Below are 53990 nucleotides of genomic sequence, written 5' to 3' on the forward strand. Positions count from 1 at the left end.
TTGAAGTCGTAGCTGGGGTTGTGCAGGGTGCAGGGGCCCATGCCGTGGCCACCGATGCGGTGGCTGCCGTCGCCATTGCCGATCAGGAAATAGCAGCCCGGTTTTTCCTGCAGGAAGAAGCTGAAGTCTTCGGCGCCCATGGTGGGCTCGAACTCTTGCACCATCTCAGGCCCGACCATGGCGCTGAGCGTCTGGTGCACGAATTCGGTCTCAGCGGGGTGGTTGATGGTGGGCGGGTAGTTGCGGCGGAACTTGAACTCGCAGCTGACCTCAAACGCGCTGGCGATGCCCTGCGCCATTTCTTCCATGCGCCGCTCGATCAGGTCCAGCAGCTCCAGGGTGAAGGTGCGCACCGTGCCCTCGATCACGCAGGCGTCGGGGATGACGTTGGTGGCCTCGCCCGCATGGATCATGGTCACCGAGATCACGCCGGCCTCGGCCGGGCGCTTGTTGCGGCTGATGATGGTCTGGAAGGCCTGCACCATCTGGCAGGCCGCCGGCACCGGGTCCACGCCCAGATGCGGCATGGCCGCATGCGCGCCCTTGCCGCGCAAGGTGATCTTGAATTCATTGCTGGAGGCGAACACCGGCCCGGTCTTGAGCGCAAAAGCGCCGGCCGGCATGCCCGGCCAGTTGTGCGCGCCGAACATGGCCTCCATGGGGAAGAGCTTGAAGAGCCCGTCCTTGATCATCTCGCGCGCGCCGCCGCCGCCTTCTTCGGCCGGCTGGAAGACCAGGTAGACGGTGCCGTCGAAATTGCGGTTGGTGGCCAGATGCTTGGCCGCGGCCAGCAGCATGGCGGTGTGGCCGTCATGGCCGCAGGCGTGCATCTTGCCGGGCTGGGTGCTGGCATGCGCAAAGGTGTTGTGCTCCGTCATCGGCAGGGCGTCGATGTCGGCGCGCAGGCCCACGGCCCGCTCGCTCGTGCCGTTCTTGACGATGCCCACCACCCCGGTCGTTCCCAGGCCGCGGTGCACCGGAATGCCCCATTCGCTCAGGGTCTGGGCGATCAGGTCCGAGGTGCGCTGCTCCTGGAAGCAGAGCTCGGGGTGGGCATGGATGTCGCGGCGCAGGCGCTGGATCAGCGGCGCATCGGCCAGGATGGAGTCGATGAACTTCATGGCGGCATGGCCAGGTCGGCCCGGTGGGTGGTTGGCTGAGGGGTGAAGGTGGCAGAAAAACTGCAGTGCGCCAGTCTAAACCGCGGGGGTCTCGGAGTGGCCGCTGCGTGCATTGCTCACAGCCGGGCGGCTCTTGGTGGCAAAGCCGGCGTTTCATCCTCGGGCGGCGGAGATCAGCCCCTAGACTCGGCCCTCCTTTGGCCACTTTCGCTGCAGCGGCTGCTTCTCTCGGCCCGACTGCCCCTTGCACATGACACATGAACCGGTTCGCCTGCCCTTCGTCTCCGCTTGGCTTTCTTCCGGGCCGGCCATCGTGCTTGGGCGCCGCGCCGCTGCCGCGCTGGCGGCCCTGGCTTTGCTGGGCCTGGGCGGCTGCGCCAGCATCAAGACCGCGCCGGCCGGCGAGGACAGCGCCGCCAAGCGCTTCGAAGCGCCGGCCGGCCTCTCGCGCATCTACATCTACCGCAATGAATTCCTGGGTACCCTGGTCGGCCTGGACCTCAGCGTGGACGGCCAGGTGGCCGGCACCACCAAGGGCAAGACCTTTGTGATCGCCGATGTGCCGCCGGGCGAACACGAAATCGTCTCCAAGGGCGAGAACACCCACCAGCTGCGCATCAGCACCCAGATCGGCCAGCCCAGTTTCGTCTGGCAAGAGGTCAAGATGGGCCTTCTCAGCGCCGGCTCGCGCCTGCACGCCGTGGATGCCGCCACCGGCCGGGCCGGCGTGAACGAAAGCAGCCTCGTTCACAGCCCGCTGATGCAGGTGGCAGCCCCGGCTGCATCGAAGCCGGCGCCTGCTGCAGCTGGCGCTCCTCCCGTCGCCGTCGCCAAAGCTGCGGTGCCGAGCGTGGCGCTTGCTGAGCCAAGCCCTGCGGCGGCAGTTCAGCCATCGCCCGCCATCGCTCGGCCGCCGGCCAAAGCGGAAGCTGTTGCCAAGGTCGCAGCCCTTGCTGTTCCGGCGCTGGCGCCAAAGCCCGCGGCTTCAGCCGGCGCATCAGCTTCAGCCCCGGCCAGCCGCTTCGAGTTTGAAGCCGAGCGCACCGCCATGGAACAAGCGGCCTGCCGCGGCCCCGCCGGCATCCGCCCCAGCGCCCGTCTGCTGTCTCGCCAAGGCCATGTCGAAATCTTCGAGCTGTCCTGCGCGCCGCTGCGCGTGCGCTGCGATACGGGCATGTGCCAGGTGCTGAATTGAAGCTCTGAGGCCGGGGCTTTGTGCGCTGCGTGCCCGGCCCCCCGGGCAGCTGTGCAATAGTCTCGCCATGCAAGACCTTCTCGCCCCCACATCCCTGCCGGATCGCGCCTCGCCTCACATCGTCAAGGGCGCCTGCCCGCACGACTGCCCCGACACCTGCGCCCTGCGCATCACGGTCGACCAGGGCCGGGTGATCAAGATCCAGGGCGCCGCCGATCACCCGAGTACGCACGGGGCGCTGTGCACCAAGGTCTCGCGCTATGCCGAGCGCACGTATCACGAAGAGCGGCTGCTGCAGCCGCTCAAGCGGGTCAGCCGCAAGGACGAGGCGCCGCGCTTTGAGCCGGTCAGCTGGGCCGAGGCCCTGGCCGATATCTCGGCGCGGCTGAAGACCATCGCCGCGCGCGACCCACAGGCCATCCTGCCCTACAGCTATGCGGGCACCATGGGCTTGCTGCAAGGCGAGGGCATGTCGGCGCGTTTTTTCAACAAGTTGGGCGCCTCGCAGTTGGATCGCACCATCTGCGCCTCGGCCGGCGCGGCAGCGCTGACGGCGACCTACGGCCACAAGGTCGGCATGCACCTGCCGTTCTTCGCCGAGAGCCGCCTGATCCTGATCTGGGGCAGCAACTCGATCGCCTCCAATCTGCATTTCTGGACCTACGCCAACAAGGCCAAGCGCGAGGGTGCCAAGCTGATCTGCATCGACCCGCGCAAGACCGAGACGGCCGACAAATGCCACCAGCACATCGCCCTGCTGCCCGGCACCGACGGCGCCCTGGCCTTGGGCCTGATGCATGAGCTGATCGCCCATGACTGGCTGGACCACGACTACATCGCCCGCCATGTCGATGGCTGGGAGGAGCTGAAGGCGCGCGCGCTGAACTGGTCGCCCGAGGCGGTGGCCGAGGTCTGCGGCATCACGGCGGATGAAGTGCGCGGCCTGGCGCGCGACTACGCGCAAACATCACCGGCAGCCATCCGCCTCAACTACGGCATGCAGCGCGTGCGTGGCGGTGGCAATGCGGTGCGCCTGGTGGCCCTGCTGCCTTGCCTGACCGGCGCCTGGCGTTCGCGCGCTGGTGGCCTGCTGCTGTCCAGCTCGGGCTGGTTTGCGCCCTTCAAGAACATGGCCGCGCTGGAGCGGCCCGAGCTGCTGGCCGGCCGCCAGCCCCGCCTGATCAATATGAGCACCATCGGCGACGATCTGCTGCGCGAGGCCTCGCCCGAGTTCGGCCCCAAGATCGAGGCGCTGATCGTCTACAACAGCAACCCGGTGGCGGTGGCGCCCGAGTCGCCCAAGGTGGTGAAGGGCTTCAAGCGCGAGGACCTGTTCACCGTGGTGCTCGAGCATTTCATGACCGACACGGCCGACCTGGCTGACTATGTGCTGCCGGCCACCACGCAGCTGGAACATCTGGATGTGCACACCAGCTACGGCCACACCGATGTGCTGATCAACGAGCCGGCGATTGCGCCCATCGGCGAGGCCAAGCCCAACACCCAGATCTTCCGCGAGCTGGCCGCGGCCATGGGCTTCGAAGATGAGTGCTTCCGCGAGAGCGACGAGCAGCTGGCTCGACAGGCCTTCAGCGCCGAGATCGATTTCGAAGCCTTGCGCGCCCAGGGCTGGCAAAGCCTGCCGCTGAAGGAGGCGCCGTTTGCTGAAGGGCGTTTCCCCACGCCCAACGGCCGGGCGCAGGCGGCCGGCGCGGACTTCGTGGCCAATTACGAAAGCCGCCGCTCCAGCCCCGAGCTGGCCGCGCGCTACCCGCTGGCCATGATCTCGCCGCCGGCACGCAACTTCCTCAACTCCAGCTTCGTCAACGTCAAGAGCTTGCGTGACATCGAGGGCGAGCCTCTGGTCGAGCTGCATGCTGAAGACGCTGCGGCCCGCGGCCTGCAGGACGGCGCCATGGTTCGGGTGTTCAATGACCGGGGTAGTTATCTGTGCCGTGCCCGTATCAGCCCGCGCGCCCGGCCCGGTGTGGTCAACGGCCTGGGCGTGTGGTGGCGCAAGCTGGGCGCCGGTGGCAGCAATGTCAACGAGGTGACGCACCAGCGGCTGACGGACATGGGCCGGGCGCCGAGTTTTTACGACTGCCTGGTCGAGGTCAAGGCCGCCTGAGGTGCTGAAGAAGAAGGCGATGAAGAAGAAGCGCTGGCGCTGGGCCTTGCTGGCGGCTGCGGCTGCGGGCTTGCTCGCCTCGCTGGGCGGCTGCGCGCAGATCGGCTATTTGGGCCAGTCGGTCGGCGGCCATCTGCGCCTGGTCTCTGCCGCCAAGCCGGTGGACGAGTGGCTGGCCGACCCGGCGCTCAAGCCCGCCCTGCGCGAGCGCCTGCAACAGAGCCAGCGCATGCGCGACTTCGCAGTGCAGCAGCTGCACCTGCCGGACAACAACAGCTACCGCCGCTACGCCGACCTGGGCCGCTCGGCCGCGGTCTGGAATGTGGTGGCTGCGCCCGAGCTGAGCCTGACACTCAAGACCTGGTGCTTTCCCATCATGGGTTGCGTGGGCTATCGCGGTTACTTCAACCAGGCCGAGGCCGAGGCCTATGCCGCCGAGCTGCGCGCCGAGGGCTATGAGGTCATGGTCTACGGCGTACCCGCCTACTCGACCCTGGGCTGGAGCCGGCTGCTGGGCGGCGACCCGCTGCTCAACACCTTCATGAACCAGCCCGAGGCGGAGCTGGCCGGGCTGATCTTCCATGAGCTGTCCCATCAGGTCGTGTACGCGGCCGATGACACGCAGTTCAACGAGTCTTTTGCCACCGCAGTGGAGCGGCGTGGCGCCCTGGCCTGGTTGCAGGCTCAGGGCAGCGCGGCCGAGCGCGAGCGCTATCTGGCACGGCAGTCGCAGCGTGTGCAGTTCCGCGCCCTGACTCAGCGATACCGCGAGCGGCTGGAAGCGCTGTATGTCCAGCCGATGGATGAGGAGGCCAAGCGTGCGGCCAAGGCGCAGCTGTTGGCCGAGATGCGGGCCGAGCATGCGCAGCTCAAGGCGGCGCAGTGGGGCGGTGACAGCGGCTATGACGCCTGGTTTGCGCGCGCCAACAACGCGAGCTTTGCCCTGCTCTCGGCCTATACCGAGCTGGCGCCGCAGTTCGAAGCCTTGCTGGACCGCGAGGGCGGCGACTGGCCGCGTTTTTACACGGCCGTGAAAGCCTTGGCCGAGTTGCCGCCGGAGCAGCGCAGAATGCGCCTGCAAGAGCTCAAGAATTCTGCAGAGTGAGAAAAAAAGAGAAGGAAAGAACGCACCATGGCCGACATCCGCATCCACCGTGACCATGCCCTCGGGCTCAAGCGTGCCCGCGAGATCGCCTGGGCCTGGGCCGAGCAGGTCGAAGAAAAGTTCGACATGGAATGCACGGTGCTGGAAGGCAAGACCAGCGACACCGTCGAGTTCACGCGCTCGGGCGTCAAGGGCGAGCTGATCGTCACCGCCGATCATTTCGAGCTGCACGCCAAGCTGGGCCTGCTGCTGGGCGCCTTCAAATCCACCATCGAGGGCGAGATCCAGAAGGAGCTCGACGGCCTGTTGGCGGGAGAGGCGGGCGGCAGGAAAAAAACGGCGGGCAAGAAAAAGCCGGCGTGAAGCCGGCTTGAGCAAGGCGCCGAGCCCGCATCACGCAGGCCCGGGGTCTGTCTCGATCACTTCAGCGATTCGATCAGGTCGATGTAGCTTTGCATCGCTTCGTCGCTGCTGGTGCCCTTGAGCTCGTTCCAGGCGTCCCATTTGGCGCGGCCGACCATGTCGGTGAAGCCCGGGCGGCTGCCGTCCACATCGCCGCTGCTGCCTTGCTTGTAGAGCGCGTAGAGCTTCAGCAGGGTCATATTGTCGGGACGCTCGGGCAGGTTCTTGGACTCGGCCACAGCGGCTTCGAATTGGTCTTTCAGGCTCATGGTGTCTCCTAGATGGCGGTGAGTGCCGACTGAACTGGTAACAATCGGGATGGACGCCAACGATGTTACCCAGCATTGTCTGGACAAGACACTCTAATTCCTCAAGGAGACTGCATTGGCCACTGTGACGGAACGCATGTCCAAGGTCGACACCGCCTGGTTGCGCATGGACACGGAGTCCAACCTGATGATGATCGTCGGGGTCTGGATCATCCGCCCCGGTATCAGCCTGGCGGCCTTGCGCGAACGCGTCGAGGCGCGGCTGCTGCAGTACGGGCGCTTCCGTCAAAAGGTGGTGGAAGACGCCATGGGTGCGCAATGGGTGGAAGACGATGACTTCGACATCACTCACCATGTGCAGGCCGAAGAGCTGCTGCCCCGGCGCGGCCAGAGCCGGCAGGATTGCCTCAAAGAACGTGTCGGCGAGCTGGCGGCCGAGCCGCTGAACCCGGCCCACCCGCTCTGGCAGTTCCAGCTGATCGAGGACATGGGCGATGGCTCGAGCGCCCTGGTCGCCCGCATCCACCATTGCATCGGCGATGGCATCGCCCTGATCGCCGTGATGCTGTCCATCACCGACGGCGGCAAGGCGCCGCCGAAGCGCCTGCAGCAGCCCCGTGATGACCAGGACTGGCTGACCGATGCCTTGCTCAAGCCCATCAGCGCTATGACCATCAAGGCCATCCGTGTGGCCGGCGCGGGCATGGCCAAGTCGGTGGACACGCTGATGCAGCCTCACCATCCGCTCGACAGCTCCATGGACATGGCGCGCATGGGTTATCAGGCGGTCAGCGATGTGGCGGCCTTTGCCCTGATGTCGGACGATTCGCCGACCCAGCTCAAGGGCAAGCCAGGCACTCAAAAGCGCGTCGCCTGGGACGATGGCCTGCCGCTCGATGCCGTCAAGGCCGTGGGCAAGGCGCTGAACTGCTCGATCAACGATGTGCTGCTCAGCTGTGTGGCCGGTGCGATTGGGCGTTATCTGCAGGCCAAGGGCGAGGATGTGGCGGGCAAGGAGATCCGCGCCATGGTGCCGGTCAATCTGCGGCCGATGGAAAAGGCTTACCAGCTGGGCAATCGCTTTGGCCTGGTGCCGCTGGTGTTGCCCATCGGCATCGAGAACCCGGTCGAGCGCCTCTACGCCGTGCGCTCGCGCATGCAGGATTTGAAAGGCAGCTTCCAGCCGGTACTGGCCTTTGGCCTGCTCTCGGTGGCCGGCTTGCTGATCAAGCCGGTGCAACAGGCCATGCTCAATGTCTTCGCTAAAAAGGCGACGGCGGTGATGACCAATGTGCCTGGCCCGGCGGAGTCCCTGCATTTCTGCGGCTCGACCGTGGAGCGGGTGATGTTCTGGGTGCCGCAGTCCGGCGACATCGGCGTGGGCGTCAGCATCCTGACCTACGCCGGCCGCGTGCAATTCGGCCTGATCACCGACAGCACCTTGTGCCCGGACCCCGAAGGCATCATTGAGCAATTCGCCCCCGAGTTCGACAAGCTCCTGGTGCTGGCCTTGATGCTGCCGTGGGGGGAAGAGGGCGCGGATTTGTAAGTCAGGGAGCTGGGATTGGTTCCTTGCGATCCCCGCTGTGTTGTTCTTGCTCGCTGCGGTGTCTCGTCCCGCCGCCGGGCTCATGGTTCGCGGGTCGGCTCTTTGAGCCGACTCCCCTCGGTGCTCACTGCGCGGCTCAGCGGCGCCAAACTCCCTCCGTTCACTTCGCTCACTGTGGTCAAACAGTGGCGCCGAGTCAGAGCTTGACGCGCGCTTGAAGCAAACTTCGGCGCGCGCCTGAGCCGCTCCGCTGCGCCCTCGGCCGCGCACAAATCGCCCGTCGGCGGGCCGAGCCACCTCCGGAGGTGGCGTGCTCCACGGTTGATGATGCACATCGACCGCGATGCAAGCGCCCTGCAGCCCGTGCCGCTGCCGGGCGATTTGTGCCGGGCCGAGCAGCACAGCGCCTCGGGGCGCGCACCTACCCGTGCGCTTCAAGTTCTGACTTGGCGCTTCTGTCTGAACGAAGCGAACGCAGGGAGCGAAGTGAGTTACGCGCCAGCCCCGAGGCGCGAGCAGCGCAGGGAAGTCGGCCCGTTAGGGCCGACCCCGGAACCATGAGCCCGGTGGCGGCGCGGGCTGCAGGGCCTCACGAGCCAAACCAAAGGCGGCTTCGTGCCGATCACCGCCGCCCGCCCACCAAGAAAAAAGCGCGCAAGCCCCCTTGGGAGCTGCGCGCCTTTTGCGGCTGAATCACGAGCGCCCCATGCAGGGCGCTTGGATCACTTCTTGTCGACTTGGTCGGCCAGGTTGGGCTTCAGGTTCGGCTTGATGTTGGGGCGGCCGGCGGCGGTCGGGTAGGCGTTCATCACGCGGGTGGGGTCCACGCTGGCCAAGTAGGCGTTGTACTGCTTCTCGGTGCAGCCGATGGTCTTGTTGCCTTGCTTCTCGCCGCGGTACTCGCCCTTGCGGTAGACGAATTGGTACTCAGCGGCGGCCTGGGCGGGCTCGATGCTGGACTGGTACTTGGCGGCGCATTCCACGCGCAGGGCGGTGGCTTCGGGGGTTTGGGCCCAGGAGGCCGCGGCCAGCGGGGCGAGGGCGAGGGCAATCAGGGTGCGCTTCATGGTGGATCAACCTTTTCGTGTCGGGGTGAGGTGAAGTCCGCGGGCTCGGTCAAGCGGCTGGCTCGAAGGTGTCCGCCTCAGGTGTCACAGCTTAGCCAGCCTGCTGGTGAAAATCCATCCGCGAGTGCGGGGGGAGGCGGCTTTCCATCCAATTGAAAACGTGCGTTTGTGCACGCTTTTCCGGGCTTTGGCCGCGCTGTTTTCAAGCCCTGTCACACAGCCGATCAGTCTTCCAGCTCTTCTCGCGCCATTTCGACGTCCAGGCATTCCATGGCGTCCATGGGCTCGCAGGCGGCGGCGTCGGCATAGAGGCTTTCGGCCTCTTTCATGCGCTTGTCGCCTTCCAGCATGACCAGGCCGTTGGCCCGCTCGATCATGGCGATCGCGCTGCTGGGGTTGAGCTTGATCGCCTGCTCGAACATCTTCAGGCCGGTGGCGGTGTCCGCGCCCTGGGTCTTGCCCAGCAGCTTGCCGACCTTGTCGATCACCTCGGCGTGGAAGGCGCCCAGGGCGATGTGGGCGTCGGCATGCTTGGGCGCCAGCTCGATGGTTTTCTCGAGCGCGTTCTTGACCTTGCTGCCCAGGCCTTGGGCCAGGGCTTTGGCAACGCTGATGCCCTGGCCGTAGCGGCCGATGGCATAGGCCTGCCAGTAGTAGGCGGCGGGGTTCTTGGGCTCTTCCTGCTGCTGGGCGTCGGCGCGCTCGGCCACTTCCAGGAACATCTCAAGCTTGGTCTTCTCTTTCTTTTCCAGGTAGTTGGCGTAGATGGCCTGGGCCTTGTTGGCCACCGTGATGCCGGCGCCGCCGGCGGCCAGGCCGGCCTCGTAGGCTTTCTGGAAGTCGCCGGCGTGGAAGTGGATCCAGGCCTCGACCACGGCCGCGTCCTTGGGCCAGGGCTCGGCGTCGCCAGCATGCAGGCGGGCCCAGTGCTTCTTCAGGCTGGCGGCGCTGTACTGGAAAGCGCTGTTGTCATGGGGGAAAGCGGTCCACTTGGCCATGGTGCGGCGTCCTTCAGGTTTGGTACTGGTTGGCAAGGGCGAAGAGGTGATCCTTGGAGGCTGGCTCCAGATAAGGCAGCAGCAGGCTCAGCACATGGAAGGCGCCGCGCATCAGGGCGGCACCGGCCTGCTCGGGCTCCAGGGCGTGGCGCGGGTCGCGCACGTACTCGAAACTGAGCCAGTAGCTGAGCAGCACGACCATGGAGTTGGCGGTCGGCCCGGCCTCGCGCAGCGCCATCTCCAGCGCGCCGCCCTTTTGCAAGCCGGCCAGCACCGCGCGCATGGCCTGGTTCTTCTGCGTCAGCACGTTCTGGAAATGCATCTCCAGGCGGCGGTTCTTGGACAGCAGATCGTTCAGATCGCGGTAGAGAAAGCGGTGCTTCCAGATCAGCTCGTAGAGCATGTGGAAGAACAGCCAGGCGTCCTCCACATTGCGCACATTCTCGGCCGCCACCAGCAAGTCGCCCAGCTCCCGCTCGTAGCGGTTGAAGAGCGCATTGATCAGTTCGTCCTTGGCCGGATAGTGGTAGTAGAGGTTGCCGGGGCTGATGCCCAGCTCGGCGGAGATCAGCGTGGTCGAGACATTGGGCTCACCAAAGCGGTTGAACAGGTCCAGCGTGACTTCGAGGATGCGCTCGGCGGTCCGGCGTGGCGGCTTTTTTGTGGCCATGTAAAGGTTGTCTCCTGCTTTGGCTGATTCTGGCATCAAGCAGCGGGGCCGCTCTAGAGTTTGGCTACAAATGGCACCGTTTGCCTGCTGAAAACCCTGGGCCAGCGGGGTCGGGTCTTGCTTCCTACAATGCCTGCATGCAGCCAACAGTGTCTTCAGCGTCGTCGCATGGCGGGCCCTCGGTGCCCGCCATTTCATTTCAGAAGGTCTCCAAGACCTACCGCGGGGGGCAGGTGCGCGCGCTGGACGGGGTGTCCTTTGACATCGCCCAGGGCGAGTTCTTCGGCCTGCTAGGCCCCAATGGCGCGGGCAAGACCAGCCTGATCAGCATCCTCGCCGGCCTGGCCCAGGCCAGCGGCGGCAGCGTCAAGGTCATGGGCCATGACGTGGTGACGGACTACGCTGCGGCCCGCCAGGCCCTGGGCATCGTGCCGCAGGAGCTGGTCTTCGACCCCTTCTTCAGCGTGCGCGAGGCGCTCAAGATCCAGAGCGGCTATTTCGGTGTGCGCAACAACGAGGCCTGGATTGACGAACTGCTGGAAAACCTCGGCCTGGCCGACAAGGCCCACGCCAACATGCGCCAGCTCTCGGGCGGCATGAAGCGGCGCGTGCTGGTGGCCCAGGCGCTGGTGCACCGGCCGCCGGTGATCGTGCTCGATGAGCCCACCGCTGGTGTTGACGTGGAGCTGCGCCAGACCCTGTGGCAATTCATTGCCCGCCTCAACCGCGAAGGCCACACGGTGCTGCTGACCACCCATTACCTGGAAGAGGCCGAGGCCTTGTGCGGCCGCCTGGCCATGCTCAAGCTGGGCCGCATCGTGGCGCTGGACCGCACCTCGGACCTGCTCAAGGGCCGCGCCTCCACCATGCTGCGTTTCAAGACCGATGCCGCCCTGCCGGCCTCGCTGCTAGAGCAGGCCCGCACCACCGGCCGCATCGTGCAGATCAAGGCCCATGACGCGGCCGAAGTCGAAACCGTGCTGGCCACGCTGCGCGCGGCGCAATGCCCGATCGAAGACCTGGAGATCGGCCGCGCCGACCTCGAAGACGTGTTCCTGGAAATCATGCAACAAGAAGGGAGCGCGGCATGAGTGGCGGCGGAGGTATTCAATTGAAGGGCGCCGGCACGCTGTTCTACAAAGAGGTGCTGCGCTTTTGGAAGGTCAGCTTCCAGACCGTGGCCGCGCCGGTGCTGACGGCGGTGCTCTACCTGCTGGTCTTCGGCCATGTGCTGGAAGATCACGTCAAGGTCTACGGCACGGTCGGCTACACGGCCTTCCTGATCCCGGGTCTGGTGATGATGAGCGTCTTGCAGAACTCGTTTGCCAACTCGTCCTCCAGCCTGATCCAGAGCAAGGTGACCGGCAACCTGGTCTTCCTGCTGGTGACCCCACTCTCGCACTGGGCCTGGTTCGTGGCCTATGTGGGCGCCTCCATGGTGCGCGGCATGGTCGTGGGTCTGGGCGTGTTGCTGGTGACCTTCTGGTTTGCGCCGCCGGGCGTGTCCAACCCGTTGTGGATCGCTGCCTTCGCCCTGCTGGGCGCCGGCATGATGGGCACCCTGGGCCTGATCGCCGGGCTCTGGGCCGAGAAGTTCGATCAACTCGCCGGCTTCCAGAACTTCATCATCATGCCCATGACCTTCCTCTCGGGCGTGTTCTATTCGGTGCATTCGCTGCCCAGCTTCTGGCAAGGCGTCAGCCATCTGAACCCGTTTTTCTACATGATCGATGGCTTCCGCCACGGCTTCTTCGGCGTCAGCGATGCCTCGCCCTGGCTGAGCCTGGCGGTGGTTGGCGGCAGCTTCTGTCTGGTGGCCGCGTTGGCGCTGGAACTGCTGCGGCGCGGCTACAAGATCCGCTCCTGAAACCGCGCTGCAACTGCCCTGCAACCCCGTATCGCGCGCTTGAAACTAGAATCGAGGGCTTATGGCCGACCCAACACCCGCTGAAGTCCAGCAATACATCGCCGCAGGCCTGCCCTGCGAGCACCTGCACGTCGAAGGCGACGGGCGGCATTTCTTCGCCACCATCGTGTCCTCGGAGTTCGAGGGACTGAGCCGCATCCGCCGTCACCAGCGCGTGTACGCGGCCCTGGGTGAGCGCATGCGCGAGCAGATCCACGCGCTGTCCATGAAGACCCACACCCCGGCCGAGCATGCCGCCACGTCGGCGGCATCGCAGCACCATCACGCCTGAACCGGCATCCGCAACAAATCTTCTGGATTGAGATGCGGGTGGCGGTGAGACGCCCCACCCAGGTGAATCTCACGGCCGTCCGCTGAATCCCCAGATTCAGACCCACCAAGGACCGACGCCCATGATGATCACCCTGGCACTCTCCAAAGGCCGCATCTTCGAAGAAACCCTGCCGCTGCTGCAGGCCGCCGGCATCACCGTGCTGGAGGACCCGGAGAAATCGCGCAAGCTGATCCTGGCCACCAACAGCCCCGAGGTGCAGGTCGTGCTGGTGCGCGCCAGCGATGTGCCCACCTATGTGCAGTACGGCGGTGCTGATCTTGGCGTGGCCGGCCGCGATGTGCTGATCGAGCACAACCATGCACTGGGCGGCAACGCCGCCGGCATGTACCAGCCGCTGGACCTGAACATCGCCCGCTGCCGCATGAGTGTGGCGGTGCGCGATGACTTCGATTACGCCCGCGCCGTCAAACAGGGCTCGCGCATCCGCGTGGCCACCAAGTACACGGAAATTGCCCGTCAGCACTTTGCCGACAAGGGCGTGCACGTGGACCTGATCAAGCTCTATGGCTCCATGGAGCTGGCGCCGCTGACCGGCCTGGCCGATGCCATCGTCGACCTGGTCTCCACCGGCAACACGCTCAAGGCCAACCGCCTTGTCGAGGTCGAACAGATCATGGACATCTCCTCCCGCCTGGTGGTCAACCAGGCCGCGCTCAAGCTCAAGCGCGAGCCGCTGCGCCGCATGATCGATGCCTTTGCTTCTGCCATTCCGAAGTGAGAACGAACGCCATGTCCCTGCAACTTCGTCAACTGAACACCGCCAGCGCCGATTTCGAAGCCGAGTTTCAGCGCGTGCTGCACTGGTCGGCCGAGGCCGATGCCGCCATCGAAGGCCGGGTCGCCGAGATCCTGGCCGATGTGCGCACGCGCGGCGATGCCGCTGTGCTCGAGTACACCGCCCGTTTCGATCGGCTGCAGGCCGCCACCGTGGCTGAGCTGGAGCTGAGCCGCGAGGAGCTGAAGGCGGCCTTCGAGGCCATCAGCCCGGCCCAGCGCAGCGCCCTGGAGGCCGCCGCCGCCCGTGTGCGCAGCTATCACGAGCGCCAAAAGGCCGCCTGCGGCGAGAGCTGGAGCTACCGTGACGAAGACGGCAGCCTGCTGGGCCAGAAGGTCACGCCGCTCGATCGCGTGGGCATCTATGTGCCCGGCGGCAAGGCGGCCTACCCGAGCAGCGTGCTGATGAACGCCATCCCCGCCCAGGTGGCCGGCGTGCCCGAGATCATCATGGTGGTGCCCACGCCCGGCGGCGAGAAGAACCCGCTGGTGCTGGCTGCGGCCTATGTGGCCGGTGTGCACCGCGCCTTCACCCTGGGCGGCGCCCAGGCCGTGGCGGCCTTGGCCTATGGCACGGCCACGGTGCCGCGCGTGGACAAGATCACCGGCCCCGGCAATGCCTATGTGGCCAGCGCCAAGAAGCATGTCTTCGGTCAAGTGGGCATCGACATGATTGCCGGCCCCAGCGAGATCCTGGTGCTGGCCGATGGCTCCACGCCGCCGGACTGGGTGGCCATGGACTTGTTCAGCCAGGCCGAGCACGACGAGCTGGCGCAAAGCATCCTGCTCTGCCCCGATGCCGTCTACATCGCCCAGGTGGCCGAGGCGATCGAGCGCCTGCTGCCCACCATGCCGCGCCAGGCCATCATCCGTGCCTCGCTGGAAGGCCGTGGTGCGCTGATCCAGACGCGCTCGATGGAAGAGGCCTGTGAGATCAGCAACCGCATCGCGCCCGAGCATCTGGAAGTGTCCAGCCGCGACCCGCATCGCTGGGAACCGCTGCTGCGCCACGCCGGTGCCATCTTCCTGGGCGCCTACACCAGCGAATCCCTGGGCGACTATTGCGCAGGGCCGAACCACGTCTTGCCCACCTCGGGCACGGCGCGTTTCTCCTCGCCGCTGGGCGTCTACGACTTCCAGAAGCGCAGCAGCCTGATCGAGGTCAGCGAAGCCGGTGCGCAGAAGCTGGGCCCGATCGCGGCGGAGCTGGCCTACGGCGAAGGCTTGCAAGGCCATGCACGGGCGGCGGAGCTGCGCCTGCGCGCCTGAGGCTCGCTGCTTCGGCTGAACTTTCGGGCTGCGCTGCGCGCAGAACCGGGGTTAGCCATGGCCGGTGGCGGGCCGGGCTGTGGCAGAGTTGGGGTTTCGCGTCTGCTCTGACCCTGAGCCACCTGCCTTGACCTGCCTGCCTCGCCGTCAGCTGCTGATCAGCGCCTTGCCTGCTGCGGGCTGGGCGCCGGGCGTGGCGCGGGCTGCTTCTGCTGCGCTTGGCGTCGCGCAGCCGCTGCGCGTGCGCTACCCGCGGCCCATGCGCGAGATCGACCCCAGCAGCTGGTACCCGCTGCAATTGCTCAAGCTGGCGCTGGAGGCCTGCGGCGTCAGCTGCGAGCTGGAGCCCACGCGCCAGGTCATGGTGCAAAGCCGCGCCTTGCTGGACCTGCAGAACGGCCAGGACGGGCTGGACATCGCCTGGAGCATGACCAGCATTGAGCGCGAGCGGCACCTGCTGCCCATCCGCTTTCCGATCTACAAAGGTCTGTACGGCTGGCGCCTGATGCTGCTCAAGCGCGGGCTGGAGCCGCATCTGCTGCGGGAGGTGCGCAGCCTGGCCGATCTGCGCCGCTACAGCCTGGTTCAGGGCCATGACTGGCCAGACACGACCATCCTGCGGGCCAATGGCTTGCAGGTGGTGACCGGCTCCTCCTTCGACGCCATGTTCAACATGCTGCGCCTGGAGCGCGGCCAGGCCTTTCCGCGGGCGCTTCTGGAGATCGACTGGGAGCTGGAGAGCCATGCCGACAGCCTGGCCATCGACCCCCATCTCTGCCTGCATTACCCGACGGCCATGTATTTTTTCGTCGGCCGCGGCAACGAGCGCCTGGCCGGCCTGGTCGAGCGAGGCCTCAATCGCTTGCTGGCCAAGGGCAGCTTCGAGCGCATCTTCATGCAGTACCACGGCGCCATCCTGGCCCGCCATGTGCTGAGCCGGCGCCGGGTGCTGGAACTGCACAACCCCTTGCTGCCGCCCGAGACGCCGCTGGCGCGCAAGGAGCTGTGGATGCAGCCTTGAAGAATCCTGGCTCAGAGACGGAAGCGTTTGGCCGCCTCGTGCAGCAAGGCCCCCTCGCTCTGCAGTTCGATGGATTCGCTGGCCGTTCGATCGACCATGTCGCTGTTTTCTCGGATTCGTTTGGCGATCCCGTCGAGCAGATTTTGCAGCTCGGCGATCGAACCGAGCTGCTGCTGCAGTTCATGGCTGCTTCCCTGAATCAGGCGGCTGACTTCGGTGACTTGCTCGACCATGGCGTCGATGGTGTTGCGCGTGTGCTGAACCGCATCTGCGCCGCGCTCAACTTGGGTGCTGCTGCCAGCGATCAGATGCTTGATCTCCAGTGCGGCATCTGCGCTGCGCTTGGCCAGCGTACGCACCTCGCTGGCCACCACGGCGAAGCCCCGTCCGGCCTCTCCGGCGCGCGCCGCCTCCACCGCCGCGTTGAGGGCCAGGATATTGGTTTGGAAGGCAATGCTGTCGATCACGCCGGTGATGTCTGCAATGCGGCGGCTGCTTTGTTCGATTTCGTCCATGGCGCCGACCACGGCCTGCATGTCCGCACTGCCTTGGCGTGCCAAGCTGGCCGCTTGTTGTGAGCGCTCGTTGGCCTCGGCCGCCGAACTGGCGCCGACCTTGGCCTGCGCATCCATGGCTTGCAAAGCGGTGCCCGCGTTCTCCAGGTCGTGTACTTCCAACAGGGCACGCGCCGAGAGCTCTGCATTGGCTTGCGAGATATTGCGGGAGCTGCTGTCGATATGACCTGCGCCCTGCTGCACTCGCGCGATCAACTCGCGCAGCTTGAAAACCATGCTGGCGATATCGCCACGCAGCTTGCGCAATTCATTGCGGCTGTGGGCGTCGTTGGCGTTGCTGCGCTCTTCCAGGGCTTCCTGCCGCAGATCTCCCTCGGCCACGGTGCGGGCCACGGTGGATGCTTGCGTCAGGGCGCCCATGATGGAGCGTTGCAGGCTCCATAAGCTGCCCCCGAGCAAGAGCACGGCCAGGCCTCCGACGATCAGCATGCCCAGGTAGCCTTGCCAGCGGGTGCGGTCGAAACGCTGCATGGCCTGCTCGGCGAACTGGTTGCTGGTCTTGACGGTTTCGTCCACGGCCTGGCGATGGGCGAGGTAGCGTTGGTGGGCTTGATCCAGACCGCGGCGGGCGGCTTCCGGGTCCTGCCGGATCAGGGGCTTGAGTACCTGCTCACGCGCCAGATCGAGCAACTGCTGCGCCAGTCGGTGCTGTTCCCCCAGGAGTTGGCGCTCCAAGCCGTGAGGCGGGTGCTGGGTCCAATGCTGAACGCGGGCCTCGTACTCTGCTTGCAGTCGCTGGACTTCGGCCTGCGCCATTTGTAGGCTGATTGTTTGTTCCACTGCCTGGGACAGCACCAGGCGAAGCTCGATCAGATACATGGGGGGCGGCAGGATGTCGGCCACCACATCCTTGGCCACAAAGCTCTGCTGCGCGTTTTCGTGCAGCTGTTCGAACCCGCGCACGGCCTGGCCGAGCAGCAGGCCGGTGGCTAGCAGATTGGCGGCAATCAGCAGGGCGAAGCGGGTTTTGAGCGAGAGGCTGGACAGGTCAAAACGGGACATGCGAGCTCCATGGCAGTTGAGGCACCCAGCGATGGCCGCGACGGCTCGGTCGCGTGGGTCGTCCAGCTCATGTTTTCGACCGTCCGGCTGGAAAGTCTGAGCGCTGTTTGCTTTCGATTTGACACGAACTTCGTGTTTCACGGACTTCGTGTTACTCTGCGAGCCGTGAAAAACGTCACCATCTCCATGGAAGACAGCGTCGCCGAATGGGCACGGCTCGAGGCTGCGCGGCGCAACACCAGCGTTTCGCGCCTGGTCGGCGAGATGCTGGCCGAGAAGATGCGCCACGACGACGCCTACGAGCGCGCCATGCAGGACTGGCTGCACCGCGAGCGCAGTTGGGCGTCGGACGGCGCCGCCTATCCGCAGCGGGGCGACGCGGCATGAGTGCCGTGCTGGCCATCCGCGAGCCGGTGTTTGTCGACACCTCGGTGCTCATCCTCAGCGAAGACGGCGCCCAGCCCGAGGCGCGCGAGCAGGTCATGACTGTGCTGCGCCTTCTCTGGCAGCAGCGCCGCGGCCGGCTCTCGACCCAGGTGCTCAACGATTTCTACCGCCTGGTCACCACCCGCATCCAGCCGCCCATGCCCAATGGCGACGCGCGGGCCGAGGTGCGGCGCTACCAGCGCTGGCAACCCTGGGCCATCGACCACGCCACGGTGGAAAGCGCCTGGTCGATCGAAAGCCGTTTCGGTCTGCCCTATGCCGATGCCCTGATCGTGGCCGCCGCCAAAGCCCAGGGCTGCACCCGCTTGCTCAGCCTGGAGCTCAAGCATGAGCTGCAGCTGGACAGCGTGCAGATCCTCAACCCCTTGCTGATGGCGCCCGAGGTGCTGCAATGACGACAACCATGAACCGCCCCAGCGACGCCCCCGCCGATCTTTTGCCGAAGGCCCTGGCCGCCATCCGGCCCGATGTGCGCGCGATGAGTGCCTACCCGGTGCAGAGCAGCGCCGGCCTGATCAAGATGGACGTGATGGAGAACCCGTTTCGCCTGCCGGCCGAGCTGCAGGAGGCCCTGGGCCGCCGCCTCGGTGCCGTGGCGATCAATCGTTATCCGGCCGAGCGCACTCGCGAGCTGGCCCTGGCCCTGGCCGCCCATGCCGGCATGCCCGAGGGCTGCGACATCGTGTTGGGCAATGGCTCGGATGAGCTGATCACCTTGCTGAGCATGGCCGTCAGCCAGCCCGGCGCTTGCGTGCTGACGCCGCTGCCGAGCTTTGTGATGTACGAGCATTCGGCCCGCTACCAGGGCCTGGGTTTCGTCGGTGTGCCGCTGCGCGCGGAAGATTTCGAGCTGGACGGCCCGGCCATGCTGGCGGCGATTGCGCAGCACCAGCCAGCGCTGATCTACCTGGCCTACCCGAACAACCCGACCGGCAATCTCTGGGACCGGGCCGTGATCGAGCAGATCATCGCCGCCGCACCCGGCCTGGTGGTGATGGACGAGGCCTACCAGCCCTTTGCCGCTGCCGACTCCATGGCCTGGCTGCGCCGCCATCCGAATGTGCTGGTCATGCGCACCATGAGCAAGTTCGGCCTGGCCGGCGTGCGCATCGGCTATCTGATGGGCCGCAGCGAGCTGATCGCGCAGATCGAAAAACTGCGCCCGCCTTTCAATATCGGTGTGCTCAATGCCGAGGCCGGCCTCTTTGCGCTCGAGCACGCCGAGGTGTATGCCGCGCAGGCGGCCGAGCTGCGTGCCCAGCGTGAGCGGGTCCTGGCGGCGCTGCAAAGCCTGCCTGGCGTGCAGGTCTTCCCCAGCCAGGGCAATATGCTGCTGGCACGGGTGGCGGACGCGGCGGCCACGTTCGCGGCCATGAAGGCGCGCGGCGTGCTGATCAAGAACGCGTCCAGCGCCCACCCCTTGCTGGCCAACTGCTTGCGCATCACCATCGGCACGGCCGAGGAAAACACAGCCATGCTGGCTGCCCTGAAAGAAAGTCTCTGAGCATCATCATGACGAGCACCGATCTGGTCCTGAGCCCCACACCCGCGGCGCGCATCGCCGAAGTCAGCCGCAACACCAAGGAAACGCAGATCCGCGTGCGCGTCAACCTCGACGGCACAGGCGAGGCGCGCCTGAACACCGGCATTGGCTTCTTCGACCACATGCTGGACCAGATCGCCCGCCATGGCCTGATCGATCTGGAGATCGAAGCCAAGGGTGACTTGCACATCGACGGCCACCACACGGTGGAAGACGTGGGCATCACCCTGGGCCTGGCGGTGGCCCAGGCGGTCGGCGACAAGAAGGGCCTGACGCGCTATGGCCACAGCTATGTGCCGCTGGACGAGGCGCTGTCGCGCGTGGTGGTGGATTTCTCGGGTCGCCCCGGCCTGGCCATGGATGTGAAATTTACCGCCGGCTCGATTGGTGCGTTCGACACCCAGCTGGCGTTTGAATTCTTCCAGGGCTTTGTCAACCATGCCCTGGTGTCCCTGCATGTGGACAATCTCAAGGGGCATAACGCCCACCATCAGTGTGAAACCATCTTCAAGGCCTTCGGCCGCGCGCTGCGCATGGCCCTGACCCTGGACCCGCGCTCGCTGGGCGTGATCCCCTCGACCAAGGGCAGTCTTTGACATGAAGCGGACTGTTGCGGTTGTCGACTACGGCATGGGCAATCTGCGTTCGGTTTCGCAGGCCGTGCTGCATGTGGCGCAGGACTCCGGGCTGGAGGTGGTGATCACCTCCGAGCCCGAGGCCGTGCGCGCCGCCGAGCGCGTGGTGCTGCCGGGGCAGGGCGCCATGCGCGACTGCATGCGCGAGCTCAAGGATTCCGGCCTCCAGCAAGCGGTGCTCGAAGCCGCCGTCAGCAAGCCGCTGATGGGCGTCTGCGTGGGCATGCAGATGCTGCTGGACCACAGCGAAGAGCAGGACACGCCGGGCCTGGGCTTGATCCCCGGCCGCGTGCGGCGTTTCCAGCTGGATGGCCAGTTGCAGCCGGATGGCAGCCGCTACAAGGTGCCGCAGATGGGCTGGAACCGCGTGCGTCAGGCGCAGCCCCATGCGCTGTGGGCCGGCATCCCCGATGAGAGCTGGTTCTACTTCGTGCACAGCTTCTATGCCGCGCCGTTAGATGCGCGCCACAGTGCCGGCGAGACCGATTACGGCCTGCGCTTTACCTGCGCGATCGCCCGGGATAATATTTTTGCCACCCAATTCCACCCTGAAAAAAGTGCTGCGCTGGGCCTCGCCCTGTATCGCAATTTCCTCCACTGGAAACCCTGAGCGTCTCACCTCCTTGACCCAGCCATCATCGATATGCATCCATGCATGCGCGGTCCGCTCGGGCACTTGAGTTTCAGCGGCACTGACCCCTGTTTCTGTCCCTCCCCCCAACCCCATCTACTCCCTCACCACTGACCTCGGCCATGTTGCTGATTCCTGCTATTGACCTGAAAGACGGTCGTTGTGTGCGCCTCAAGCAAGGCGATATGAACGAGTCCACCACCTTCGGCGAAGACCCGGCAGCCATGGCGCGGCGCTGGATCGACGCCGGTGCGCGGCGCCTGCATCTGGTCGACTTGAACGGCGCCTTCGCGGGCAAGCCGGTCAACGAGCCGGCCATCAAGGCCATCCTGCGCGAGGTCAACGGCGAGATCCCCGTGCAGCTGGGCGGTGGCATCCGCGATCTGGACACCATCGAGCGCTACCTCGATGCCGGCCTGAGCTACATCATCATCGGCACGGCTGCGGTCAAAAACCCCGGCTTCCTGCAGGATGCCGCCACCGCTTTTGGCGGCCACATCATCGTCGGCCTCGACGCCAAGGATGGCAAGGTCGCTACCGATGGCTGGAGCAAGCTGACCGGTCACGAAGTGATCGACCTGGCCCGCAAGTTCGAAGGCTATGGCCTGGAAGGCGTGATCTACACCGACATCGGCCGCGACGGCATGCTGACAGGCATCAATATCGAAGCGACGGTGAAGCTGGCGCAAGCCTTGACGATTCCCGTGATTGCCTCGGGCGGCCTGTCGAATATGGCCGATATCGAAGCGCTTTGCGCCGTTGAAGGCGAGGGCGTTGAAGGCGTGATCTGCGGCCGCTCCATCTACACCGGCGATCTTGATTTCACCGCGGGCCAGGCGCGCGCGGACGAGTTGTCCTTGGGCTGAAGTGCGCAGCTGCGTCTGTGCTCGACACAATGTAGCTGCTTAGATCTGTCTGGTGCAAAGGGGGATCGGGCGAGTGATTCCGCTCATGTCCTCCGGCCTGTGCTGTGCACAGGCCTCCCCCTTTACTTCGCTTCAGCACTCACCCGATCCCCCTTTGCAGCGCAAACGGTCGTCGTCGTTGAGGTTGAGCAGCTGCGCTGGATCGGGGCGGCTGGGTGCTCTGCGCAGTGAAGTCAAGGAGGAGGTGTCCGACGCAGTCGGGCGCCGGGGGACATGAACGGAGCAGAGTGCCCAGCCGACCCGATCAACCCCCGCTCCAAGTTCGGCTTCGTGCCGATTCTTGCCAACTCCAGGTCGATCAGACTGCCGTCTGCTCTTCTCTTTTTTCTCTCTCTCGCGAAAGCTCGTCATGCTGGCCAAACGCATCATTCCCTGCCTGGACGTGACCGCCGGGCGGGTCGTCAAAGGCATCAACTTCACCGAGCTGCGTGACGCGGGCGATCCGGTGGAGATCGCGGCGCGCTACAACGAGCAGGGCGCCGATGAGCTGACCTTTCTCGACATCACCGCGACCAGCGATGGGCGCGACCTGATCCTGCACATCATCGAGGCCGTGGCCTCCCAGGTCTTCATTCCGCTGACCGTGGGCGGCGGCGTGCGTGAGGTGGCCGATGTGCGGCGCCTGCTCAATGCAGGCGCCGACAAGGTCAGCTTCAATTCCGCCGCCGTGGCGCGGCCCGAGCTGATCCGTGAAGCGTCCGACAAGTACGGTGCCCAGTGCATCGTCGTCGCCATCGATGCCAAACGCCGCGCCGAGGGCGATGCGCGCGGCCCGGGCTGGGATGTCTACACCCATGGCGGGCGCAAGAACGTGGGCCTCGATGCGGTGCAGTGGGCGAAACAGATGGCCGAGTTCGGTGCTGGCGAGATCCTGCTGACCAGCATGGACCGCGACGGCACCAAGAGCGGCTTCGACCTGGCGCTGACGCGCGCGGTCAGCGACGCCGTGTCGGTGCCGGTGATCGCCTCGGGCGGCGTGGGCTCGCTGGAGGATCTGGCCGACGGCATCACGATCGGCGGTGCCGATGCGGTGCTGGCTGCCAGCATCTTTCACTACGGCCAGCACACGGTCGGCGAGGCCAAGGCCATGCTCGCCGCGCGCGGCATTGCGGTGCGGCAATGAGCGGCGGTCGCCCCCGCTCCAGCGCGGCCGCCAAGGCAGGTTCGGCTGCGCCGCAATCGAAAACCCATGGCGCGCCCCGCATGGCGCCGCGCGAGGTGCGCATCATCGGCGGTCTGTGGAAACGCTCCAAGCTGCCGGTGGCCGACCGGCCGGGCCTGCGGCCCACGCCCGACCGCGTGCGCGAAACCCTGTTCAACTGGCTGGGCCAGGACCTCGACGGCTGGCGTGTGCTCGATGCTTTTGCCGGCAGTGGCGCCCTCGGTTTCGAGGCCGCCTCCCGCGGTGCGGCTGAAGTGCTGCTGCTGGAGCGTGACGCCGAACTTGCACGCAGCCTGAATGCCAGCAAAGTTCGCCTCAAGGCCGACACGCTGCGAGTGGAGAGCAGCGACGCCCTGGCCTGGATGGCGCGTTGCGCGCCGGCGCGCTTCGAGCTGGTGCTGCTGGACCCGCCGTTTCAGCAGGACTTGTTCCTGCCGGCCCTGCGTGCGGCCTTGCCGCTGCTGGTGCCGGATGGCCTGGTCTATCTGGAGTCTGGTGAACCCATCGTGGCGCCGGAAGAGCTGGGCCTGGAGGTCTGGCGCTCGGGCAAGGCCGGGGCTGTGCATTTCCAGGTCTTTCGGCGCAAGGGATAATTCCAACTCGCCAACGCCGTGGTCCAGAGCCTCTCCGCCGGACCGATTCCATGAGCCGACCTTCGCTGACCGCCGTCTACCCCGGCACCTTCGACCCCTTGACCCTGGGCCATGAGGACCTGCTGTGCCGCAGCTGCCGCATGTTCGACCGCGTCGTGCTGGCCGTGGCGGCTGCGCATCACAAGCGCACCCTGTTCAGCCTTGATGAACGCCTGGCCATGGCGCGTGAGCTGGCGGCGCCGCTGCCGCAGGTCGAGGTGATCGCCTTCAGCGGCCTGCTCAGCGAGTTCGTGCTGGCTCAGGGCGGCCAGGCGGTGGTGCGCGGTGTGCGCTCCAACAGTGATTTTGAATACGAGTTCCAGATGGCCGGCATGAACCGCCACCTGATGCCTGGCGTCGAGACCGTGTTCTTGTCCACCTCGGACGCCTACCAGTTCGTCACCGGCACCTTTGTGCGCGAGATCGCGCAGCTCGGCGGCGACGTCAGCAAGTTTGTCTCGCCGCTGGTGCTGGCGCGTTTGCAAGAGCGCTTGGCGCGGAAGGAGGGCTGATTCCATGGCGTTGATGATCACGGACACGGGCGAGGGGAATCCGCAAGGCATGCCTTGCGCCCTCGCACGCGGGCTGCGCATGCAGGCGCTGCCCGTTTTCGTCGGTTTGGAGGAGGGGGCGTTATGGCGCTGATGATTACCGACGAATGCATCAATTGCGACGTCTGCGAGCCCGAGTGCCCCAACAACGCCATCTCCATGGGCGAGGAGTACTACCAGATCGCGCACGACAAGTGCACCGAGTGCGTGGGCCATTTCGACGAGCCGCAGTGCGTGCAGCTCTGCCCGGTTGCATGCATCCCGGTCAATCCGGCCCATGTCGAGGACAAGGAAACCTTGATGGCCAAGTACCTGCGCTTGACCGCGGTCTCGGCCACGCCGGCGGCCTGATTCAGACCGGGCCGACCCGCAGCCCCCAGCATTCGCCGTAGCGCGGGGGCGCCGGCCACGCGGCGGCGCTTGGGGTGCTGAGCGGCCCTTCTCGCTCCATCCAACGGCGCGCCAACATCCAGCCGCCATGGCTGATCAGCAGCCCGCTCGCCGGCACCGGCCAGGCGGCAGCGCGCGCCAGCAGTTGCTTCAGGGATTCGCCGCCACCCGGCGCATGGCCGGCAAAGTCCTGCATCCAGGGCTCGAAATCGGCGGCGCTCAGCTCGGCCCAGGGGCGGCCGTCCCAGGCACCGAAGTCCATCTCGGCCAAGGCCGGATCGATGTGATGCCGCCAGCCCCAGCGGCGCAGCCAGCGGCCCACCTCGGCGCAGCGCTGCAGTCCGGAGCTGTGCACCACATGGGGCAGGCGGTGGCGGCGCGCGAAGCGCTGAATGCGCCGGGCCAGGCGCTTGGCGCGGCGCCGGTCGACCGGCAAATCCGTGCCCGCGCCGATGCAGCGGCCGGCCGCGCCCTCGGGTTTGGGGTGGCGCCAGACCCAGGCCTGGGGTGAGTCAAGCGGCATGGGCCACGGCCAACAGACCCAGCAGCAGACCCAGCTCCACCAGCTGCTGCGTGGCGCCGAGGTTGTCGCCGGTGTAGCCGCCGAGGCGGCGTTTCAGCATGGACTGCATCCACCAAGTCAGGCCCAGGCCGGCCAGGCTGGCGGCGCCGAGCGCCGGCAGCAGGCCCGGCAGAAGAATCAGCATGCCGCCGGCCAGGGCCAAGGGCCAGAGCAAGCCCGCGAACACCGTGCCCAGGCTGGCCTCGGTGGCCAGAGGCTTGGCCTTGGCGTGTTCGGCATCGCCGGCGTAGGGCAGGGCGTGCATCAGCCAGACCGGTGCCAGGCGCGAGGCGCTGTGGGCCCAGATCAGGGCCAGCAGGCCCAGCATGGGGCTGTGCTCGACCAGGGCCAGCAAGCTGGCGGCCTTCAGCCCCAGCATCAGGATCAGGCCCAGGGCGCCGTAGCTGCCGATGCGCGAGTCCTTCATGATAGCGAGGGCCTTTTCGCGGCTGACCGCGCCGCCCAGGCCATCGCAGCTGTCGGCCCAGCCATCTTCGTGGAAGCCGCCGGTCAGCCAGATGCTGGCGGCCATGCTCAGGCCCACCGCCACCATGGGCGGCCACAGCCACAGGGCCGCGCCCAGCACGGCGGCCGACCAGGCGCCGACCAGCAGGCCCACGGCCGGAAAGTAGCGCCCGCAGGCCTGCAGCCAGGACGGCTCAAAGCCGACCCAGGCGGGCACGGGACAGCGGGTGAAAAACTGCAGGGCGATGAAGAACAGGCGAAGCTCGTGGAGCAGGACAGGCATGCGGACGGGAGAAGAGAAGAACAGGTGCGCGCTCGCAATCAATCGCGCAGGGGGAGATCGACACGGAAGCCCAGGCCGGGGGCATGGGCTTCGTCCACCACGATCTGGCCGCCCATCTGCTCGCACAGCTTGTGCACGATGTAGAGGCCCAGGCCCGAGCCGCCGCTGCCCCGGCGGGTGGTGAAGTAGGGCTCGAACATGCGCGCCCGCACCTCGGGCGGCACACCACGGCCGTTGTCGCTGAAGTGCAGCTGCAGGCGCTCGCCTTGGCTGTGCAGGCGCACGCGGATCAGGCGCGGCCGGTCTTCGGGCTGCTCTTGAAACGCATGGGTCAGGGCATTGACGATCAGGTTGGAGACGATTTGCGAGAACTGGCCGGGCACCAGGGTGGCGTGCAGATGCTCGGGCGTGTCCAGCTCGACGCGGGTCTGCGCGCTGCGCAGCACGGGGTTGTGGGCCATGACGATGCCGCGCAGATAGGGGCTGAGGTCGATGTGCATCTCGGCCTCGCTGGCCTGGTCCACAGCCAGGGTCTTGAAATTGCTGATCAGGTCGGCCGCGCGAGCCAGGTTGTTGTTGACCAGGCGGGCGCCGTCTTCCAGCTGGCTGGCCAGGGTCTGCAGCTCGCTGCGGCTGACCTTGTCGCCGCTGAGTTTGCGCGTCAGGCTGCGGGCGAATTCCTCCATGCCCGAAGCGGCGGTCACGGCGATGCCGATCGGCGTGTTGATCTCATGCGCCACGCCGGCGACCAAATTGCCCAGGGCTGCCAGCTGTTCCTGCTCCAGCAGGCGTTCGGTGGCGAGTTGCAGCTCGCGCCGCAGGCGCTGCAACTCTTGCTGCGGCGTTTCGCCCGGGCCGGTGGGAACCGAGCCGCTCATGTCGGAGGGAGTCAGGCTGCTCATGGCGGCCTCAGGAATCCGGGTAGCGGACGTAGATGTCCTTGACCGCGGGCAAGTTGGCCATCAGCTTGGCCACCAGATCGGGGTCGAACTGCAGGCCGGCCTGCTCCTGCACATAGCTCAGCGCCTCCTCGAAGTTCCAGCTCTCCTTGTAGCAGCGCCGGCTGACCAGGGCGTCCAACACATCGGCCAGGGCGACGATGCGGCCGGCGATGTGGATTTGCTCACCCAGCAGGCCGCGCGGGTAGCCCTGGCCGTCCCAGCGTTCATGGTGCTCATGGGCGATGATGGCGCCCAGCTGCAGGATGCGCTTGTCCGATTTGCTCAGCAGCTCAAAGCCGATGCGCGAGTGGGTTTTCATCACCTCCCACTCCTCGGCGTCCAGCTTGCCGGGCTTGTTGAGCACGCGGTCGGGGATGCCGATCTTGCCCACATCGTGCAGGGGCGCGGCCTGGCGCATGAATTCGACCTCACTGCTGCGCAGGCCCGAGAGCTCGGCCAGCAGGGCGGCCAGTTCGCCGACGCGGCGCACATGGGCGCCGGTTTCCTTGCTGCGGCGCTCGACCGCCTCGCCGATGATGTAGACGGTGGAGCGCTGCGTGTCCTGGATCTCCTCGCGCAGCAGCAGGGCTTCGTAGGTGATGGCGACATTGGCGCAGAAGATCTCCAGCAGCTCGCGCGACTGGGCATCCACCGGCTCGGAGAAGGTCATGTAGAGCAGGGTCTCGTTGCCGCTGCTGCTGCGGTAGTAGCCGACGAAGTGGTGGGCGTCGAAGGAGCTGACCTGGTCATCCAGCGCGCGGTCCAGGGCCACCTTCACTTCGGCCGGCAGGTTGCTGATTTCCTCGTCCACCAGCAGGCGCGAGTACTCGGTGGTGGCCGCCAGCACCTTGAGCCGCCCCTCGATGTGCGAGGCCGCGTAGGCCGCCACGCGGCTGGCACACAGGCCCTGGGCTTCATAACCGAGCAAATGCGCGGCTTGCTCCAGCACGGCCGAGGCAAAGCGGCGCAGATTGTGTGAGTCGTAGATGCGGGTGATGGCGTCGATCGATCGGCGCAGGGCCAGGCGCGACTGCTCGATGATCATGATGTCGCGGTAGCTGCGCAGCGCCGCGTAGAAGACCGTGATCAGCTTGCGCTTGGTCAGCTCGGTCTTCTCCTTGTAGTCGTTGATGTCGTAGCTCTTGATGACATGCTCTTCCGGCGCCTGCCCCGGCTGGCCGGTGCGCAGCACGATGCGCACATGGTGGTTGTCCAGCTCTTCGCGGATGTAGCGCGCCAGGTCCAGGCCGGCATGCTCGGACTCCATCACCACATCGAGCAGGATCAGGGCAATGTCGCGCCGGGTCTTGAGCAGCTCGCGCGCTTCGGCGCCGCTGTAGGCATCGAGGAACTGCAGGCGCCGGCCGCTGAACTCGAAATCGGCCATCACCAGCTGGGTGACCTGGTGCACGGCCACATCGTCGTCCACGATCATGACGACCCAGGGCTCTAGCGCCTTGGGGGCGTTGCCGTCGGTATCCAGCTCGGGGTTCTCGTCAGCAAAAACCAAATCCGTCATGGCGCATGTCCTGATGCAGCGTGGCTGGCCTGATTATGGCCACAGCGCAAGCCCTGTAAACAGAGCTTTGGGCAATGAATTCAGTGCTGTTCGCTGACGCCGGCCGAGGCAAAGCTGGCCATTTCGGCCAGGATGCGGCAGGCGGATTCCAGCAACGGCCAGGCCAGGGCCGCGCCCGAGCCCTCGCCCAGGCGCAGGCCCAGGTCCAGCAGGGGCTCGGCCTGCAAGGCCTCCAGCATCAGCCGGTGGCCGCTCTCGTTCGAGCGGTGGGCAAAAATGCAACGTTCCAGCACCGCCGGCTGCAGGCGGGCAGCCACCAGCACGGCACTGCTGGCGATGAATCCGTCGACGACGATGACGCGGCGCTCCAGCGCCGCCTGCAGCACCGCGCCCACCATCATGGCGATCTCGAAGCCCCCGAAGGCAGCCAGGGCCTGCAGCGGCGCCTGGGCCTGGGCATGCAGGTCCAGCACCTCCTGCAGCACCGCCACCTTGCGCGCCAGGGCGGCATCGTCAAGACCTGTCCCCCGGCCGGTGCAGTCGGCCACCGGCAGGCCTTGCAGCCGGGCCAGCAGCAGGGCGGCGCTCGAGGTGTTGCCAATGCCCATCTCACCCAGCAGCAGGGCATTGCCCGGCTTGCTGCGCAAGAGGTTCTTGCCGGCGGCGATGGCGGTGGCGCATTGGTCGATGCTCATGGCCGCTTCGGCCGAAGCGTCCCGTGTGCCGTGGGCGATCTTGGCGATGATCAAACCCTCGCGCGGCGCAAAGTCGTGGGCCACGCCGGCGTCGACCACGCTCAGCGCCAGGCCGTGCTGGCGCGCCAGCACGCTGATAGCGGCACCACCAGCCAGGAAGTTTTCGACCATCTGCCAGGTCACATCGCTGGGGTAGGCCGACACGCCGCGCCGCGCCAGGCCGTGGTCGCCGGCGAACACCATCATCTGCGGGCTTTGGAGCTGCGGCGTCTCGCTGCCCAGGATCAGGCCCAGGCGCAGCATCAGCGTTTCCAGCTGCCCCAAGGCACCCAGAGGCTTGGTCTTGCCATCGATGCGGGCCTGCAGGGCGGCGGCGAGGGCCGGGTCTTGCAGGGAGGCGATGTCGGGGATCAGATGCTCGGCCATGGTCATGGGTTCTCCGTGGAATCTTGAAACAGGGATTGCAAGGCGGCCTGCACCTGGCGGGCGCCGCGCTCGATGGCCGTGGGGCCGGGGGCCAGGATGTCGGCCGATTTGATCTCGATCAGGCGTGCGCCCAGCTCAGCAAAGCCGGGCCGGGCCAGCACCCGCTCGGGCACGAAGCGCTTGCCGCACCAGCTGCCCAGGATCAGCTCGGGCCGGCGCGCCAGCACCTCCTCGGGGCTGACGATGCGCTCGCGCGCCAGGCTGGCGCGGGCGCGGTCGGCAAACACATCCTCGCCGCCGGCCAGCGCGATGATCTCGCTGACCCAGCCTATGCCCATGATCAGCGGCTCGTCCCATTCCTCGAAGCAGACGCGCGGCCGGCGCGGCAGCTGGCGGCCGATGGCGGCGATCTCGTCCTGCGTGGCCTGCAGCTGGGCGCAGAGCTGCTCGGCCTGGGCCTCGTGGCCGACCAGGGCGCCGAGGGTGCGCACCATGGCATGGATGCCGGCCAGATCGCGGTGGTCGAAGCAGAGCGTGGCCAGGCCGGCGGCCTCGCATTCGGCCAGCAGCGGCTTTTGCAAGTCCGAAAAGCCGATCACCAGATCCGGCTGAACGGCCTGGATCTTCTCCAGCTTCATGGTCGTGAAGCCGCTGATCTTGGGCTTCTCGTGGCGAGCCTCGGGCGGGTAGACGGTGTAGCCCGAGATGCCGGCAATGCGCGCTTGCGCACCCAGGCGGTAGAGCGTGTCCACGGCTTCAGTGGACAGGCAGGCGATGCGTTCGGGGCGGCTCATGGCTTGGCGCTCGGGTCCTGGAGCAGGCCCATCAGGGCGCCGGGCTCGAAATGCTGTTCGATGTAGTCGGCCAGGCCGTCGAAGACCGCGTCCAGGCCGGGCAGGCTCTGGCCGAAGAGGGCGCGCAGCACCGTGTCCTGCTCGAACAGGCCGTGGGCGTAGAGGCCCAGCACCGAGCCCTCGCGCCAGCCGATGGCCTCGCCCGCCTCGTTGCGCAAGGCCACCTGGGCCGGCGACAGGCTGGGGTGCTGGACGGTGCGGCCGTGGTGGATCTCGTAGCCGCCGGCGGCCACGCCGCTGAGTGCAGCCCATGGCCCTTCCAGCTCGGCAAAGTGCAGATCGCAGGGGCGCAAAAGCTTGTCCCGTTCGAACTGGGTGACCAGGGGCAGCAGGCCCAGGCCCGGCGCATTGCCGTCCAGGCCATGCGGGTCGAGCAGGCTTTCGCCCAGCATCTGCAGGCCGCCGCAAATGCCCAGCACCGGCCGGCCGGCGGCGGCATGCTGGGCGATGGGCAGGTCCAGGCCCTGGGCCCGCAGCCAGGCCAGATCGGCCGCCACCGCCTTGGAGCCGGGCAGGATGATCCAGTCCGCGCCCTCGAGCTCGGCCGGACTTCGCGCCCAGTTCAGGCGCACGCCGGGCAGGCTGCGCAGGGGCTGGAACTCATCGAGATTGGACAGGCGCGGGTAGGCGATGACGGCGATGCGCAGGCGCGCCTGGCCGCTGCCGGTGGGTCGGTCGTCGTAGACCCCGTCTTCCTCGGGCAGGCCGTGGCCGCGCCACATGGGCAGCACCGCCATCGTGGGCACGCCGGTCAGCGCCTGCAGCTGTTCCGGCCCTGGGGCCAGCAGGCGGGCATCACCACGGAAACGGTTCAGCACAAAGCCGCGGATCAGCGCGCTTTCATGAGCGGGCAGCAGCTGGTGGGTGCCGTAGAGGTGGGCAAAGGCGCCGCCGCGGTCGATGTCGGTCACCAGCAGGCAGGCGGCGCGCGCCTCCAGCGCGGTGCGCATGTTCACGTAGTCGCTGCTGTGCAGATTGATCTCGGCCGGCGAGCCTGCGCCCTCGATCACCACCACATCGTTCTCGGCCATCAGTTCATGCAGGGGCGGCCGGGCGCGCAGCCAGAGCTGCTCGCTGCGCTCGCGCCAGGGCCACTCGGTCAGCACCGGGTCCACCTCGCCGAGCACGATGACCTGGGATTTCGTGTCCGCCTCGGGCTTGAGCAGCACCGGGTTCATGCGCACTTCGGGCGTGCGCCGCGCGGCCAGGGCCTGGAAGTACTGCGCACTGCCGATCTCGCCCAGCCGCCCGTTCAGGCCGGGCACCACCCGGGCGTTGTTGCTCATGTTCTGCGCTTTGTAGGGCGCGACCTTGAGGCCTTGCCGGGCGTAGTAGCGGCACAGCGCCGTGGCCAGCCAGCTCTTGCCCGCGCCGCTGGTGGTGCCCAGCACCATCACGGCCTTGGCGGCCGGTTGTTTCTTTTGCGTCATTGCGGGAGGTCCTTGATCGCTTGGTACAGGGCGGCCTGAGCGCTGGGCGGCTGGGTCGAGACGCGCAGCCAGCCCGGCAGGCCGAAGCTGCGGGCATCGCGCAACTTGATGCCGCGCTGGCGCAGCGCGCGCAGCAGGCTGTCGCTGTCCTTCGTGGGCCGGGTCAGCCAGAAATTGCTGCAGCTCGCCTCACTTTGCTGCCAGCCCAGCTCGGCCAGCAGTGCGCGCTGATCCTGCCGCCATTCGCGCAGCTGGGCCCTGACCTGGCTCAGATAGCGCTCGGTCTCTGGCCGACACCACGCCTGCAGCAGGGCGCAGCCCTCGCTGGCCAGCACCCAGCTGGGCGCCAGCTGCAGGGCCAGGGCTTGAAGCGGGCAGGCCGCGGGTGCCAGTAGATAGGCCGCGCGCACGCCCGTCATCCCCAGGGCCTTGTTGGGGCAGACCAGGCGCCAGGCGCGCTCGGCCAAGTCGGCGGGCAGGGCGCAGGCGCCGTCCAGGCGCAAGGGCTCGTACGCCTGGTCCACGGCCAGGAAGGAGGCGCTGTCCTGCAAGGCCAGGTCCAGCACCATCCACTCGTCGAGGCTGAAGCTTGCGCCTGTCGGGTTGCACGGGTCGCAGACCCAGACCAGGGCCGGTGCGGCGCAGGGCAAGCCGTCCTCTTGCCGGCCCAGGCCCTGTACCAAATCCTGGCTCGATGCATAACGGTGCACCTGCAGACCCAGGGCCAGGGCTGCGGCCTCGTAGTCGGCAAAGCCGGGGCTGGGCAGCCAAACATGGCGCAGGCCGGCGCGCAGGGCCGCCAGGCTCATGCGCCGGATCGCCTCGGCCCCGCCCGAGGCCGGCAGCACACGCGCGCAATCCTCCAGGCCGTGCGCCGCAGCCAGGCGCTGGCGCAGGGCTCGGTACTGCGGGTCGGGGTAGCGGCTGCGGTCGGCATCCAGCACCGCCTGCCAGAGCGCCGGCGGCGGGCCCAGGGGGCTGGCATTGCTGGAGAAATCATGGCGCGGTGTGGGACCGCTGTCGGCGCCACCATGCTCGGGGATGAAAGGGAGCGCGGCGCTCATGACAAGCCGCCACGCAGCCAGGCCGCGCCAAGTGCCAGCAGGCCTGCGTTGAGGAGGAGGCTCCAGCGCGCCAGGCCCAGGGCCGGCACCAAATCACCGAGCTGCGGCGCGCGCCCTGCTTCATTGAGGCGGTAGACCCCGGGCTTGCCCAGGCTCAGGCCCAGGCGCAGGGCCAGGGCGGCCATGGGCCAACCGCTGTTGGGTGAGGGCGTGCGGCGCGCCTGACTGAATAGGGCCAGCCACAGCTTGGGCCGGCCGAGCAGCAGGCCCAGGGCCGTCACGCGGGCGGGAATCCAGGACAGGGCGTCGTCGGCGCGCGCCGCCCATTTGCCCGACCATTCGCGCCGGTCGCGGTAGCCCCACATGGCATCGGCCGTGTTGGCAAAGCGGTAGAGCGCTGCGCCGGGCAGGCCGGCAATCATGGCCCAGAACAGGGGTGCCACCACCGAGTCATTGAGGTTCTCGGCCAGGGTTTCCAGCGCGGCCTCGCGCACCTCGGCCTCGCTCAAGTGCGTGGTGTCGCGGCTGACCAGTCGCGCCAGCCGAGCCCGCCCGACCGGCAGCGATTCGGCCAGAGCCATCTCGACGGCCGCCACCTCTTCGCGCAACATGCGCCACGCCAGCAAGGGCTTGAGCAAGAGCCCTAGCAGGGCCGCACACAGCAACAGGCGCGGCCCACCCAGCCAGGCCTGTGTCTGCAGGATCAGCTGCGTTTCCAGCAGCATGGCCAGGCCGATGCAGAGCCCGGCGCCCAAGCACCAGGCCAAGGCGCCGCCGACAAACGCCAGGCCAGCCTGCTGCCGCGCCAGCGCTTCCGTGAACAGGCCCAGATACTTGCCCATGGCCACCACCGGATGCGCCCACAGCGGCGGCTCGCCGCAGAGGCGATCGATCGCCAGGGCGAAGGCAAACGCCAGCGGCAGCAGCCAGGCCATGTTCATGGGCTGCTCAATCTTCTATGCCGCGCTGCGCTGGCACACCCGCCTTGAAGTGGTGCTTGATCAGCGTCATCTCGGTCACGGTGTCGGCCAGTGCTATCAGCTCGTCTGGCGCGTTACGTCCGGTCAGCACCACATGGACATGGGCCGGCCGTTCGCGCAGGGCTTGCAGCACCGGCTCGAGCGGCAGCCAGCCGTAGCGCAGCGGGTACATGATCTCGTCCAGCACCACCAGGAAATGCTCGCCGGCGGCGATGGTGGCTGCGGCGCGAGCCCAGCCATCGCGGGCCAGCTGGGCGCTGTGCTCCAGGTCCTTGCTTTTCCAGCTGAAGCCATCGCCCAGGCCTTCGATGGGCACACCGAGCTGCTCGAACAGGCGGTGCTCGCCAAAGCGGGCGCTGGGCACTTTCATGAACTGGTAGATCTTGACCGCCTTGCCGCGGCCATGGGCGCGCAGGGCCAGGCCGAAGGCGGCCGTGCTCTTGCCCTTGCCGTCGCCGGTGTGGACCAGGATCAGGCCGCGGCGCTCGGCCGTGGGGATGATGCGTTCGCGGTCGACGGGGGGCTTTTCGATTTCCATGGTCAGTTCAATTCCAGAGAGGGTTCGTCCATCAGCATCTCGGCCAGCGGGCGGGCCTCGCGCCAGCCCAGCTGCTCGAGCATGGGGCGTTCGTAAAAATGGGCCACCGGGCCCAGGCAGAGTAGGCCCAGGGGCATCGCGCCCTGCGGCAGCTGCAGCAGCGCGGCCAGGGCCTCGGGCTCGAACATCGAGACCCAGCCCAGGCCCAGGTTTTCGGCGCGCGCGGCCAACCAGAGGTTTTGCACCGCGCAGGCGGCCGAGCACAGCGCCATCTCGCGCGGCATGCTGCGGCGGCCAAACACCGTGCCGTCCTCGGGCGCGAGGCTCACCAGCAGCAGCTCGGCGCAGTCGCCAAGGCCCTCAACCTTGAGGCGCAGAAACTCCGCCGCGCGGGCGTCCAGCGCGGCGGCCGTGCGCTGGCGCTCGGCCTCCACCAGGGCCTGGATCTGCCTGCGCAGCGCGGGCTGGCGGATGCGCATGAAGCGCCAGGGCTGCATCAGGCCCACCGAAGGTGCTTGATGCGCGGCGTTCAGCATGCGCTGCAGCTGTTCATCGCTCACCTGTCCGCCGGGAGCGAAGTGGCGGATGTCGCGGCGCAGGGCGATGTTGGCGTAGACGGTGTCACGTTCCGCCGTGCTGAACTGGTGCTGGGCGCAGTGGATCACCGGCAAGCACCCGCCGAGAAGAAACGCGCCACGGCCACCGGGTTGGAGGCGAAGTAATGGTGCACATAGCTGGCCCGCAGCGAGCCCTGGAGGTAGAGCGCCTCAGCCGCGCGGCTGCCGGTCTTCGCATTAGGGTTGCTGGCGATGGCGCTGGGCGCCAGCGGCGTCTCCATGGTCGAGTGGTGAAAGCTGTGGCCGCGCAGCGGGCCTTCGGGCCAGTCCAGCGCTTGCAGGCCGAGCGCGGCCAGGCGTTTCTGCATGCGCGCCTGGCCGGGCATCAGGCCGGCCATGGGGTGGATCTGGCCCTCGGCATCGGCCAGGCTGTCGAGCAGGCAGAGCATGCCGCCACATTCGGCCAGCAGGGGCTTGGCCTGCGCCAGGTGCTGGCGCAGCGAGGCGAAGAAGCTCGGGTGGGCGGCCAGGGCCGGCGCATGCAGCTCGGGGTAGCCGCCGGGCAGCCAGAGCGCATCGCAGTCGGGCAAGACCTGACCCTGCAGCGGCGAGAAGCAGATCACCTCGGCGCCGAGCGCGCGCAGGCAATCGAGATTGGCCGGGTAGATGAAGGAGAAGCAGGCGTCCTGGGCCACGGCGATGCGCCGGCCGGCCAGGGCCTGCGGCGGCACCTCGTTCGCCGGCCACAGCGGCTCTTGCAGATCGAAGCGCACCCTCGGCCATTCGAACTCGGGCCTCAGCGCCTCGCCCCAGGCATCGGCCCAGGCGTCCAGCTGGCTGTCCAGCTCGGGCAGCTCCATGGCCTGAACCAGGCCCAGGTGGCGCTCGGGCAGGCTCAGCTCAGGCTTGCGCAGCAGGGCGGCGGCCAGGGGCAGCTCGGCCGGCAGGCCTTGGGCCACCATCTGGCCATGACCGGGGCTGCCCACGCGGTTGGCCACCACGCCGCAAAGCGTGATGTCGCTGCGGTAGCGCTGCAAGCCGGTGGCCAGGGCGGCAAAGGTTTGGGCCATGGCCGAGGCATCGATCACGGCCAGCACCGGCAGGCCGAAGGCTGCCGCCAGATCGGCGCTGCTGGGATCGCCGTCGAACAAGCCCATCACGCCCTCGACCAGGATCAGGTCCGCTTCAGCGGCAGCCTGGGCCAGCAGGGCACGGCAATGCGCCAGGCCGCCCATGAACAGGTCGAGCTGATACACCGGGTGGCCGCTGGCGCGCTCCAGCACCATGGGGTCGAGGTAGTCCGGCCCGGTCTTGAACACGCGCACACGCTGGCCCTGGCGCCTGTGCCAGCGGGCGATGGCCGCGGTGACGCTGGTCTTGCCCGAGCCCGAGGAGGGCGCGCTGATCAGCACGGCGGGGCAGAGGGTGGTGGTGTCGGGGTTCAGCGGCATGAGTCAGGCGAAAGGGAAAGCATCAATCGGCTTTTTGTTTGAGAGGCACGACATTGCTGAAGGCTGCCGGGCTGGGCGCCGGCGCTGTCGCGGGCGCCAGGGGCAAGGCCAGCCACTGGCCCTGCACCTCGAGCAGGTGCAGGCGCTCGTCAAACACCTGCTGCAGGGCGCGGTGGCTGTCGGCCTCGCCGGGGCGGCCGTGGCAGAGCACGCGGCCGGCTTGCATGATGACCAGTCCGTCGGCCTGCAAGGCCATGTTCAGTTCATGCAGCACGCTGACCACGGCCACGCCGGCCCGGGCCAGGCCGCGCACCAGCTGCAGCCAGTCGGCCTGGTGGGGCGGGTCCAGATGGGCCAGGGGTTCGTCCATCAGCAGGACCTGGGCCTGCACGGCCAGGGCGCGTGCCAGCAGCACGCGCTGGCGCTCGCCGCCCGAGAGCTGGCCCAGCGGGCGCTGGCGCCAGTCCCAGCACTGGGTCTGCAGCATGGCCTGCTGCACTGCGGCCTGGTCGGCGCTGCTCGGCGGCGCCAGCCAGGCGCGATGGGGCAGGCGGCCCAGCATCACCACGTCCTTGGCGCTCAGCTCGTCGCCGCTGCTTTCGTTCTGGCCCAGCCAGGCCAGCTCGCGGGCGCGCGCCTTGCGCGGCCACTCGGTCAGGGGGCGGCCGAGCAGCTCGATGCTGCCCAGGCTGGGGATCAGCCCGGCCAGGGCGCGCAACAGGGTCGATTTGCCGGCGCCATTCGGGCCGACGATGGCCGTCCATTGCCCGGCCGGCAGCTCCAGCGAGAGCCGGTGCAGCACCGGCTGGCCTTGCAAGCTGGCGCTGAGGTCTTTGCAGCTCAGCGCTGTTGCGTGGGTCGTGCTCATCATGCGCGGCCTCCGTATTTGCGCTTGTGCATCAGGCGCAGCAGATAGCCGCCGCCCAGGATGGCGGTGATCACGCCCACCGGCAGCTCTTGCGGCGCCATCAGCCAGCGCGCGAGGATGTCGGCCGCCAGCAGCAGCAGGCCGCCGGCGCAAGCCGAGAGCAGCAGCAGCTGGCGGTGTGAGCCGTGGCAGAGGTTGCGCACCAGATGCGGGGCTACCAGGCCGACGAAGGCAATCATGCCGGTCTGGGCCACGGCGGTGCCGGTGGCCAGGGCGAAGGCGCCAATCAGCAGCACCCGCACCAGGCCCAAGCGCACGCCCAGCGATTCGGCGGTGGCCTCGCCCAGGGTCAGCGCATCCAGGGCTTCGCTGGCGCCCAGCGCCACGGCCAGGCTGAGCAGCAGCACACAGCCCATCAGCACGATGCTGGGCCAGCCGAGAAAGCTGGTCGTGCCCAGCACAAAGGCCTGCATGGTGCGCAGGATGTCGGGGTCGGCCAGGGTGACCAGATCGGTGACGGCGCCCAACACCACACCGACCACCACGCCGGCCAGCAGCAGGCGCAGCGTCTGCTCGACGCCGCGCGCCATGGCCAGGGTCAGGCTGACGCCCATCAGCGTGCCCAGAAAGGCCACGCCGGTCAGGCCCAGGCGTTCCAGCCACTGCATGCCGGCCGGTGTGGTGCCCAGCAGCGAAAGGCTCAGCGCCACGCCCAGCCGTGCGCCGGCGGCGCTGCCCAGCAGATAGGGGTCGGCCAGGGGGTTGCGGAACAGGCCTTGGGTGATGGCGCCAGCCAGGCCCAGCAGGGCGCCAGCCAACCAGGCACCGGCCGAGCGGGGCAGGCGGATATCCCAGAGGATCTGCGCCTGCATGGCATCCTCACCGCGCCAGTCCAGGGTCAAGCCGGTGCTGCCCACGGCCACGCCCACAGCCAGGGCCAGGACGCTGGCCAGCAGCAGGCCGGCCAGCAGGGGCCAGGCCCGCCAGGACATCGGCGCGGCCGGGAGCGACGCGGCTGGCGGCGACACGGGCGTGGTGGACGGGGCGCTCATGGCTTGCTGCCGTACTGCTCGCGCAGGCATTGCGCCATGATCTGCGCTGCCTCGCCCATGCGTGGGCCGGGGCGGGCCAGCACATCGCTTTGCTTGGCGTCGAAGACGCAGACGCGCTGGTCTCGGATCGCGGGAATGCGCGACCAGCCGGGGCGGTCCGCCAGGCCATCGGCATTGCGCTTGCCGATCATGATCAGCTGCGGTGCCGCGCGCACCACATACTCGGGGCTGATCTTGGGAAAGGGGCCCATCTCGGGCGTGATGATGTTCTTCAGGCCCAGGCGGGCCATGGTCTCTCCCATGAAGGACACGGGGCCGGCGGCATAGGGCGAGCGATCGACTTCGTAGTAGACCAGGGCGCCGCGTGCCTGCGGCGGGATGCTCTGCGCGGCGGCGCCGACCAGGGCCTCGATGCGGCGCCAGACGGCCTGGGCATCGCGCACCTGCAACAAGGTGCCGATCTTGTCGAGCACGCGCTGCACATCGGCGTAAGACTTGGCCTCCAGCGTCACCACGGTCAGGCCCAGGCTGCGCAGCCGGTCGGTCACGCGAGACGACGGCGCCAGCAGCACCACATCGGGCCGCAGCGACACGATGGTCTCGACCTGGGTGTCATCCAGGCCGCCGAGCTTGGGCAGCTTGCCCACCGACTCGGGGTGGTTGGAATAGCGGTCCACGCCGACTAGGCGCTCGCAGGCCCCCAGGGCGCAGACGGTCTCGGTCAGCGAGGGCAGCAGGGTGACGATGCGCTGCGGCGGCCGGCTCCACTGCGTGCTGTGGCCGAGGTCGTCCTTGATTTCGACTTTGGCGGGCGCCTGGGCCTGGACCGGGCCGATCAGCAGGGCGGTCAGGAAGGCGCAGAAAAAGAGAATGCGAGGCTTCATGGCAGATCGGTCTCCACATGCACCGGCCGGGTCCAGGCCTGGCCGGCCACCATCAGGGTCAGGTCTTGACAGCGGCTGGCCACCGCCTGGTTGAGCCGGCCCAGTTCATCGACAAAGTCGCGCACCTCGCGCCCCAGCGGCGAGATGCCCCAGCCCACCTCGTTGGACACGAAGAGCACGGGCGAGGCCAGCTCGGGCAGGCAGGCCAGCAGCGCGCTGCGCTCGGCCTCCCAGCCCGCGCGGTCGGGCCGGCCGTCCATGGGCATCAGCCAGTTGGTCAGCCACAGGGTCAGGCAGTCCACCAGCAGCAGCCGGCCCGGCGCGCTTTGCGCGCGCAGGGCGCGGGTGAGCGACAGCGGCACCTCCACCGTGGCAAAGCCGGGCGGGCGGTCGGCCTGGTGGCGGGCAATGCGCTGGCGCATCTCCGCGTCCCAGGCCTGGGCCGTGGCCAGCATGCAGACCTCATGCGCCGGCGAGGCCTTCAGCCAGCGCAGGGCCAGGCGCTCGGCATGGCGGCTCTTGCCGCTGCGCTGGCCGCCGACGATGAGCTGGTGCCTCTGAAGCTGATCAGCCGCCATGGTCGCTTTTGCCTGCGTCAGATTTACAGCGAGGCGGGGCTGTAGCGCAGGCCGACGAAGACCGTGCGCGGTGCCTGGGCATAGCCGCCTGCTGTCTGGTAGCTGCGGTTGAAGGCATTGTCCAGATTCAGCTGCAGGCGCAGCTCGCGCGTCAGGCTGTACTGGGCGTCGAGGTTGAGCAGAGCATAGCCCGCCAGGGGCTTGCTGTTGGCCGCGTCGTCATAACGTTGGCCCGAGCTCTGCACGGCCGCACCCAGCTTCCAGTTCGCCACCGTGGTGTCGGCACGCAGGGTGCCGTACACGCGCGCACGGCGGGCCAGAAGCTTGCCATTGCTCATGTTCTTGGGGGCCTGCAGGTCCAGGGTGCTGGAGAGGCGGATGCCGGCGATCTCGGTGCTGCCTTGCAGGCTCAGACCTTGCAAGCGGGCCGAGGCGACGTTTTGATAGCAGCCACGCTTGTTGACGCAGCTGCCTGGCGCTCCGTAGATGATCAGGTCGCGGATGCGGTTGCGGTAGGCCGTGAGCGAAAACTCGCTGTGCTCGGTGTTGTACTTCAGGCCGAACTCGAGGTTGCGGCCGCGCTCAGGGTCCAGCGGCTTGACGCCGGGCTTGCTCAGATCGGGGCTGTATTCGCTGGCGCGCTGAAACAGGGTCGGTGCACGGAAGGCCGTGCCGACGGAGCTGACCAGGCGCAGGCCCGAAGCGAGCACATAGCCGGCCGCGACCGTGCCGGTGTTGACGCCGCCGAACTGGCTGTCATCGTCATGGCGGCCGTGCACTTGCAGGCTCAGCGCATCCTGGTTCCACAGCCAGCCCAGGGCCAGCCCATGCTGGCGGCGCTTGTCGATCTTGTTGTCGCTCAGCAGGTTCGGGTTCTCCAGGCGGTCCTCGCGGCGCTCCAGGATGAAGTTGAGTTGCTGGCCTTTGGCGATCTGGTAGCTGCCATTGAGGCTGATATTGCGCAGCTGGGTTTCGGTCAGGTATACCGAGGGTTGGGTCTCGTACTTCTCGGTCGATTCAGCCAGGCTCAGCTGGGTCTGCAGCGCCGGCAACCATTGCGCACTCCAGCTCAGCTGGGCCACGCGGGTGTCCTGGATGCTGTGGTCGTCATTGTCTGGCGAACTTTTCGATCCATCGTATTGGGCATCGGAGTGGCTGCTCAGAGCGAGGGCCTCAAGCCGGTGGGCCGTGTTCAGCTGCAGGCCGATTCGGCCCTTGAGGTTGTGGTTCTTCCAGCCATCACGGTCGGCGATGTAGCTGAAGCTGCTGGGCGAGTCGATGGTGCTGTTGAAGCCGTCACTGCGCTCGGCCGCGGCGCTGAGGGCGAAGTCCAGCAGGCCCGAGCTGCCGGTGAGGCCGGCGTCGAGCTTGCGAGTGCCCAGATTGCCCAGACCGGCGCCCAGCTCGGCCTGCAGGCGCGGGCCGCCCTTGCGGGTGAAGATCTGCACCACGCCGCCGACTGCGTCGGAGCCGTAGATGGCGCTGGCTGGGCCTTTGAGCACTTCCACGCGTTCGATTTGCGACAGCGGGATGCCTTGCCAGGCCGTGCCGCCGCTGGCTTGCGAATCGACACGCACGCCGTCCACCAGAACCACCGTGTGGCGGGTGTCAGCGCCACGCAGGAAGAGCGATGTCGTGGTGCCGGGGCCGCCGTTGCGGACCATCTCCACGCAGCCGCTGTTGCGCAGCAGATCGGCCAAGCCGCCAAAGGCTTGGCGCTCGATGTCGGCACGGGTCAGCACGGTCAGGTCGGTCAGGACTTCGCTCAAGCGAATGGGCGAGCGGGTGGCGGTGACCACCACCGAATCGAGCTTGTTGGGGCCAGGACCCTGTGCCTGGGCCTGGCCCTGAATGGCCATGGCAAGCAGGGCCAAGGTGAAGGGCAAGGCTTGGGCGCGAACAGCAAAGGACGAAGGTGCGGCGGGCAGGAACGCGCGCGCCTGAGTGCGGGCCAAGGGCCGGACGGAAGAGGTCATGAGCAAAAGAAACAGCAAGCAGAACTGCCAGGCACCAGCTCACCCGCTGAGCGCCTGTGGAACGATGTGCTGCAGCACCCGCCCGTAGAAGGGCAGGGGACGCGGCGCACCACGTTGTTGGCCGGTATCCGGGCTGGTGAACCTCAGCAGCTGTGTCCTTCCCAAAACCCGGGGGTTTCAGTGGACCGAGGACAGCGCTTGAAGCGCGCTGGCGGCTGTCGCGATGAGGCGTGCGGCCAGGGCTTCGTTCACTTACCGTTGCGGGGACAGCTCAGGTTGGGCTTGCTTGCGAGCGTGGCAGCGCGCCTTCCTGATTCCCGTTTAACTGTGCAAGACGCAATGCCTGCACGAGCACCAACGGGCTGGATTCTAGCTTGCGGCCGAGGCGGCCCGGCCGGGCTGGGCGCCGATGGATGCGGGCGCAGGCGGCGCTTTTGCTTTCGTGTCTGCCGGCGTCAGGGGCTTCAAGGGTTTGGGCGCCTTGGGTGCTTTGGGCGGTTTGGGATGAGCGGCTTGCGCGGGCTGGGTCTGCGCAGGCGCCGAGGCAGGCAGGCCGCGGCCATGGATGGCCACCGAGCCGGGCGCTCGACGCAGCGCTTCCGATTCTTCTTTCAGGCGACGAGCTTCCATCTCGCGGGCGCGACGCGCATCGTCTCTGGCCAGGGCTTGGGCGGCGCGCCGGTCGGCGTCGCTCGGCTGGTCAAAGGCGATGGTCTTGGGCGCTTGCGCGCTGCCTTCGGGGCAGGGCGAGTCGCGCAGATCGCGGCCCTGTGGTCCGCAGCGGTAGACCTGGGCGCTGCGCGTCTCCGTCTGGGCTTGTGCGGCAGGGGGTAGACCCAGCAGGGGCACGGCCAGCACCGCAGCCCAGGCCGCGCCATTCAAAACCAGGACGGGGCGGGGCAGGGTGCGGTGGTGCATGGGCTCAGCTTTCGGTGGGGGCGGCTGGGGTGGTGGGCTGACCGGGGCTGCCTTCGGGCTTGGCGGCCAGGGCTGCCGGCTTGGGCGGTTTGGGCCGCGGCGGCTTGGCGTGGATCTTGGCCAGGGCCTTGTCCATCTGGCCCGCCAGCATCAGCTCGACGGTGGCCAGGGATTTGTCGATGCAATCCTGCACCGCCTCGCGCTCCGACAGGGGCGGCTTGCGCAGCACATAGGCGGCCACTTCACCCTTGTGGCCGGGGTGGCCGATGCCCAGGCGCAGGCGCCAGAAATTGGCCGAGCCGAGCTGGGCCTGCATGTCCTTCAAGCCGTTGTGGCCTCCGTTGCCGCCGCCTTGCTTGAACTTCATCTCACCAGGCAGGAGGTCCAGCTCGTCATGGATGGCCAGGATCTCCTCCGGCGCAATCTTGAAGAAGCGCGCCAGCGCCGCCACCGATTTGCCTGAGAGGTTCATGTACGTCATGGGCTGCAGCAGCCAGATCGGCCCGTCGCAGCCGGGCGCGTTGTTGACGCGCGCGCACAGGCCGTAATAGTTGCGTTCGGCCTGCAGCGTGGCACCCAGCTTGCGCGCCAGCTGATCCACCCACCAGAAACCGGCGTTGTGGCGCGTGTCTTCATATTCCGCCCCGGGGTTGCCGAGGCCAACAAACAGTCGAATCATGGGCGGAGATTATCGGTGGCCACCGTGGCCGAGAGAAAGGGGCGAACGGGGCGGGGCTTGCAGATGGGCGGGCGCTGAGCGCCGCCGAGCGGGCAAGAAAAAGGCCCTGCAGTGCAGGGCCTTTTCGTGAGGCATGAAGCCGTGGGGAAGAAGGATTACTTCTTGCCCTTCTTCTTGCCCTTGCCGTCGTCGGCGGGAGCGGCAGCAGCCACCACCACTTCGACCACGGGCTCCACCGGGGTGGCAACCACGGGGTTCGGCTTGCCGTGGGTCACAACCTTGATGCCAGCGGGGATCTTCAGGTCGTTCACGTGCACCGAGTGACCCTTGGTCAGGCCGCTCAGGTCCACTTCGATGAAAGCGGGCAGTTGCTGGGCCAGGCAGGTGATTTGCAGCTCGGTGATCACGTGGTTGACCGTGCAGCTGTCGGTCTTCACGGCCGGCGAGTTTTCTTCGCCGATGAAGTGCAGCGGCACCTTCTTGGTGATCTTGGTGGTGCCGTCCACGCGCTGGAAGTCAGCGTGCAGGACTTGCGGCTTGTAGGGGTGCAGCTGGAAGTCGCGCAGCAGAACTTGTGTGACCACGCCGTTCAGTTCCATCTCGAGGATGGTGCTGTGGAAGGCTTCCTTCTTCAGGGCATGGAACAGGGCGTTGTGGTCCAGTTCGATGTTGGCGGGTTCGCCAGCGCCGAAAACGATGCCAGGAACGCGACCAGCAATGCGCAGGCGGCGGCTCGCTCCGGTCCCCTGCAGCTTGCGATCAAAAGCGGTGAATTTCATAGTGACTCCAAATGGCTGAACACCGCATGCGGTGTCCATGGTGTTGAGCGCCCGCGACCAGGCTGCTCAGTGAAATGCAGTCCGTACGGCGACTGCATGTGATTCGGGCGCCGCAGCTTGCACCGCGTCGCCCGAAGAACTTAGAAGTTGTTGTTCTGCTCGCTGAACAGCGAGGTGACCGACTCACCGTCCGAAATGCGGCGGATGGTTTCGGCGAACAGGAAGGCGACCGACAGCTGGCGGATCTTGCCGCAGGCCTTGGCTGCATCGTTCAGCGGGATGGTGTTGCTGATGACGACTTCGTCCAGGTGCGACTTGGAAATGCGCTCGATGGCGGGGCCCGACAGAATCGGGTGGGTGCAATACGCGAACACGCTCTTGGCGCCGCGGTCCTTCAACACTTCAGCGGCCTTTACCAGGGTGCCGGCGGTGTCGATCATGTCGTCCATGATCACGCAGTTGCGGCCGTCGATTTCGCCGATGACGTGCATCACTTCCGAGACATTGGCAGCCGGACGGCGCTTGTCGATGATGGCCAGATCGCAGCCCAGCTGCTTGGCCAGGGCGCGTGCACGCACCACACCGCCAACGTCGGGGCTGACCACCACCAGATTGGAATAGTTGCGGGCCTTCAGGTCCGACAGCAGCACCGGCGAGGCGTAGATGTTGTCGACCGGGATGTCGAAGAAACCTTGGATCTGGTCGGCGTGCAGGTCCATGGTCAGGACGCGCTCGACACCGACGGTTTCCAGCAGATTGGCCACGACCTTGGCCGAGATCGGCACGCGGGTCGAACGGGGGCGGCGATCCTGGCGTGCGTAACCGAAGTAGGGGATCACGGCGGTGATGCGGCGAGCGCTGGCGCGCTTCAGGGCATCGACCATGATCAGCAGTTCCATCAGGTTCTCGTTCGTCGGCGCGCAGGTGGGCTGAATGACGAACACATCGCGGGCGCGGACGTTTTGCTGGATCTCGACGGTGACTTCGCCGTCAGAGAAACGACCGACCACGGCCTTGCCAAGCTCGAGGCCCAGGTGGGTGGCGATTTCTTGGGAGAGAACCGGATTGGCGTTACCGGTGAAGAGGACGGTATTGAGCAGCACGGGCCATCCTTTGGGTCAAGGACCCGTGGCCAGCCAGCGTGTCCGGGTGGGTATTCAAGAGAAAGAAATTTGGCAGGGGAAGAAGGATTCGAACCTTCGCATGTCGGAATCAAAATCCGATGCCTTAACCAACTTGGCGACTCCCCTACACAGGACACTGCAGAGCTGCAGCACCCTATAACTTGTGTCTTTACTCAGCCCAACCCTGCAAGGGGTGGCGATTCAGACTGCGGCAAATTCTACCAGACCAGTGAGTGGGCAAACCCGAAATCAGCTGATTTTTTTCACGGTAGTCAATCCCGTTTTTCCCGCCCTCAGGCTTATTGAAAGTGTCGAGCGTTGCAGCATCAACTCTTGCAAAAACCGCACTGCCTGAACCCGTCATCCGGCTGTTGCCGAATCGCGATTCCAGCAGTTCGAGTGCCTGAACCACCTCAGGGCAGAAATCCTCGGCCGGCTTTTGCAGGTCATTGCGACCGAAGCCATTCAAGAATTTCTCGACTCCTTCAGCATCCAGGCTCACTGCGCTTGTCACGGCGCCAGCATCTTCTGACTCGGCCGAGCGGCTGTCGCTGCTCGTTTTGTCGTCGCTGCTGTTGTGTGCAGGAAAGCCCGCTACTATAGCCACAGAATTCGACCTTGCCAAGAGGGGGCTCGAAAATATTTTCTGCGTGGGGATGCTGGCGGCCGGTTTCACGACGGCAAACGTCATTTCGGGCAGCTCGATCGGATGCAGGATTTCGCCGATGCCTTCGACGAAAGCGTGGCTGCCGCCAAGGAAAAACGGCACATCCGCACCCAGGCTCAAACCCAGCGGCAGCAGGCGCGAGAGCGGCCAGTTCAGGCCCCAGAGGCGGTTCAGCGCGAGCAGGGTGGAGGCGGCATCGGAGGATCCGCCGCCCATGCCGGCGCCCGCGGGCAAGCGCTTCTCGATGTGAATGTCAGCGCCCAGCGTGCAGCCGCTTTGCTGCTGCAGTGCGCGCGCAGCCCGCAAGCACAAGTCGTCCTCGGGCAGGGCGTCGCCCTGGTCGTGGCGCTGCAGGCGGCCATCGCTGCGGCGCTCGAAATGCAGGGTGTCGGCCCAATCGATCAGGGCAAAGATGGACTGCAGCAGGTGATAGCCATCGGGCCGCTTGCCCACCACGTGCAAGAAGAGATTGAGCTTGGCGGGGGCGGGGACGTCGTAAATCGCTTGCATGGGAAAAGGCCGGGGCCGGCGCGGGAGGGAAATCGGGGTGGTGCGGATCTTGATGCGATCAGTTCGATGCATCCAGTCGTGCACGCAGGGTCACGCTGGGCTCGCCGTTGCGGCTGGCGATGATGAGGCCATCGGCGCGGCGCGCCAGATCCAGGCGCCAGCCCAGTTGCTCGAAGCCGCTTTGCGGCGCCGGCAGGGGCTCGTGCGCGGCCTGTGGCCAGGGCTGGCCGCGCAGCCAGTCGAACAGGGCGGCCAAGGGGATGATCTCACCCAGCATCTCGCGGGTCAGGGCGTCGAGATCTTCAAAGCGGCGCTCGCCTTCGGGGGTTTGCAGGCTCACTTCGCCGCCGCCCCAGCGCGCGCGGGCGACCAGGGCGCCCAGCGGCGTGCTCAGCTCCAGTTGGCCTGCGGTCGGGCCGCCGCTGAGGTCGAAGCTGACATTGCCGCCACTCGGTCGGCCGCTGACGCCTGTCACCTGCACGCTCAAGCGGCCGGTTAGGTGGATGGCGTCGGGGGCATTCGCAACAGCGGCCGGCGGCGCCTGTGGCGCCAGGCTGGCGCAGCCGCTCAAGACTGGCAGCAGGGCCAGCATCAGAACCCCAGCCATGCCGGCACGCCGGCCGGGCAGGGCGCGTGTCATCCAGGTCACGGTTTGACCTTGAGGCGCTTGAGCGTGTCCAGCAGCGCTTCGTTTTTGGGGTCGCGTTTCAGGCCTTCGGCCCAGACGCGGCGCGCTTCCTCGACCTTGTCGCTGGCCCAGAGCACCTCGCCCAGGTGGGCCGCGATCTCGGCATCGGGGCGCGCCTCGAATGCCAGCCGCAGCAGGCGCTGCGCTTCTTCCTTGTTGCCCAGGCGGAACTCCACCCAGCCCATGCTGTCCAGGATGAAGGGCTCGGAGGGCACGAAGCTCAGGGCCTTGGCGATCAGGCCGCGTGCTTCGTCGAGGCGAATGTTGCGATCGGCCAGCGAGTAGCCCAGGGCGTTGTAGGCGTGGTGGTGATCGGGCTTGATGGCGATTACGCGCTTGAGCAGGACTTCCATCTCGTCAAGCTGGCCCAGCTTTTCGGCCATCATCGATTGCTCGTAGACCAGATCGGCGTCCTCGGGCAGGCGCTCGGTGGCGCGGGCCAGCAGCTCGTAGGCCTGCTTCCATTCACGCTGGTCGCGCAGCAGCTGCGATTCGGCCATGACCTTGGCGCGCAGCGCATCGGGGGTGTTTTCGGGCAGGCCTTGCAGCAGCTTGCGTGCCTCAGCCATGCGCCCCTGTCGGGCGATCAGCGAGGCGCGGCGGTACTGGGCCTCAAAGCGGCGCTGTGGGCTGTCCACCTTGATCAACCATGCTTCGGCGCCCTTGAGGTCGCCGCGCAGCTCGGCCGCCTGGGCCAGCATCAACCAGGATTGCTGGCGGGCCTCCTGGTTGAACTCGGCCTGGCTGTTGTCGCTCGTCTCCTTGGCTGCGCCTCCGGGTTCCTTGGCCTCTTTCGCGGCGGCGAGGTCCAGGCGGCGCAGGTACTCGCGCAAGGCATGGTCGGCCGCTTCGGCCTGGCGCAGCTCCAGCTCCAGCGTGCCCAGGGCGAACCAGGCGCTCAGTTGCTCGGGGTCCTTCAGCGTGACTGCGCGGAACTCGCGCGCTGCGTCCGACGGCTTCTGTGCGCGGGCCAGGGCGCGGCCGTAGGCCAGGCGCAGCTTGGTGTCATCGGGCGAGGCCTGCAGCCGCGCTTGGATCAAGGCCTCGGCCGCCGGCTCGTTGGGCATCAGCTCCAGGGCCAGCTGCATGGCGTCATCGCCCTCCGGGAATTGCTGGTTCAGCGACTGCGTCAGCTCCAGGGCCCGCTTGCTGTCACCAGCCGAAAGGGCCAGGCGCGCCAACACTACCTGGGCGGCCACGCGGGTTTCCTTGGCCTGGCTGGCGTTGTGCAGCAGGGGCTCGAGCGCGCTCAAGACCTTTTTGGGCTCGGGCGCGCGCTGGAACAGGCGGGGCAGGCCGGCCAGCACCGCGCCACGCAGCTCGGGTGGGTTCAGGGCCAGCAGGGCGCGCAGCGGCTCCACCACCTCGGCCGGGCGGTTCAGCAGGGCCAGCAGTTGGATGGTCATCTGCTGCGCCGCCAGTGAGGTCGGCAGGCTCTCGCGCCAGGCGCGTGCGGCGCTCAGGGCCTGGTCACCAGCACGAGCCTGCAGGGCGATGTTGACCACGCGCTTGAACAGCTCTTCGTCCTTGGTGCGGCGGGCGGCGTCCAGCAGCACTTGGTAGGCCACGCCGGTCTGCCCGGTGCTGAGTTCCAGCTCGCCGACCAGCAACTGGTAGAACAGCGGCGCGTCGAGTTCGGAGTTGTGGATGGTGGCAGCAGTTGCAGCGTCGCTTTTGGGCGCGGCCGGGGTTTCGGGCGCACGGGACGGCGCACTGGCGGCGCCTGCCAGGCCGTGAAGCAGGCCGGCCGCCAGCAGCACCAGCAGGCTGGCGTTCAATTGGGGGCGGCGGCGGACGAATTCGGGCATGCAACAAGCTCCTGCGTGATCACAAAGCCCGGGCTAGGCACACGCGGGCTGCGGCCATTCTGCACCGATATGATCGCCGCCATGCCCGAGCTCCCCGAAGTCGAAGTCACCCGCCGCAGCTTTGCCGATGCCATTTGCGGCGCCACGGTGCAGTCGGTTCGCCTGGGCAAGCCGCTGCGCTGGCCCTTGGGCCTGGAGCCGCAGCGCCTGGTTGGTGCCCGCGTGGGCGCCACCACGCGGCGAGGTAAATATTTGTGGTTGCCGCTGAGTTCGCCGCTCGCCCCTGCGGGTGGCTTGCTGCTGCACCTGGGCATGTCGGGCAGCCTGGGCTTCAGCGCCGATGCCTCAGCGCCGGCCGGCGCGCACGACCACTTTGATTTGCAAACCGACCGCGGCCTGCTGCGCCTGAATGACCCGCGCCGCTTCGGCGCCGTTGTTTGGTCGCCGGGCCTGGAGGCCGACCCGGCCGCCAAGCTGTTGGCCGGCCTGGGGCTGGAGCCTTTCGACGCCCGCTTCGACGGCCCCCATCTGCATGCCGGTCTGAGCGGACGGCGCGTGGCGGTCAAGCAGGCCTTGCTGGCTGGCGACATTGTCGTCGGCGCCGGCAATATCTACGCCTGCGAGGCTCTGTTCCTGGCCGGCATCGACCCGCGCCTGGCGGCCTGCAAAGTGAGCCGCCCGCGCGCGGCGCGCCTGGCCACCGCCGTGCGTGCGGTGCTGGCGCAGGCGCTGGAGGCCGGCGGCAGCACCTTGCGGGATTTCAAGGATGCGCACGGCGTGGCCGGCAGCTTCCAGATGCAGGCCCAGGTCTACGGCCGTGAAGGCCAGCCCTGCCGCGTCTGCGGCACGCCGATTCGCCGCATCGTCCAGGGCGCCCGCTCCACGTTTTTCTGTCCCCAATGCCAAAAGAGATGACGAAGAAGACCGCAGCCGGCGATGCGACCGTGCTGCCGCTGGAGTTTGGCGAGCGCCTGGTGGCCTGGCAAAAGCGACACGGCCGGCACGAGCTGCCCTGGCAGAAGACGCGCGACCCTTACCGCGTCTGGCTGTCCGAGATCATGTTGCAGCAGACCCAGGTAACGACGGTGCTGGGCTATTACCAGCGCTTTCTCGAGCGCTTCCCGACTGTGGCCGATCTCGGTGCCGCCTCGCTGGATGAGGTGCTCTCGCTCTGGGCCGGCCTCGGTTACTACAGCCGCGCGCGCAACCTCCATGCTTGCGCGCGCGCCGTGGCCGCCCGGCCCGACGGGAGTTTCCCGCCGACCGCGGCCGAGCTGCAGGAGCTGCCCGGCATCGGGCGTTCCACCGCCGCGGCGATTGCGGCTTTTTGCTTCGGTGAGCGCATCGCCATTCTGGACGGCAATGTCAAGCGCGTGCTCGGCCGCCTGCTGGCCTTCCAAGGCGACCTGGCCAGCAGCGCGCAGGAAAAGCTGCTCTGGCAGCATGCCCAGGCCTTGCTGCCGGCGGAGGGCATCGAGGCCTACACGCAGGGGCTGATGGATCTGGGCGCCACGGTCTGCACGCCGCGCTCGCCGCAATGCCTGATCTGCCCGGCCGAGACCTTGTGCGCCGGGCGCAAGACCGGCGAGCCCACCCAGTTTCCAATCAAGACTCGCAAGCTCAAGCGCAGCCGGCGCGAGAACTGGTGGCTGTGGCTGGAACATGAGGGTCAGGTCTTGCTGCAGCAGCGGCCGGACACCGGCGTCTGGGCCGGGCTCTGGAGCCTGCCTTTGTTCGAGGACGAGGCGCAGCTGCAATCGCATGCGCAAAGCCTGGGCGCCACGCCCGATGTGCTGCCGCGCATCGAGCATGCGCTGACCCATCTGGACTGGGTGCTGCACCCGCGTCGCGCGGTGCTGGGTGCCGAGGCCGCGCAGCGTGCCGGCCAGCAAGGGCAATGGGTGGCGCGCGAGGCGCTGGCCAGCTACGGCCTGCCGGCGCCGCTGAAGAAGCTGCTGGGCTGAGCGCTGAGGCTCGCCGCCAGCGATCCGCGAGGTGGTATCTAAGCGGTATGCATAAGCAAACAAGTTTTTATTGTTTGGGTGAAGTAAGGGTTTCCACTAAATTTCAGGGGCGCCAACAAGAGCGTGCAGTTGAACAAGAGCCCCCGCGATGCCATCCCTCGCCTTGCAGTTTGTTGATTTGATGACCCTCCCGGGTCCAGCCCTCGCCCCCATCGGCCGAATGTGTTGATGGCCGACCGCGGCGGCGGGGCCGAGCTGCGCTGACCGTCGACGCGACGGCTGCAGCCGCGGCGCCCTCCGCCCGCCTCACAACCCCCCTCCGTTTGAAGCTCTGCAGCTGCCCGCCGGCAGCCCATGCAGGAGGCTTCACGACGCCCGTTTTCTCCGTGTGCCCCGCGCAGCGACCGATCGGCGCTGTCGCTGGCTTGGCTTCGCCTTGCCTCCTTTTGCTGCGCAGGTTTCACCTCGTTTCCATCCTTTCGCCGTCACCCATCATGTCTCTGAAGCCTTCTGTCCTGGCCGCCGCCCTGGCCGCGGTCTTTCTGCCGACCGCCCATTCGCAAACCACCGAGCCCGAGGGCGCCAAGCGCCTGGAACGCGTCACCGTCACCGGCTCCAACATCGTCAGCCTCAAGCGCGAGGGCGCCAACCCGGTGCAGGTGCTGAGCGCGGCCGACATCAAGGCCAGCGGCAAGACCAGCCTGCCCGAGGTGCTGCGCCTGATCGCCGCCAACAGCGGCAACAGCTTCAACGAGCAGTTCACCGGCAGCTTCTCCGCCGGCACGGCCGGCCTGTCCCTGCGTGGCCTGGGCCAGCAGAACACCCTGGTGCTGGTCAACGGCCGGCGCGTGGCGCCCTATGCCACGGCGCAGAACATGCAGGATGTGTTCACCGACCTGAACAGCCTGCCTCTGGCCGCCGTGCGCCGCATCGATGTGCTCAAGGACGGCGCCTCGTCCATCTACGGCTCGGACGCCATCGCCGGCGTGGTCAATATCGTGCTCTACGACGACTTCCAGGGCACCGAGGCCCGCGTGGGCCTGGGCCGTTCGACCGAGGGCACGGGCCAGAGCGAGCGCAGCTTCGAGCTGCGCCATGGCTTCGGCGATCTGGCGCGCGAAGGTTTCAACCTGACGCTGAGCTTCGACGCACTCAAGCGCGACCGCCTGGACCAGAGCCAAGTCGCCTGGCTGCGCGACAACGATTTCCGCGGCGAGCCCGGCGGCACCCTGGCCTGGGTGGCGACCAACTACCTCGGCAGCGATCCCACCAACAAGCTCGGCGGCGTGCAAGGCCCGCTGCAGCTGATCAACTACGGCGACCTGAGCCCCGGCAAGACCGGCACCGTGCTGGCCTACAACCCGGCGGCCTACAAGACCTTGATCCCCGGCGCCGAGCGCTACCACGGCTCGGCCCGTGCGACCTGGCGCCTGACGGAAGATGTCGAGGCCTATGCCGAGCTGCTGCTGGGCAGCTCGCGGGCCGATCTGATCTTCGGCGCGCCCCTGTCCGTCTCCAGCAGCCTGCGCGCCTGGAACGACAAGACCCAATCGCTGGACACCATCTCGGTCGCCCTGCCCAAGAACCACCCCAACTACCCGGCCAGCGGCTCGGCCGTGCTGAATGCCACCCTGTTCGACCTGGGCTCCCGCTTCAAGCAAGACGCCGTGCAGTTCCAGCGTGTGCTGACCGGCGCCCGCGGCACCACCGGCGCCTGGGATTGGGAGGCCTCCTTCACCCAGTCCAGCAGCCGCCTGCGCGAGACGGTGCAGAACTTTGGCAACCGCTATGAATTCGAGCGCGCGCTCAAGGCCGGCAGCTACAACTTTGCCGATCAGAGCCTGAACAGCGAGGCCCAGCGCCAGGCCCTGCGCATCTCCACCCTGCGCCCGGCCAGTGCCGAGCTGATCGCCCTGGACGCCAGCGCCTCGACCGAGCTGACCCGCCTGCCGGCCGGCCCCCTGGGCTTTGCGCTGGGTGTGCAGCTGCGCCGCGAGACCATGGATTCGCGCACCTCGGAGCAGGTGCTCAGCGGCACCGAGCTGCGACCGGCCATCAACATCATCCAGGGCGGCCGCACGGTAGGCGCGGCCTTTGCGGAATTCAATGTGCCCCTGCTCAAGAGCCTGAGCCTGAACCTGGCCGCCCGCGCTGACCGTTACAGCGATTTCGGCTCCGCCGTCTCGCCCAAGGCCAGCCTGCGCTACCAGCCGCTGGACAGCCTGGTGCTGCGGGCCAATGTCTCGCAAGGCTTCCGTGCGCCCTCGCTGCCCGAGATCACGCAGAGCACGGGCGTCAGCTACGGCTCGGTGATCGACCCGCGTGATCCGATCTCGCCCACCGTGGCCCGCGGCGTCACCAACCTGACCGCCGCCAACCCGAACCTGAAGCCCGAGCGGGCCAATAACTTCAACTTCGGTGTGGTGCTTTCGCCCGATGCACAAAGCCAGATCAGCGTCGACTACTTCAACATCCGCCAGAAGGACTTGATCGACACCGAGACGGCCGACTTCATCATCGCCAACGAGGCGCGCCTGCCCGGCCGCGTGCTGCGCGACGAGCAGGGTCGCATCGTCTCGCTGACCCGCCAGTTCAAGAACCAGGGCACGCGCCGCGTCTCGGGCTTCGACATCGAGGCCAGCCGCAGCTTCGCGCTCGGCGGCGCCGGCCGCCTCAAGCTCAAGACCCAGCTGAGCCGCCTGCTGCAGTTCACCCTGCCGCCGGCCGAAGGCGAGGCCGCCGTCAACGGCGCGGGCAGCAATGAGTTCGGCTCCCTGCCGGCCTGGCGCAGCAGCACCAGCGCTGTGTGGAGCCTGGGCGACTGGACCAGCACCCTGAGCTGGAACCGCGTCGGCAGCTACACCCAAACCTACCGCCCGCGGCCCGAGATCGCCGAGCGTGTGCGCGCCATCAACACCGTGGATCTGAATGTGGACTGGCAGCTCAGCCGCCAGCTGCAGGCCACGCTGACCCTGCAAAACCTCAGCGATGCCAAGCTGCCCTGGGATGCCTCAACCGGCAGCTACGACTACAGCCAGGGCGACCCGCGCGGCCGCTTCCTGAGCCTCAAGGCCAGCTACCGTTTCTGAGCTTCCGCTTCACAAAGACAAAAGCCCCGCATGCGGGGCTTTTTCATGGCGAGAGAAAAGGCGCTCAGCGCGCGTCCAGCTCGCGGTGGCGTTTGAGCACCGGCCCATGCTTGCCGAACAGGCGGGCCAAGGTCTCGACCAGATAGACCGAGCGGTGCTGGCCGCCGGTGCAGCCGATGGCCACGGTCAGATAACTGCGCTGATCGGCGGCAAAGTTGGGCAGCCAGCGGTTCAGGAACTCGCCGATCTGCTTGAACATCACCTGCACCTCGGGCTGGGCCTGCAGGAAATCAGCCACCGGCTTGTCGCGCCCGGTCA

The 53990-nt window shown here is 67.3% G+C and carries 56 protein-coding genes, 1 tRNA gene and 1 riboswitch (2 of these 58 running past the window's edge); of the genes, 25 read left to right on the forward strand and 32 right to left on the reverse strand.

Annotation, left to right across the window (positions count from 1 at the left end; translation table 11 throughout):
• Positions 1–1121 carry the 5' portion of a M20 aminoacylase family protein gene (locus tag OOB33_RS08405; RefSeq protein WP_271008349.1) on the reverse strand. It extends 76 nt beyond the left edge of the window, so only the first 1121 of its 1197 coding nucleotides appear in the window; the start codon lies at positions 1119–1121; its stop codon lies off the left edge, out of view.
• 250 nt (positions 1122–1371) lie between these two features.
• On the opposite strand from OOB33_RS08405, the gene OOB33_RS08410 reads away from it, so the two are divergent.
• The 4 genes from OOB33_RS08410 to OOB33_RS08425 all read left to right on the forward strand — a co-directional run bounded on the left by OOB33_RS08410 (position 1372) and on the right by OOB33_RS08425 (position 5912).
• Positions 1372–2316: a DUF2846 domain-containing protein gene (locus OOB33_RS08410; RefSeq protein WP_271008350.1), complete on the forward strand. Its 945-nt coding sequence runs from the start codon at positions 1372–1374 to the stop codon at positions 2314–2316.
• Between the two features lie 67 nt (positions 2317–2383).
• Positions 2384–4444 (forward strand): molybdopterin-containing oxidoreductase family protein, encoded by a 2061-nt coding sequence (locus OOB33_RS08415; RefSeq protein WP_271008351.1) that lies wholly within the window; start codon positions 2384–2386, stop codon positions 4442–4444.
• A gap of 19 nt (positions 4445–4463) precedes the next feature.
• The gene (locus OOB33_RS08420) at positions 4464–5549 is read left to right on the forward strand and encodes an aminopeptidase (protein WP_271008352.1); all 1086 of its coding nucleotides are present in this window, start codon (positions 4464–4466) and stop codon (positions 5547–5549) included.
• Positions 5550–5576: 27 nt separating this feature from the next.
• Positions 5577–5912 (forward strand): polyhydroxyalkanoic acid system family protein, encoded by a 336-nt coding sequence (locus OOB33_RS08425; protein WP_271008353.1) that lies wholly within the window; start codon positions 5577–5579, stop codon positions 5910–5912.
• A gap of 56 nt (positions 5913–5968) precedes the next feature.
• Here the strand turns inward: OOB33_RS08425 and OOB33_RS08430 are convergent, their stop codons facing one another.
• Positions 5969–6220 (reverse strand): acyl-CoA-binding protein, encoded by a 252-nt coding sequence (locus tag OOB33_RS08430; RefSeq protein WP_102768007.1) that lies wholly within the window; start codon positions 6218–6220, stop codon positions 5969–5971.
• Between the two features lie 136 nt (positions 6221–6356).
• Here OOB33_RS08430 and OOB33_RS08435 point away from each other — a divergent pair, with 136 nt between their 5' ends.
• Positions 6357–7769: a wax ester/triacylglycerol synthase family O-acyltransferase gene (locus tag OOB33_RS08435; protein ID WP_102768006.1), complete on the forward strand. Its 1413-nt coding sequence runs from the start codon at positions 6357–6359 to the stop codon at positions 7767–7769.
• A gap of 722 nt (positions 7770–8491) precedes the next feature.
• On the opposite strand, the gene OOB33_RS08440 is transcribed toward OOB33_RS08435, so the two are convergent.
• The 3 genes from OOB33_RS08440 to OOB33_RS08450 form a co-directional block, all read right to left on the reverse strand.
• Positions 8492–8836 carry a hypothetical protein gene (locus tag OOB33_RS08440; protein WP_102768005.1) on the reverse strand — a complete coding sequence of 115 codons (345 nt, stop codon included), beginning with the start codon at positions 8834–8836 and terminating at the stop codon, positions 8492–8494.
• A 224-nt stretch (positions 8837–9060) separates the two neighbouring features.
• On the reverse strand, positions 9061–9834 hold the full coding sequence (locus OOB33_RS08445) for a hypothetical protein (protein WP_102768004.1): 774 nt from the start codon (positions 9832–9834) through the stop codon (positions 9061–9063).
• 13 nt (positions 9835–9847) lie between these two features.
• A complete protein-coding gene (locus OOB33_RS08450) occupies positions 9848–10504 on the reverse strand; it encodes a TetR/AcrR family transcriptional regulator (protein ID WP_102768003.1) in 657 nt (218 codons plus the stop codon).
• A gap of 182 nt (positions 10505–10686) precedes the next feature.
• Here OOB33_RS08450 and OOB33_RS08455 point away from each other — a divergent pair, with 182 nt between their 5' ends.
• The 6 genes from OOB33_RS08455 (at position 10687) to OOB33_RS08480 (ending at position 15829) form a co-directional block, all read left to right on the forward strand.
• A complete protein-coding gene (locus OOB33_RS08455) occupies positions 10687–11595 on the forward strand; it encodes an ABC transporter ATP-binding protein (RefSeq protein ID WP_271010025.1) in 909 nt (302 codons plus the stop codon).
• Positions 11592–12371, forward strand: a complete 780-nt coding sequence (locus OOB33_RS08460) for an ABC transporter permease (RefSeq protein ID WP_271008354.1) — start codon at positions 11592–11594, stop codon at positions 12369–12371. The genes OOB33_RS08455 and OOB33_RS08460 overlap by 4 nt, the downstream gene beginning before the upstream one ends.
• 61 nt (positions 12372–12432) lie before the next feature.
• A complete protein-coding gene (locus OOB33_RS08465) occupies positions 12433–12702 on the forward strand; it encodes a BolA family protein (RefSeq protein ID WP_271008355.1) in 270 nt (89 codons plus the stop codon).
• A 124-nt stretch (positions 12703–12826) separates the two neighbouring features.
• The gene (gene hisG, locus OOB33_RS08470) at positions 12827–13483 is read left to right on the forward strand and encodes an ATP phosphoribosyltransferase (RefSeq protein ID WP_102769610.1); all 657 of its coding nucleotides are present in this window, start codon (positions 12827–12829) and stop codon (positions 13481–13483) included.
• A gap of 11 nt (positions 13484–13494) precedes the next feature.
• Positions 13495–14808, forward strand: coding sequence for a histidinol dehydrogenase (gene hisD / locus OOB33_RS08475; RefSeq protein ID WP_271008356.1), 1314 nt, complete (start codon positions 13495–13497; stop codon positions 14806–14808).
• Between the two features lie 127 nt (positions 14809–14935).
• A complete protein-coding gene (locus OOB33_RS08480) occupies positions 14936–15829 on the forward strand; it encodes a substrate-binding periplasmic protein (protein ID WP_271008357.1) in 894 nt (297 codons plus the stop codon).
• Positions 15830–15840: 11 nt separating this feature from the next.
• On the opposite strand, the gene OOB33_RS08485 is transcribed toward OOB33_RS08480, so the two are convergent.
• A complete protein-coding gene (locus OOB33_RS08485) occupies positions 15841–17406 on the reverse strand; it encodes a methyl-accepting chemotaxis protein (RefSeq protein ID WP_271008358.1) in 1566 nt (521 codons plus the stop codon).
• 9 nt (positions 17407–17415) lie between these two features.
• Between OOB33_RS08485 and OOB33_RS24530 the strand changes: the two genes are divergently transcribed.
• The 11 genes from OOB33_RS24530 to OOB33_RS08540 all read left to right on the forward strand — a co-directional run bounded on the left by OOB33_RS24530 (position 17416) and on the right by OOB33_RS08540 (position 24284).
• Positions 17416–17793 (forward strand): hypothetical protein, encoded by a 378-nt coding sequence (locus OOB33_RS24530; RefSeq protein ID WP_442952993.1) that lies wholly within the window; start codon positions 17416–17418, stop codon positions 17791–17793.
• Positions 17790–18248, forward strand: a complete 459-nt coding sequence (locus tag OOB33_RS08495; protein ID WP_271008359.1) for a PIN domain-containing protein — start codon at positions 17790–17792, stop codon at positions 18246–18248. Before OOB33_RS24530 ends, OOB33_RS08495 begins: the two co-directional genes overlap by 4 nt.
• A gap of 8 nt (positions 18249–18256) precedes the next feature.
• Positions 18257–19357 (forward strand): histidinol-phosphate transaminase, encoded by a 1101-nt coding sequence (hisC, locus tag OOB33_RS08500; RefSeq protein ID WP_271008360.1) that lies wholly within the window; start codon positions 18257–18259, stop codon positions 19355–19357.
• Positions 19358–19365: 8 nt separating this feature from the next.
• Positions 19366–19992 carry an imidazoleglycerol-phosphate dehydratase HisB gene (gene hisB, locus OOB33_RS08505; RefSeq protein ID WP_102767996.1) on the forward strand — a complete coding sequence of 209 codons (627 nt, stop codon included), beginning with the start codon at positions 19366–19368 and terminating at the stop codon, positions 19990–19992.
• A gap of 1 nt (position 19993) precedes the next feature.
• Positions 19994–20641: an imidazole glycerol phosphate synthase subunit HisH gene (hisH, locus tag OOB33_RS08510; protein WP_102767995.1), complete on the forward strand. Its 648-nt coding sequence runs from the start codon at positions 19994–19996 to the stop codon at positions 20639–20641.
• 143 nt (positions 20642–20784) lie between these two features.
• A complete protein-coding gene (hisA, locus tag OOB33_RS08515; RefSeq protein WP_171827548.1) occupies positions 20785–21528 on the forward strand; it encodes a 1-(5-phosphoribosyl)-5-[(5-phosphoribosylamino)methylideneamino]imidazole-4-carboxamide isomerase in 744 nt (247 codons plus the stop codon).
• A gap of 409 nt (positions 21529–21937) precedes the next feature.
• Positions 21938–22711 carry an imidazole glycerol phosphate synthase subunit HisF gene (hisF, locus tag OOB33_RS08520; protein WP_102767993.1) on the forward strand — a complete coding sequence of 258 codons (774 nt, stop codon included), beginning with the start codon at positions 21938–21940 and terminating at the stop codon, positions 22709–22711.
• Positions 22708–23343 (forward strand): 16S rRNA (guanine(966)-N(2))-methyltransferase RsmD, encoded by a 636-nt coding sequence (gene rsmD, locus OOB33_RS08525; RefSeq protein ID WP_442952994.1) that lies wholly within the window; start codon positions 22708–22710, stop codon positions 23341–23343. Before hisF ends, rsmD begins: the two co-directional genes overlap by 4 nt.
• 50 nt (positions 23344–23393) lie before the next feature.
• Positions 23394–23894 (forward strand): pantetheine-phosphate adenylyltransferase, encoded by a 501-nt coding sequence (gene coaD / locus OOB33_RS08530; protein WP_102767991.1) that lies wholly within the window; start codon positions 23394–23396, stop codon positions 23892–23894.
• A 4-nt stretch (positions 23895–23898) separates the two neighbouring features.
• Entirely contained in the window at positions 23899–24027 is a 129-nt protein-coding gene (locus tag OOB33_RS08535; protein WP_263299966.1) for a hypothetical protein, read from the forward strand.
• Positions 24018–24284 (forward strand): YfhL family 4Fe-4S dicluster ferredoxin, encoded by a 267-nt coding sequence (locus OOB33_RS08540; RefSeq protein ID WP_171827550.1) that lies wholly within the window; start codon positions 24018–24020, stop codon positions 24282–24284. The genes OOB33_RS08535 and OOB33_RS08540 overlap by 10 nt, the downstream gene beginning before the upstream one ends.
• A 1-nt stretch (position 24285) precedes the next feature.
• Here OOB33_RS08540 and OOB33_RS08545 read toward each other — a convergent pair whose 3' ends face one another.
• The 25 genes from OOB33_RS08545 to OOB33_RS08665 all read right to left on the reverse strand — a co-directional run bounded on the left by OOB33_RS08545 (position 24286) and on the right by OOB33_RS08665 (position 48619).
• Positions 24286–24846 carry a histidine phosphatase family protein gene (locus tag OOB33_RS08545; protein WP_271008361.1) on the reverse strand — a complete coding sequence of 187 codons (561 nt, stop codon included), beginning with the start codon at positions 24844–24846 and terminating at the stop codon, positions 24286–24288.
• The gene (locus OOB33_RS08550; protein ID WP_271008362.1) at positions 24836–25633 is read right to left on the reverse strand and encodes an adenosylcobinamide-GDP ribazoletransferase; all 798 of its coding nucleotides are present in this window, start codon (positions 25631–25633) and stop codon (positions 24836–24838) included. The genes OOB33_RS08545 and OOB33_RS08550 overlap by 11 nt, the downstream gene beginning before the upstream one ends.
• 38 nt (positions 25634–25671) lie before the next feature.
• Positions 25672–26535, reverse strand: a complete 864-nt coding sequence (locus OOB33_RS08555; RefSeq protein ID WP_271008363.1) for a sensor histidine kinase — start codon at positions 26533–26535, stop codon at positions 25672–25674.
• Positions 26536–26542: 7 nt separating this feature from the next.
• Complete coding sequence (locus OOB33_RS08560; RefSeq protein ID WP_271008364.1) at positions 26543–28093, reverse strand: DUF3369 domain-containing protein; 1551 nt, start codon at positions 28091–28093, stop codon at positions 26543–26545.
• Positions 28094–28173: 80 nt separating this feature from the next.
• A complete protein-coding gene (cobT, locus tag OOB33_RS08565; RefSeq protein ID WP_442952995.1) occupies positions 28174–29214 on the reverse strand; it encodes a nicotinate-nucleotide--dimethylbenzimidazole phosphoribosyltransferase in 1041 nt (346 codons plus the stop codon).
• Between the two features lie 2 nt (positions 29215–29216).
• Positions 29217–30008, reverse strand: coding sequence for an ABC transporter substrate-binding protein (locus OOB33_RS08570; RefSeq protein WP_271008366.1), 792 nt, complete (start codon positions 30006–30008; stop codon positions 29217–29219).
• On the reverse strand, positions 30005–31498 hold the full coding sequence (locus OOB33_RS08575; protein ID WP_271008367.1) for a cobyric acid synthase: 1494 nt from the start codon (positions 31496–31498) through the stop codon (positions 30005–30007). Before OOB33_RS08575 ends, OOB33_RS08570 begins: the two co-directional genes overlap by 4 nt.
• The gene (locus OOB33_RS08580; protein ID WP_271008368.1) at positions 31495–32562 is read right to left on the reverse strand and encodes a pyridoxal phosphate-dependent aminotransferase; all 1068 of its coding nucleotides are present in this window, start codon (positions 32560–32562) and stop codon (positions 31495–31497) included. Before OOB33_RS08580 ends, OOB33_RS08575 begins: the two co-directional genes overlap by 4 nt.
• Complete coding sequence (cbiB, locus tag OOB33_RS08585) at positions 32559–33503, reverse strand: adenosylcobinamide-phosphate synthase CbiB (protein ID WP_271008369.1); 945 nt, start codon at positions 33501–33503, stop codon at positions 32559–32561. The genes OOB33_RS08580 and cbiB overlap by 4 nt, the downstream gene beginning before the upstream one ends.
• Before the next feature lie 7 nt (positions 33504–33510).
• Positions 33511–34080 carry a cob(I)yrinic acid a,c-diamide adenosyltransferase gene (gene cobO / locus OOB33_RS08590; RefSeq protein ID WP_271008370.1) on the reverse strand — a complete coding sequence of 190 codons (570 nt, stop codon included), beginning with the start codon at positions 34078–34080 and terminating at the stop codon, positions 33511–33513.
• A gap of 2 nt (positions 34081–34082) precedes the next feature.
• Positions 34083–34745, reverse strand: coding sequence for a 5,6-dimethylbenzimidazole synthase (gene bluB / locus OOB33_RS08595; RefSeq protein WP_271010027.1), 663 nt, complete (start codon positions 34743–34745; stop codon positions 34083–34085).
• On the reverse strand, positions 34742–36088 hold the full coding sequence (locus OOB33_RS08600) for a cobyrinate a,c-diamide synthase (protein WP_271008371.1): 1347 nt from the start codon (positions 36086–36088) through the stop codon (positions 34742–34744). The genes bluB and OOB33_RS08600 overlap by 4 nt, the downstream gene beginning before the upstream one ends.
• A gap of 22 nt (positions 36089–36110) precedes the next feature.
• Entirely contained in the window at positions 36111–36959 is an 849-nt protein-coding gene (locus OOB33_RS08605) for an ABC transporter ATP-binding protein (protein ID WP_442952996.1), read from the reverse strand.
• Positions 36956–37948: a FecCD family ABC transporter permease gene (locus OOB33_RS08610; protein WP_271010029.1), complete on the reverse strand. Its 993-nt coding sequence runs from the start codon at positions 37946–37948 to the stop codon at positions 36956–36958. Before OOB33_RS08610 ends, OOB33_RS08605 begins: the two co-directional genes overlap by 4 nt.
• A gap of 56 nt (positions 37949–38004) precedes the next feature.
• Complete coding sequence (locus OOB33_RS08615; RefSeq protein ID WP_271008372.1) at positions 38005–38892, reverse strand: ABC transporter substrate-binding protein; 888 nt, start codon at positions 38890–38892, stop codon at positions 38005–38007.
• Positions 38889–39470 (reverse strand): bifunctional adenosylcobinamide kinase/adenosylcobinamide-phosphate guanylyltransferase, encoded by a 582-nt coding sequence (gene cobU / locus OOB33_RS08620; RefSeq protein WP_271008373.1) that lies wholly within the window; start codon positions 39468–39470, stop codon positions 38889–38891. The genes OOB33_RS08615 and cobU overlap by 4 nt, the downstream gene beginning before the upstream one ends.
• A 23-nt stretch (positions 39471–39493) precedes the next feature.
• The gene (locus tag OOB33_RS08625; protein ID WP_271008374.1) at positions 39494–41446 is read right to left on the reverse strand and encodes a TonB-dependent receptor plug domain-containing protein; all 1953 of its coding nucleotides are present in this window, start codon (positions 41444–41446) and stop codon (positions 39494–39496) included.
• Positions 41447–41548: 102 nt separating this feature from the next.
• Positions 41549–41820, reverse strand: a riboswitch (cobalamin riboswitch).
• Entirely contained in the window at positions 41816–42364 is a 549-nt protein-coding gene (locus tag OOB33_RS08630; protein ID WP_271008375.1) for a hypothetical protein, read from the reverse strand. (Overlaps the previous riboswitch by 5 nt.)
• 4 nt (positions 42365–42368) lie before the next feature.
• A complete protein-coding gene (gene pth / locus OOB33_RS08635) occupies positions 42369–43043 on the reverse strand; it encodes an aminoacyl-tRNA hydrolase (protein ID WP_271008376.1) in 675 nt (224 codons plus the stop codon).
• A 155-nt stretch (positions 43044–43198) separates the two neighbouring features.
• A complete protein-coding gene (locus OOB33_RS08640; protein ID WP_102767973.1) occupies positions 43199–43822 on the reverse strand; it encodes a 50S ribosomal protein L25/general stress protein Ctc in 624 nt (207 codons plus the stop codon).
• Between the two features lie 140 nt (positions 43823–43962).
• Complete coding sequence (locus OOB33_RS08645; RefSeq protein ID WP_102767972.1) at positions 43963–44925, reverse strand: ribose-phosphate pyrophosphokinase; 963 nt, start codon at positions 44923–44925, stop codon at positions 43963–43965.
• 70 nt (positions 44926–44995) lie between these two features.
• Positions 44996–45072: transfer RNA gene (locus tag OOB33_RS08650), tRNA-Gln, on the reverse strand.
• A gap of 43 nt (positions 45073–45115) precedes the next feature.
• Complete coding sequence (gene ispE, locus OOB33_RS08655; RefSeq protein ID WP_271008377.1) at positions 45116–46123, reverse strand: 4-(cytidine 5'-diphospho)-2-C-methyl-D-erythritol kinase; 1008 nt, start codon at positions 46121–46123, stop codon at positions 45116–45118.
• Between the two features lie 58 nt (positions 46124–46181).
• Positions 46182–46763, reverse strand: coding sequence for a lipoprotein insertase outer membrane protein LolB (locus OOB33_RS08660; RefSeq protein ID WP_271010030.1), 582 nt, complete (start codon positions 46761–46763; stop codon positions 46182–46184).
• Positions 46764–46768: 5 nt separating this feature from the next.
• Positions 46769–48619: a tetratricopeptide repeat protein gene (locus tag OOB33_RS08665; protein ID WP_271008378.1), complete on the reverse strand. Its 1851-nt coding sequence runs from the start codon at positions 48617–48619 to the stop codon at positions 46769–46771.
• Between the two features lie 81 nt (positions 48620–48700).
• Between OOB33_RS08665 and mutM the strand changes: the two genes are divergently transcribed.
• The 3 genes from mutM to OOB33_RS08680 all read left to right on the forward strand — a co-directional run bounded on the left by mutM (position 48701) and on the right by OOB33_RS08680 (position 53672).
• Positions 48701–49534: a bifunctional DNA-formamidopyrimidine glycosylase/DNA-(apurinic or apyrimidinic site) lyase gene (mutM, locus tag OOB33_RS08670; RefSeq protein ID WP_271008379.1), complete on the forward strand. Its 834-nt coding sequence runs from the start codon at positions 48701–48703 to the stop codon at positions 49532–49534.
• On the forward strand, positions 49531–50583 hold the full coding sequence (mutY, locus tag OOB33_RS08675) for an A/G-specific adenine glycosylase (protein WP_271008380.1): 1053 nt from the start codon (positions 49531–49533) through the stop codon (positions 50581–50583). Before mutM ends, mutY begins: the two co-directional genes overlap by 4 nt.
• A gap of 494 nt (positions 50584–51077) precedes the next feature.
• Entirely contained in the window at positions 51078–53672 is a 2595-nt protein-coding gene (locus OOB33_RS08680; protein ID WP_271008381.1) for a TonB-dependent receptor, read from the forward strand.
• A gap of 64 nt (positions 53673–53736) precedes the next feature.
• Here OOB33_RS08680 and rapZ read toward each other — a convergent pair whose 3' ends face one another.
• Positions 53737–53990 carry the final stretch of an RNase adapter RapZ gene (gene rapZ / locus OOB33_RS08685; protein ID WP_102767966.1) on the reverse strand. 709 nt of this gene lie beyond the right edge of the window, so 254 of the gene's 963 nt are visible here — the last part of the coding sequence; its start codon lies beyond the right edge, outside the window; its stop codon occupies positions 53737–53739.

It is taken from the genome of Paucibacter sp. B51 (assembly GCF_027863535.1).
GTDB classification, from domain to species: domain Bacteria; phylum Pseudomonadota; class Gammaproteobacteria; order Burkholderiales; family Burkholderiaceae_C; genus Paucibacter_A; species Paucibacter_A aquatilis.

Bases quoted from the DNA above. Each gene is read 5' to 3' on its own strand.
- OOB33_RS08410 (WP_271008350.1), top strand. From the start codon at position 1,372: ATGACACATGAACCGGTTCGCCTGCCCTTCGTCTCCGCTTGGCTTTCT.
- OOB33_RS08415 (WP_271008351.1), top strand. From the start codon at position 2,384: ATGCAAGACCTTCTCGCCCCCACATCCCTGCCGGATCGCGCCTCGCCT.
- OOB33_RS08420 (WP_271008352.1), top strand. From the start codon at position 4,464: ATGAAGAAGAAGCGCTGGCGCTGGGCCTTGCTGGCGGCTGCGGCTGCG.
- OOB33_RS08425 (WP_271008353.1), top strand. From the start codon at position 5,577: ATGGCCGACATCCGCATCCACCGTGACCATGCCCTCGGGCTCAAGCGT.
- OOB33_RS08430 (WP_102768007.1), bottom strand. From the start codon at position 6,220: ATGAGCCTGAAAGACCAATTCGAAGCCGCTGTGGCCGAGTCCAAGAAC.
- OOB33_RS08435 (WP_102768006.1), top strand. From the start codon at position 6,357: ATGTCCAAGGTCGACACCGCCTGGTTGCGCATGGACACGGAGTCCAAC.
- OOB33_RS08440 (WP_102768005.1), bottom strand. From the start codon at position 8,836: ATGAAGCGCACCCTGATTGCCCTCGCCCTCGCCCCGCTGGCCGCGGCC.
- OOB33_RS08445 (WP_102768004.1), bottom strand. From the start codon at position 9,834: ATGGCCAAGTGGACCGCTTTCCCCCATGACAACAGCGCTTTCCAGTAC.
- OOB33_RS08450 (WP_102768003.1), bottom strand. From the start codon at position 10,504: ATGGCCACAAAAAAGCCGCCACGCCGGACCGCCGAGCGCATCCTCGAA.
- OOB33_RS08460 (WP_271008354.1), top strand. From the start codon at position 11,592: ATGAGTGGCGGCGGAGGTATTCAATTGAAGGGCGCCGGCACGCTGTTC.
- OOB33_RS08465 (WP_271008355.1), top strand. From the start codon at position 12,433: ATGGCCGACCCAACACCCGCTGAAGTCCAGCAATACATCGCCGCAGGC.
- hisG (WP_102769610.1), top strand. From the start codon at position 12,827: ATGATCACCCTGGCACTCTCCAAAGGCCGCATCTTCGAAGAAACCCTG.
- hisD (WP_271008356.1), top strand. From the start codon at position 13,495: ATGTCCCTGCAACTTCGTCAACTGAACACCGCCAGCGCCGATTTCGAA.
- OOB33_RS08485 (WP_271008358.1), bottom strand. From the start codon at position 17,406: ATGTCCCGTTTTGACCTGTCCAGCCTCTCGCTCAAAACCCGCTTCGCC.
- OOB33_RS24530 (WP_442952993.1), top strand. From the start codon at position 17,416: ATGGCAGTTGAGGCACCCAGCGATGGCCGCGACGGCTCGGTCGCGTGG.
- OOB33_RS08495 (WP_271008359.1), top strand. From the start codon at position 17,790: ATGAGTGCCGTGCTGGCCATCCGCGAGCCGGTGTTTGTCGACACCTCG.
- hisC (WP_271008360.1), top strand. From the start codon at position 18,257: ATGAACCGCCCCAGCGACGCCCCCGCCGATCTTTTGCCGAAGGCCCTG.
- hisB (WP_102767996.1), top strand. From the start codon at position 19,366: ATGACGAGCACCGATCTGGTCCTGAGCCCCACACCCGCGGCGCGCATC.
- hisH (WP_102767995.1), top strand. From the start codon at position 19,994: ATGAAGCGGACTGTTGCGGTTGTCGACTACGGCATGGGCAATCTGCGT.
- hisA (WP_171827548.1), top strand. From the start codon at position 20,785: ATGTTGCTGATTCCTGCTATTGACCTGAAAGACGGTCGTTGTGTGCGC.
- hisF (WP_102767993.1), top strand. From the start codon at position 21,938: ATGCTGGCCAAACGCATCATTCCCTGCCTGGACGTGACCGCCGGGCGG.
- rsmD (WP_442952994.1), top strand. From the start codon at position 22,708: ATGAGCGGCGGTCGCCCCCGCTCCAGCGCGGCCGCCAAGGCAGGTTCG.
- coaD (WP_102767991.1), top strand. From the start codon at position 23,394: ATGAGCCGACCTTCGCTGACCGCCGTCTACCCCGGCACCTTCGACCCC.
- OOB33_RS08535 (WP_263299966.1), top strand. From the start codon at position 23,899: ATGGCGTTGATGATCACGGACACGGGCGAGGGGAATCCGCAAGGCATG.
- OOB33_RS08540 (WP_171827550.1), top strand. From the start codon at position 24,018: ATGGCGCTGATGATTACCGACGAATGCATCAATTGCGACGTCTGCGAG.
- OOB33_RS08545 (WP_271008361.1), bottom strand. From the start codon at position 24,846: ATGCCGCTTGACTCACCCCAGGCCTGGGTCTGGCGCCACCCCAAACCC.
- OOB33_RS08550 (WP_271008362.1), bottom strand. From the start codon at position 25,633: ATGCCTGTCCTGCTCCACGAGCTTCGCCTGTTCTTCATCGCCCTGCAG.
- OOB33_RS08555 (WP_271008363.1), bottom strand. From the start codon at position 26,535: ATGAGCAGCCTGACTCCCTCCGACATGAGCGGCTCGGTTCCCACCGGC.
- OOB33_RS08560 (WP_271008364.1), bottom strand. From the start codon at position 28,093: ATGACGGATTTGGTTTTTGCTGACGAGAACCCCGAGCTGGATACCGAC.
- cobT (WP_442952995.1), bottom strand. From the start codon at position 29,214: ATGGCCGAGCATCTGATCCCCGACATCGCCTCCCTGCAAGACCCGGCC.
- OOB33_RS08570 (WP_271008366.1), bottom strand. From the start codon at position 30,008: ATGAGCCGCCCCGAACGCATCGCCTGCCTGTCCACTGAAGCCGTGGAC.
- OOB33_RS08575 (WP_271008367.1), bottom strand. From the start codon at position 31,498: ATGACGCAAAAGAAACAACCGGCCGCCAAGGCCGTGATGGTGCTGGGC.
- OOB33_RS08580 (WP_271008368.1), bottom strand. From the start codon at position 32,562: ATGAGCGCCGCGCTCCCTTTCATCCCCGAGCATGGTGGCGCCGACAGC.
- cbiB (WP_271008369.1), bottom strand. From the start codon at position 33,503: ATGAACATGGCCTGGCTGCTGCCGCTGGCGTTTGCCTTCGCCCTGGCG.
- cobO (WP_271008370.1), bottom strand. From the start codon at position 34,080: ATGGAAATCGAAAAGCCCCCCGTCGACCGCGAACGCATCATCCCCACG.
- OOB33_RS08600 (WP_271008371.1), bottom strand. From the start codon at position 36,088: ATGCCGCTGAACCCCGACACCACCACCCTCTGCCCCGCCGTGCTGATC.
- OOB33_RS08605 (WP_442952996.1), bottom strand. From the start codon at position 36,959: ATGATGAGCACGACCCACGCAACAGCGCTGAGCTGCAAAGACCTCAGC.
- OOB33_RS08610 (WP_271010029.1), bottom strand. From the start codon at position 37,948: ATGTCCTGGCGGGCCTGGCCCCTGCTGGCCGGCCTGCTGCTGGCCAGC.
- OOB33_RS08615 (WP_271008372.1), bottom strand. From the start codon at position 38,892: ATGAAGCCTCGCATTCTCTTTTTCTGCGCCTTCCTGACCGCCCTGCTG.
- cobU (WP_271008373.1), bottom strand. From the start codon at position 39,470: ATGGCGGCTGATCAGCTTCAGAGGCACCAGCTCATCGTCGGCGGCCAG.
- OOB33_RS08625 (WP_271008374.1), bottom strand. From the start codon at position 41,446: ATGACCTCTTCCGTCCGGCCCTTGGCCCGCACTCAGGCGCGCGCGTTC.
- OOB33_RS08630 (WP_271008375.1), bottom strand. From the start codon at position 42,364: ATGCACCACCGCACCCTGCCCCGCCCCGTCCTGGTTTTGAATGGCGCG.
- pth (WP_271008376.1), bottom strand. From the start codon at position 43,043: ATGATTCGACTGTTTGTTGGCCTCGGCAACCCCGGGGCGGAATATGAA.
- OOB33_RS08640 (WP_102767973.1), bottom strand. From the start codon at position 43,822: ATGAAATTCACCGCTTTTGATCGCAAGCTGCAGGGGACCGGAGCGAGC.
- ispE (WP_271008377.1), bottom strand. From the start codon at position 46,123: ATGCAAGCGATTTACGACGTCCCCGCCCCCGCCAAGCTCAATCTCTTC.
- OOB33_RS08660 (WP_271010030.1), bottom strand. From the start codon at position 46,763: ATGACACGCGCCCTGCCCGGCCGGCGTGCCGGCATGGCTGGGGTTCTG.
- OOB33_RS08665 (WP_271008378.1), bottom strand. From the start codon at position 48,619: ATGCCCGAATTCGTCCGCCGCCGCCCCCAATTGAACGCCAGCCTGCTG.
- mutM (WP_271008379.1), top strand. From the start codon at position 48,701: ATGCCCGAGCTCCCCGAAGTCGAAGTCACCCGCCGCAGCTTTGCCGAT.
- mutY (WP_271008380.1), top strand. From the start codon at position 49,531: ATGACGAAGAAGACCGCAGCCGGCGATGCGACCGTGCTGCCGCTGGAG.
- OOB33_RS08680 (WP_271008381.1), top strand. From the start codon at position 51,078: ATGTCTCTGAAGCCTTCTGTCCTGGCCGCCGCCCTGGCCGCGGTCTTT.